58 protein-coding genes and 1 tRNA gene (2 of these 59 only partly in view) are annotated in these 56,040 nt (G+C 63.9%); 19 read left to right on the forward strand and 40 right to left on the reverse strand.

Annotation, left to right across the window (positions count from 1 at the left end):
- From LB553_RS06360 to LB553_RS06430, 15 genes are all read right to left on the reverse strand, one after another.
- Positions 1-421: the 5' portion of a carbohydrate ABC transporter permease gene (locus LB553_RS06360; RefSeq protein WP_224511630.1), read on the reverse strand. The gene continues 503 nt to the left of window position 1, outside the view; only the first 421 of its 924 coding nucleotides appear in the window; it begins with the start codon at positions 419-421; the stop codon falls past the left edge of the window.
- 184 nt (positions 422-605) lie between these two features.
- On the reverse strand, positions 606-1,883 hold the full coding sequence (locus tag LB553_RS06365) for an ABC transporter substrate-binding protein (RefSeq protein ID WP_224511632.1): 1,278 nt from the start codon (positions 1,881-1,883) through the stop codon (positions 606-608).
- A 25-nt stretch (positions 1,884-1,908) separates the two neighbouring features.
- On the reverse strand, positions 1,909-3,129 hold the full coding sequence (locus tag LB553_RS06370) for a PLP-dependent transferase (protein ID WP_224511633.1): 1,221 nt from the start codon (positions 3,127-3,129) through the stop codon (positions 1,909-1,911).
- Entirely contained in the window at positions 3,126-3,857 is a 732-nt protein-coding gene (locus LB553_RS06375) for a FadR/GntR family transcriptional regulator (protein WP_224511635.1), read from the reverse strand. The genes LB553_RS06370 and LB553_RS06375 overlap by 4 nt, the downstream gene beginning before the upstream one ends.
- A 134-nt stretch (positions 3,858-3,991) precedes the next feature.
- Positions 3,992-4,651: a DUF2161 domain-containing phosphodiesterase gene (locus LB553_RS06380; protein ID WP_224511637.1), complete on the reverse strand. Its 660-nt coding sequence runs from the start codon at positions 4,649-4,651 to the stop codon at positions 3,992-3,994.
- A gap of 50 nt (positions 4,652-4,701) precedes the next feature.
- Positions 4,702-5,979 carry an L-fuconate dehydratase gene (locus LB553_RS06385; RefSeq protein ID WP_224511638.1) on the reverse strand — a complete coding sequence of 426 codons (1,278 nt, stop codon included), beginning with the start codon at positions 5,977-5,979 and terminating at the stop codon, positions 4,702-4,704.
- 68 nt (positions 5,980-6,047) lie between these two features.
- Positions 6,048-6,779, reverse strand: a complete 732-nt coding sequence (locus LB553_RS06390; RefSeq protein ID WP_224511640.1) for an SDR family oxidoreductase — start codon at positions 6,777-6,779, stop codon at positions 6,048-6,050.
- 16 nt (positions 6,780-6,795) lie between these two features.
- Entirely contained in the window at positions 6,796-7,242 is a 447-nt protein-coding gene (locus tag LB553_RS06395) for a MaoC/PaaZ C-terminal domain-containing protein (RefSeq protein ID WP_224511642.1), read from the reverse strand.
- 8 nt (positions 7,243-7,250) lie between these two features.
- Positions 7,251-8,324, reverse strand: coding sequence for a Gfo/Idh/MocA family protein (locus LB553_RS06400; protein ID WP_224511643.1), 1,074 nt, complete (start codon positions 8,322-8,324; stop codon positions 7,251-7,253).
- Complete coding sequence (locus tag LB553_RS06405; RefSeq protein ID WP_224511646.1) at positions 8,317-8,646, reverse strand: L-rhamnose mutarotase; 330 nt, start codon at positions 8,644-8,646, stop codon at positions 8,317-8,319. The genes LB553_RS06400 and LB553_RS06405 overlap by 8 nt, the downstream gene beginning before the upstream one ends.
- A gap of 10 nt (positions 8,647-8,656) precedes the next feature.
- Positions 8,657-9,769, reverse strand: coding sequence for a mandelate racemase/muconate lactonizing enzyme family protein (locus LB553_RS06410; RefSeq protein ID WP_224511647.1), 1,113 nt, complete (start codon positions 9,767-9,769; stop codon positions 8,657-8,659).
- A gap of 1 nt (position 9,770) precedes the next feature.
- Positions 9,771-10,868 carry an ABC transporter ATP-binding protein gene (locus LB553_RS06415; RefSeq protein WP_224511650.1) on the reverse strand — a complete coding sequence of 366 codons (1,098 nt, stop codon included), beginning with the start codon at positions 10,866-10,868 and terminating at the stop codon, positions 9,771-9,773.
- A gap of 5 nt (positions 10,869-10,873) precedes the next feature.
- Positions 10,874-11,740: a carbohydrate ABC transporter permease gene (locus LB553_RS06420; protein ID WP_224511652.1), complete on the reverse strand. Its 867-nt coding sequence runs from the start codon at positions 11,738-11,740 to the stop codon at positions 10,874-10,876.
- A gap of 2 nt (positions 11,741-11,742) precedes the next feature.
- Entirely contained in the window at positions 11,743-12,639 is an 897-nt protein-coding gene (locus LB553_RS06425) for a carbohydrate ABC transporter permease (RefSeq protein ID WP_224511655.1), read from the reverse strand.
- 119 nt (positions 12,640-12,758) lie between these two features.
- Complete coding sequence (locus LB553_RS06430; protein WP_224511656.1) at positions 12,759-14,075, reverse strand: ABC transporter substrate-binding protein; 1,317 nt, start codon at positions 14,073-14,075, stop codon at positions 12,759-12,761.
- 165 nt (positions 14,076-14,240) lie between these two features.
- Here LB553_RS06430 and LB553_RS06435 point away from each other — a divergent pair, with 165 nt between their 5' ends.
- Together LB553_RS06435 and LB553_RS06440 are read left to right on the forward strand one after the other, a co-directional pair.
- Positions 14,241-15,029, forward strand: coding sequence for an IclR family transcriptional regulator (locus tag LB553_RS06435; RefSeq protein WP_224511659.1), 789 nt, complete (start codon positions 14,241-14,243; stop codon positions 15,027-15,029).
- A 168-nt stretch (positions 15,030-15,197) separates the two neighbouring features.
- Positions 15,198-16,037, forward strand: coding sequence for an amidohydrolase family protein (locus LB553_RS06440; RefSeq protein WP_224511660.1), 840 nt, complete (start codon positions 15,198-15,200; stop codon positions 16,035-16,037).
- A 21-nt stretch (positions 16,038-16,058) separates the two neighbouring features.
- Here LB553_RS06440 and LB553_RS06445 read toward each other — a convergent pair whose 3' ends face one another.
- From LB553_RS06445 to LB553_RS06490, 10 genes are all read right to left on the reverse strand, one after another.
- Complete coding sequence (locus LB553_RS06445; RefSeq protein ID WP_224511662.1) at positions 16,059-16,493, reverse strand: type II toxin-antitoxin system VapC family toxin; 435 nt, start codon at positions 16,491-16,493, stop codon at positions 16,059-16,061.
- Positions 16,493-16,735 carry a type II toxin-antitoxin system Phd/YefM family antitoxin gene (locus LB553_RS06450; RefSeq protein WP_224511664.1) on the reverse strand — a complete coding sequence of 81 codons (243 nt, stop codon included), beginning with the start codon at positions 16,733-16,735 and terminating at the stop codon, positions 16,493-16,495. The genes LB553_RS06445 and LB553_RS06450 overlap by 1 nt, the downstream gene beginning before the upstream one ends.
- A 157-nt stretch (positions 16,736-16,892) precedes the next feature.
- Positions 16,893-17,858: an ABC transporter permease gene (locus tag LB553_RS06455; protein ID WP_224511667.1), complete on the reverse strand. Its 966-nt coding sequence runs from the start codon at positions 17,856-17,858 to the stop codon at positions 16,893-16,895.
- 4 nt (positions 17,859-17,862) lie between these two features.
- Positions 17,863-18,804, reverse strand: a complete 942-nt coding sequence (locus LB553_RS06460) for an ABC transporter permease (RefSeq protein WP_224511668.1) — start codon at positions 18,802-18,804, stop codon at positions 17,863-17,865.
- Entirely contained in the window at positions 18,801-19,538 is a 738-nt protein-coding gene (locus LB553_RS06465; protein WP_224511670.1) for an ATP-binding cassette domain-containing protein, read from the reverse strand. Before LB553_RS06465 ends, LB553_RS06460 begins: the two co-directional genes overlap by 4 nt.
- A complete protein-coding gene (locus LB553_RS06470) occupies positions 19,531-20,268 on the reverse strand; it encodes an ATP-binding cassette domain-containing protein (RefSeq protein ID WP_224511672.1) in 738 nt (245 codons plus the stop codon). Before LB553_RS06470 ends, LB553_RS06465 begins: the two co-directional genes overlap by 8 nt.
- Positions 20,269-20,463: 195 nt before the next feature.
- Positions 20,464-21,648, reverse strand: coding sequence for a substrate-binding domain-containing protein (locus LB553_RS06475; protein WP_224511674.1), 1,185 nt, complete (start codon positions 21,646-21,648; stop codon positions 20,464-20,466).
- Positions 21,649-21,674: 26 nt separating this feature from the next.
- The gene (locus LB553_RS06480; protein ID WP_224511865.1) at positions 21,675-22,802 is read right to left on the reverse strand and encodes an extracellular solute-binding protein; all 1,128 of its coding nucleotides are present in this window, start codon (positions 22,800-22,802) and stop codon (positions 21,675-21,677) included.
- Positions 22,803-22,816: 14 nt separating this feature from the next.
- Positions 22,817-23,977, reverse strand: coding sequence for a CaiB/BaiF CoA transferase family protein (locus LB553_RS06485; RefSeq protein ID WP_224511676.1), 1,161 nt, complete (start codon positions 23,975-23,977; stop codon positions 22,817-22,819).
- A gap of 3 nt (positions 23,978-23,980) precedes the next feature.
- A complete protein-coding gene (locus tag LB553_RS06490) occupies positions 23,981-24,532 on the reverse strand; it encodes a MaoC family dehydratase (protein WP_224511678.1) in 552 nt (183 codons plus the stop codon).
- 203 nt (positions 24,533-24,735) lie between these two features.
- Here LB553_RS06490 and LB553_RS06495 point away from each other — a divergent pair, with 203 nt between their 5' ends.
- Positions 24,736-25,848, forward strand: coding sequence for a lactonase family protein (locus LB553_RS06495; RefSeq protein WP_224511680.1), 1,113 nt, complete (start codon positions 24,736-24,738; stop codon positions 25,846-25,848).
- 34 nt (positions 25,849-25,882) lie between these two features.
- On the opposite strand, the gene LB553_RS06500 is transcribed toward LB553_RS06495, so the two are convergent.
- Positions 25,883-26,239: a hypothetical protein gene (locus LB553_RS06500; protein WP_224511682.1), complete on the reverse strand. Its 357-nt coding sequence runs from the start codon at positions 26,237-26,239 to the stop codon at positions 25,883-25,885.
- A gap of 521 nt (positions 26,240-26,760) precedes the next feature.
- On the opposite strand from LB553_RS06500, the gene LB553_RS06505 reads away from it, so the two are divergent.
- The 5 genes from LB553_RS06505 (at position 26,761) to LB553_RS06525 (ending at position 29,228) form a co-directional block, all read left to right on the forward strand.
- Positions 26,761-27,219 carry a YbhB/YbcL family Raf kinase inhibitor-like protein gene (locus LB553_RS06505; RefSeq protein WP_224511684.1) on the forward strand — a complete coding sequence of 153 codons (459 nt, stop codon included), beginning with the start codon at positions 26,761-26,763 and terminating at the stop codon, positions 27,217-27,219.
- Positions 27,220-27,281: 62 nt separating this feature from the next.
- Complete coding sequence (locus tag LB553_RS06510) at positions 27,282-27,782, forward strand: DUF6496 domain-containing protein (protein ID WP_224511686.1); 501 nt, start codon at positions 27,282-27,284, stop codon at positions 27,780-27,782.
- Between the two features lie 191 nt (positions 27,783-27,973).
- Entirely contained in the window at positions 27,974-28,711 is a 738-nt protein-coding gene (locus tag LB553_RS06515) for a Crp/Fnr family transcriptional regulator (RefSeq protein WP_224511689.1), read from the forward strand.
- A 41-nt stretch (positions 28,712-28,752) separates the two neighbouring features.
- Entirely contained in the window at positions 28,753-28,998 is a 246-nt protein-coding gene (locus tag LB553_RS06520; RefSeq protein WP_224511692.1) for a hypothetical protein, read from the forward strand.
- A gap of 8 nt (positions 28,999-29,006) precedes the next feature.
- The gene (locus tag LB553_RS06525) at positions 29,007-29,228 is read left to right on the forward strand and encodes a hypothetical protein (RefSeq protein WP_224511694.1); all 222 of its coding nucleotides are present in this window, start codon (positions 29,007-29,009) and stop codon (positions 29,226-29,228) included.
- A gap of 139 nt (positions 29,229-29,367) precedes the next feature.
- Here LB553_RS06525 and LB553_RS06530 read toward each other — a convergent pair.
- Together LB553_RS06530 and LB553_RS06535 are read right to left on the reverse strand one after the other, a co-directional pair.
- Positions 29,368-29,443, reverse strand: a tRNA-Ala gene (locus tag LB553_RS06530).
- A 175-nt stretch (positions 29,444-29,618) separates the two neighbouring features.
- Positions 29,619-30,011: a TIGR02300 family protein gene (locus tag LB553_RS06535; RefSeq protein ID WP_224511695.1), complete on the reverse strand. Its 393-nt coding sequence runs from the start codon at positions 30,009-30,011 to the stop codon at positions 29,619-29,621.
- Between the two features lie 194 nt (positions 30,012-30,205).
- On the opposite strand from LB553_RS06535, the gene aroA reads away from it, so the two are divergent.
- The 3 genes from aroA (at position 30,206) to rpsA (ending at position 34,204) form a co-directional block, all read left to right on the forward strand.
- On the forward strand, positions 30,206-31,564 hold the full coding sequence (gene aroA, locus LB553_RS06540; protein WP_224511696.1) for a 3-phosphoshikimate 1-carboxyvinyltransferase: 1,359 nt from the start codon (positions 30,206-30,208) through the stop codon (positions 31,562-31,564).
- A gap of 97 nt (positions 31,565-31,661) precedes the next feature.
- Positions 31,662-32,312: a (d)CMP kinase gene (gene cmk / locus LB553_RS06545; protein WP_224511697.1), complete on the forward strand. Its 651-nt coding sequence runs from the start codon at positions 31,662-31,664 to the stop codon at positions 32,310-32,312.
- Positions 32,313-32,506: 194 nt separating this feature from the next.
- Positions 32,507-34,204: a 30S ribosomal protein S1 gene (gene rpsA, locus LB553_RS06550; protein ID WP_224511698.1), complete on the forward strand. Its 1,698-nt coding sequence runs from the start codon at positions 32,507-32,509 to the stop codon at positions 34,202-34,204.
- Between the two features lie 79 nt (positions 34,205-34,283).
- Here rpsA and LB553_RS06555 read toward each other — a convergent pair whose 3' ends face one another.
- The 4 genes from LB553_RS06555 to LB553_RS06570 form a co-directional block, all read right to left on the reverse strand.
- Positions 34,284-34,991: an SDR family NAD(P)-dependent oxidoreductase gene (locus LB553_RS06555; protein WP_224511699.1), complete on the reverse strand. Its 708-nt coding sequence runs from the start codon at positions 34,989-34,991 to the stop codon at positions 34,284-34,286.
- Positions 34,992-35,190: 199 nt separating this feature from the next.
- Entirely contained in the window at positions 35,191-36,771 is a 1,581-nt protein-coding gene (locus LB553_RS06560; protein ID WP_224511700.1) for a 5-guanidino-2-oxopentanoate decarboxylase, read from the reverse strand.
- Entirely contained in the window at positions 36,768-37,442 is a 675-nt protein-coding gene (locus tag LB553_RS06565) for a TetR family transcriptional regulator C-terminal domain-containing protein (RefSeq protein WP_224511701.1), read from the reverse strand. Before LB553_RS06565 ends, LB553_RS06560 begins: the two co-directional genes overlap by 4 nt.
- Positions 37,412-38,284, reverse strand: coding sequence for a dimethylarginine dimethylaminohydrolase family protein (locus LB553_RS06570; protein ID WP_224511703.1), 873 nt, complete (start codon positions 38,282-38,284; stop codon positions 37,412-37,414). Before LB553_RS06570 ends, LB553_RS06565 begins: the two co-directional genes overlap by 31 nt.
- A gap of 210 nt (positions 38,285-38,494) precedes the next feature.
- On the opposite strand from LB553_RS06570, the gene LB553_RS06575 reads away from it, so the two are divergent.
- From LB553_RS06575 to LB553_RS06600, 6 genes are all read left to right on the forward strand, one after another.
- Positions 38,495-39,310: an ABC transporter ATP-binding protein gene (locus LB553_RS06575; RefSeq protein WP_318011479.1), complete on the forward strand. Its 816-nt coding sequence runs from the start codon at positions 38,495-38,497 to the stop codon at positions 39,308-39,310.
- A 53-nt stretch (positions 39,311-39,363) separates the two neighbouring features.
- Entirely contained in the window at positions 39,364-40,161 is a 798-nt protein-coding gene (locus LB553_RS06580) for a transporter substrate-binding domain-containing protein (protein ID WP_224511705.1), read from the forward strand.
- 147 nt (positions 40,162-40,308) lie between these two features.
- Positions 40,309-41,019: an ABC transporter permease gene (locus LB553_RS06585; RefSeq protein WP_224511707.1), complete on the forward strand. Its 711-nt coding sequence runs from the start codon at positions 40,309-40,311 to the stop codon at positions 41,017-41,019.
- A complete protein-coding gene (locus LB553_RS06590; RefSeq protein WP_224511708.1) occupies positions 41,019-41,828 on the forward strand; it encodes an ABC transporter permease in 810 nt (269 codons plus the stop codon). Before LB553_RS06585 ends, LB553_RS06590 begins: the two co-directional genes overlap by 1 nt.
- A 133-nt stretch (positions 41,829-41,961) precedes the next feature.
- Positions 41,962-42,963, forward strand: a complete 1,002-nt coding sequence (locus tag LB553_RS06595) for an Ldh family oxidoreductase (protein ID WP_224511710.1) — start codon at positions 41,962-41,964, stop codon at positions 42,961-42,963.
- A gap of 254 nt (positions 42,964-43,217) precedes the next feature.
- Entirely contained in the window at positions 43,218-44,201 is a 984-nt protein-coding gene (locus LB553_RS06600; RefSeq protein WP_224511712.1) for a complex I NDUFA9 subunit family protein, read from the forward strand.
- Between the two features lie 110 nt (positions 44,202-44,311).
- Here the strand turns inward: LB553_RS06600 and LB553_RS06605 are convergent, their stop codons facing one another.
- Positions 44,312-45,682, reverse strand: coding sequence for a cytochrome P450 (locus LB553_RS06605; RefSeq protein ID WP_224511714.1), 1,371 nt, complete (start codon positions 45,680-45,682; stop codon positions 44,312-44,314).
- Positions 45,683-45,863: 181 nt separating this feature from the next.
- Here LB553_RS06605 and LB553_RS06610 point away from each other — a divergent pair, with 181 nt between their 5' ends.
- Positions 45,864-46,436: an NADPH-dependent FMN reductase gene (locus tag LB553_RS06610; RefSeq protein WP_224511715.1), complete on the forward strand. Its 573-nt coding sequence runs from the start codon at positions 45,864-45,866 to the stop codon at positions 46,434-46,436.
- 240 nt (positions 46,437-46,676) lie between these two features.
- Complete coding sequence (gyrB, locus tag LB553_RS06615) at positions 46,677-49,148, forward strand: DNA topoisomerase (ATP-hydrolyzing) subunit B (RefSeq protein ID WP_224511717.1); 2,472 nt, start codon at positions 46,677-46,679, stop codon at positions 49,146-49,148.
- Between the two features lie 79 nt (positions 49,149-49,227).
- On the opposite strand, the gene LB553_RS06620 is transcribed toward gyrB, so the two are convergent.
- From LB553_RS06620 to LB553_RS06650, 7 genes are all read right to left on the reverse strand, one after another.
- A complete protein-coding gene (locus tag LB553_RS06620; protein WP_224511720.1) occupies positions 49,228-50,625 on the reverse strand; it encodes an NAD(P)(+) transhydrogenase (Re/Si-specific) subunit beta in 1,398 nt (465 codons plus the stop codon).
- A 1-nt stretch (position 50,626) separates the two neighbouring features.
- Positions 50,627-51,046: an NAD(P) transhydrogenase subunit alpha gene (locus LB553_RS06625; RefSeq protein WP_140545871.1), complete on the reverse strand. Its 420-nt coding sequence runs from the start codon at positions 51,044-51,046 to the stop codon at positions 50,627-50,629.
- The gene (locus LB553_RS06630; protein ID WP_224511724.1) at positions 51,046-52,326 is read right to left on the reverse strand and encodes a Re/Si-specific NAD(P)(+) transhydrogenase subunit alpha; all 1,281 of its coding nucleotides are present in this window, start codon (positions 52,324-52,326) and stop codon (positions 51,046-51,048) included. The genes LB553_RS06625 and LB553_RS06630 overlap by 1 nt, the downstream gene beginning before the upstream one ends.
- An 85-nt stretch (positions 52,327-52,411) precedes the next feature.
- Positions 52,412-52,636: an aa3-type cytochrome c oxidase subunit IV gene (locus LB553_RS06635; RefSeq protein ID WP_041000220.1), complete on the reverse strand. Its 225-nt coding sequence runs from the start codon at positions 52,634-52,636 to the stop codon at positions 52,412-52,414.
- A 148-nt stretch (positions 52,637-52,784) separates the two neighbouring features.
- Positions 52,785-52,934, reverse strand: coding sequence for a DUF3096 domain-containing protein (locus LB553_RS06640; protein WP_023729728.1), 150 nt, complete (start codon positions 52,932-52,934; stop codon positions 52,785-52,787).
- A gap of 92 nt (positions 52,935-53,026) precedes the next feature.
- Positions 53,027-53,719 (reverse strand): N-acyl amino acid synthase FeeM domain-containing protein, encoded by a 693-nt coding sequence (locus LB553_RS06645; RefSeq protein ID WP_224511727.1) that lies wholly within the window; start codon positions 53,717-53,719, stop codon positions 53,027-53,029.
- Between the two features lie 406 nt (positions 53,720-54,125).
- Positions 54,126-56,040, reverse strand: partial view of a putative bifunctional diguanylate cyclase/phosphodiesterase gene (locus tag LB553_RS06650; protein ID WP_224511729.1) — the 3' portion only. 401 nt of this gene lie beyond the right edge of the window; 1,915 of the gene's 2,316 nt are visible here — the last part of the coding sequence; its start codon lies off the right edge, out of view; the stop codon is at positions 54,126-54,128.

The raw sequence follows: 56,040 nt of genomic DNA on the forward strand, positions 1-56,040 counted from the left end.
TGAACAGCCAGGCCCAGGTGAGGCCTGAGAGAAAGGACGGCACTGCCCAGGGCAGGAACACCACCGCCTGGACGACCTTGCGGCCGTAGAAGGGCTTGTCGAGCAGCAGCGCGAGACCCAGGCCAAGGAAGAACTGGAAGAACAGGCTGGCAACCGTCCACCACAACGTGTTGATCAGCGCCTGGCCGAGCACCTGGTCGGAGAGCATCGCCTGGTATTGGGCAAGGCCGACATATTGCGACTTGAAGGCCGAGAATTTGCGGAAGGAATAGCTGATGCCGATGATCAGCGGCACCAGTAGCACCAGGATCAGCAGGACGATGGCCGGCGATAGATAGAGCCACGGCTCGATCGCGGCCTTGCTCAGCCGTTGCTTTCGCGGCCGGGCGGCGGATCGGATTTCGGAGACGGCGTAGGTCATACGTTTTGGCTCTACGGTGGTGAGTGGGTGCCGGGGACGGCGACAGCGTCCTTCTCCCCGTTCAACGGGGAGAAGATGCCGGCAGGCAGATGAGGGGCAGCGCGAACTTATGAAGGTGTGGCGCCGCCCCTCATCCGTCACTTCGTGACACCTTCTCCCCGTAAACGGGGAGAAGGAAAGAAGCTTACTTCTTGTTTTTCGCCATCCAGTCCTGCTGTTCCTTGGTCAGGAACTTGGCCCATTCGTCGGCGACATCCTTGGCCGGCTTCTGGCCGAGCAGCACTTCCTGAAAATTCTTGATCGCCACCTGGTCGACGAAGTTGCCGAGGTTCTCCAGATGCGTCGGCGGCGTCACCATTTCATATTTGGAGCTGTCGCTGAGCTCGGTGAACCAGCCCTTGAACTGCTCGGTCTTGAAATGCGCGTCCTGGTCAGCGCCATTGTGGATCGGCACGACGCCGACTTCCTTGGCCCATTCCAGATTATCCTTGGGCGACAGCAGCGTCGCCATCAGCTTCCAGGCTTCGTCCTTGTGCTGGGAATTGGCGAACATCGCCCAGCCGGCATAGCCGAGCGTCGGGTAGGATTTGCCGCTCGGACCCACGGGAAGCGGCGCGACCGCAAAGTCGTCGGCGCTCATCTTGTCGGCGATGCCGAGCAGCGCGTCCGGATCCTGGTTGAGCATGGCGCAAGTGCCGGAATAGAAGCCGGTTACCGTCTCGTTGAAGCCCCAGCTCACCGAATCTTTCGGCGCCAGACCGTTCTTGTACATGTCGGCCAGCATCTGCAGGCCCTTGACCGAGCCTTCGTCATTGATGGTCGAGACGCCATCGTCGGTGAAATAGCCGCCCTTGCCGTCGGCGATGTTCATGAACATGTGCATGCCGTTGAAGGCACCAGGGCCGCCGCGCAGGCAGTAGCCGTATTTGCCGGGGATGGCGGAGATCTTCTTGGAGAAGGAGACGAACTCGTCGAGGTTTTCCGGCGGACGGTCGAGGCCGGCTTCCTTGAACAGCTTCTTGTTCCAGAACAGCGCGTTCACATAATAGCCATAGGGGATCATGAACTGGGTGTTGTTGACGGTCGAGCCGAACTGCTTGGCGCGGTCGCCGAGCGTCTTGGCGTCGGGCCATTTGGCCATGAAGGGACCGAGATCCTCGAGCTGGCCGTTGTTCGCGTAGAGGCCCATCCAGCGTTCGGGCATTTCGACCACATCGGGCGTGTCGCCGGCCTGCACCATGGTGAGGAACTTTTCGAAGGCCTGGCCCCAGGGCAGCGAGACCACCTCCACCTTGATGCCCGGGTTCGCCGTCTCGAATTCGGCAATCTGCTTCTTCAGGAATTCGGTGCGCGGCGGGCTGGTGATGACCTCGACCAGCTTGATGGTGGTGTCGGCCAGCGCGCCGCTGGCGGAAATCGCCAGGCCGGCCACGGCGGCAAACATGAAGGTCAGTCTTTTCATCTTCAGGACTCCCATTTTTGGACGACTATTTTTTTGATTTGTCGAAGGCTCTACTTTTGTCGAAGGCTTGGGCGATGTCGGCCCAGAGGTCCTCGACATTTTCCAATCCGACATTGAAGCGGATGGTTCGGGGGCTGACGCCGAAGCGCGCCATCGAATTGATGCCCGGCGTCTGCTCGAGCGAGGCTTTTGCCGGCACGACCAGGCTTTCATGGCCGCCCCAGCTGACGCCGATGCGGAAGAACTTCAGCGCGTCGACGAAGGCCGGGATGTCGACATCCTCGGTGACCTCGAAGGAGAACAGGCCGGCATAGCCGGCTAAAGTCTTCTTGCCGGGGTGATTGGAATAGGCGGGGTGGTTGACCCGCTCGACCTTGCCATGCGCCTTCAGCCGCTCGGCAATGATGAGCCCGCTCTTCATGTGATGCGGCAGCCTGAGCGGCAGCGTGCGCAGGCCGCGCAGCAACAGCCAGCCTTCGAAGGGCGACAGCTTGCCGCCAAGCTGCGAATAGGTCTGTTCGTTGATGTGTTTGATATGGGCGGCTGACCCGGCCACCACGCCGGCGACGGTGTCGCTGTGGCCGCCCAGATATTTCGAGGCCGAATGCAGCACCAGGTCGACGCCATGCGAAATCGGCTTCTGGAAGACGGGGGTGGCCCAGGAATTGTCGATGGTGGTGACGATGCCCTGCTCCTTCGCCAGCCGCGTCAGATGCTCCAGGTCCTGCAGCTCAAACATCATCGAGGTAGGGCTTTCGAGGTAGAGCAGCTTGGCGCCGGGAAGCGCCGCGGCAACCGCGTCAGGATCGGAGCCGTCGACATAATCGACCTTGATGTGCAAGCGCGGGAACAGCCGCTCGAACAGGCGGTAGGCGTCGCCGTAGCAGTTGCGCACGGCAACCATGCGCTCGCCGGCACCGACAAAGGCAAGGACCGTGGCGCTGATGGCCGCCATGCCGCTCGAAAAACCGCGCGCGGCCTCAGCGCCCTCCAAGGCGGCGACACGCGCCTCGAACTCCATCACCGTCGGATTGTCGCCGCGCGAATAGATCGGCTGCTTCCTTCTGCCGGCAAAGGTGTCGGCCATATCGGCGTAATTGGCGAAGGTGAAAAGCGAGGTCTGGTAGATCGGCGGCACCACGGCGCCGCCTGGAAACGGATCGTCATGCGCCAGCAACGTCGCCGCCTCGCCGAGATAATCGCCGGCCAGCGGGGCCGGGTCGAAGGTATTGGGCTGCTCGTTCATCTGCGGTCCGAAAGTTTGAGATTGGCGGCACCGCGCTTCAGATCGTCCTCGACGGTGGCGATTAGCTTCAGCGCCTCGGCGCGCGCGCCGTCCGGATCATGCGCGGCGATGCGGTCGAAGATGGTGCGGTGATAGGGAAAGCTGGCGTGGCCGAAGTCGCGCACGCCGAGCGGATGCTCCCAGAAGCGGTGGAAGAGCTCATGCATGGCGCTGATGATCTGCTCGAACAGCGGATTGCCCGATGCGCGGTAGACCGCCTGGTGGAACTCCCAGTCCTCCTCCGAGGACATGCCGGCGCGGGTGCGGAAGGCATCTTCCATGATGTCGAGCTTGCGCTCGATCTCGGCGATCTCGGCCTTGCCGCCGCGGATGGCGCAAAGGGCGGCCGCCTCGGCCTCAAGGGCCCGGCGGATCTCCAGTGTGCGCATCAGGCCGGCGAAATCATTGCCGCCAGACAGCGTCAGCGGCATGTGCAGCATATCAGGCGAAACGGCGGCCTTGAGGTAGGTGCCCGAACCCTGCCGCCGCTCGACAAGGCCGAGGCCTTCCCAGCGCGTCAGCGCCTCACGCACCGTGTTGCGGCTGACCTTGAGGCGTTCGGCGAGGATGCGCTCCGTCGGCAGCTTCTCGCCGGGACCCAGAGCCTCCTGCCGCACGAATCCCGCCAGGGCCTTCAACACCGCGTCGTCGCGCGCCGTCGTCTGGATGGGGGGTAGGAAATCGGTCACGCCGGCTGGGCCTAAAAGTGGTTCAATGGTCCAACCAATTTCTGCACATGCGGAAAGATGAGTCAACAACCGAAACCAGGCCCGAATGGCGATTCTTCCGTTACAAGGCGGAATGGTAAGTCGGCAAATCGTCCTTACAACACCGCCGGCAAAGCTCCGATGGCGGCAAGGCCGGTTTCTGTCAGTGCATAGATGCCGCGCTCGGCGCGGGCGAACCAGCCATAGTAATTGTGCTGCAGGATGCTGGCGGCGCGCGGCGAAAGCGCCTTGAGGTCGCGCGGCCGTTTCGGGCCGTTGGCCATGGCGGCTGCGCAGGCCAGCGCCTCCTGGCGGTAGGCGGTCATGATCGGCTTCTTGCGCGTGCTGCCGCCGATCGATGGGTCGCCTTTGCGGCGATGGTGCTCCTCGACCAGGCGCGAGCGCCGGCGCGGGTCGCGGCGCGGCGGCAAGGCGGCGGGACTGAGCAGCAATTCCACCTCGCCCTTCTTGCCGACGCCCAGCAGGCCGAAGCCGAGACGGCGGCAGAGCGCGCGGAAGCGACGGTCGTGCTCACGGCCCTTGCCGCGCGCCGACATATAGGCGGCGAGCCACACTTCGTCACAGGCCGCCGCGCGATCGACGGCCTGCAGGACGAGCTCGAGGTTGAATTGCAGCTTGAGCTCGCAAATGACGACGACCTCCGGCTCGCCCGCGCGCAGGCCGACCACGTCGCAGCCGCCGATCTCGCCCTTGACGGCGAAATCCATGCTCTCGAGGAACCGCTTTACCGGCTCGTAGAGGGAGGTTTCCTGCATGGCAGAGGCATAACCGATTCGCAGCGGTCCGGCACGCGGGCCACCCCATGTCAGCCGCGATGCAGATAGTCTTCGATCGACTTGGCCTTCATCTCGATCGAGAAGCCGGGCGCACGGGGCGGCATATAGGCGGCGTTGCGGATCACGCAGGGTTCCAGGAAGTGCTCGTGCAGGTGGTCGACATATTCGATGACCCGGCCATCCTTGCTGCCGGACACGGCGACATAGTCAATCATCGACAGATGCTGGACATATTCGCACAGGCCGACGCCACCGGCATGCGGCCAGACCGGCAGGCCGAATTTGGCGGCGATCAGCAGCACCGCCAGCACCTCGTTCAACCCGCCCATGCGGCAGGAATCGATCTGCACGACGTCGATCGCGCCGCCGGCGATGAACTGCTTGAACATGATGCGGTTCTGGCACATCTCGCCGCTCGCGACCTTGATCGGAGCGATAGCCTTGCGGATCTTCGCGTGGCCGGCGACGTCGTCGGGACTGGTCGGCTCCTCGATGAAGAAGGGCTTGGCGAAGGCGAGGTCCTTGAGCCAGTCGATCGCCTGGTCGACCTCCCAGACCTGGTTGGCGTCGATCATCAGGTAACGGTCCGGGCCGATCACTTCGCGGGCGATCCTGAGACGGCGGATGTCGTCGGCGCGGTCGCGGCCGACCTTCAGTTTGATGTGGTTGAACCCATCGTCGACCGCTTCCTGGCAGAGGCGCCTGAGCTTGTCGTCGGGATAGCCGAGCCAGCCGGCCGAGGTGGTGTAGCAGGCATAGCCTTCGCGCTCGAGCTTAGTGATGCGCTCGGCCTTGCCGACTTCGGCCCTCTTCAAAATCTCCAGCGCCTCGGCCGGCGTGACGGCGTCGGTGAGGTAGCGGAAATCGACGATGCGCACGATCTCTTCCGGGCTCATCTCGGCGGCCAGGCGCCAGACCGGCTTGCCGGCTTCCTTGGCCCAGAGATCCCAGACCGCGTTGACCACCGCGCCGACGGCAAGATGCATGGCGCCCTTGTCCGGCCCGATCCAGCGCAGCTGGCTGTCGCCGGTCACGTGGTGCCAGAAGCGGCCGGGATCCTCTTTCACCCAGTCGAGGTCGAGCCCGACGACGAGGTGGCGCAGCGCTTCGATCGCCGCGCAGCAGATCTCGTTGCCGCGGCCGATGGTGAAGGTGAGGCCATGGCCTTTCAGCGACGGGACATCGGTGTCGAGAATGACATAGGCGGCCGAATAGTCCGGGTCCGGGTTCATCGCGTCCGAGCCGTCGAGGCTTTGCGATGTCGGGAAGCGGAGATCGAAGGTTCTGAGGTCTGTGATTTTTGTCATTGCTGCCTCATAAACTAGCTCGCCTCGTAACTGGATTGCCGCCGTCGCTTAACCTGGGTACCACGGTCTCAGATCGACCAGCCGCCGTCGATATTATAGGCCTGCCCCGTCGTATAGGTGGCGCCGGCGAGATAGACGGCGAGGTCGGCGATCTCCTCCGGCGTGCCGATCCTGCCCATCGGCTGGCGGGAGATGAAGGCCGCGCGCGCCGCCTCATAGTCGCCCTGTGCCTGCATGCGGCCCTGAAGCGAGGGGCTCTCGACGGTGCCCGGGCAAATGGCATTGCAACGTATGCCCTTGGCGACATAGTCGGCGGCAATCGATTTTGTCAGGCCGATCACGGCCGCCTTGGTCACGCCATAGGCAAAGCGGTTCGGCACGCCCTTCGGCGCGCCGGCGACGGAGGCCATGTTGATGATCGAACCATCGCCACACTCCAGCATGCCGGGCAGCACGGCGCGGATGGTGCGGATCATGGCGCGGACATTGAGATTGAAGGCAAAGTCGAGATCCTCGTCCTTCATCTCCAGGATCGAGCCGGCATGGACGAAGCCGGCGCAGTTGAACAGCACGTCGACTTGGCCGATCTCGGCGAAAGCCGCCTTCACGGCGTCGTCGTTCAGCACATCGAGTTTTCGCGTCGTAATGCCGTGCCCTTTGCCGAGGTCGGCCAGGGCCGTCTCGTTGATGTCGGTGGCGTGGACGATGGCGCCGGCCTTGGCGAAAGCCAGCGCGCTTGCCCGTCCGATGCCCTGCGCGGCCGCCGTGACGACCACGACCTTGCCAGTGATATCCGCCATGTTCTTGTCTCCCTGTTCAGCCGGGCCGTCGCTCGACGATATAGATGTGATCCGCCGCCAGCACGACCTCGTCGCGCTGGTTCAAAACCTCGACGCGTTCGATGACGCGCCCCGCGTTTGGCCGTTTCGGGTCGTCTTCCTTGGCGGCGATGGTGGTGCGCGTGCGGATCGTGTCGCCGATGAAGACCGGCTTGATGAAGCGCAGCCGGTCGTAGCCGTAGGAGAAGGCGACGGGATTGACGATGCTCGCCGTCAGCCCGACGCCGACCGAGAAGACCAGCGTGCCATGCGCGATGCGCTGGCTGAAGGGCGTCGTCTTCATGAACTCGGCATCCATGTGATGCGGGAAGAAATCGCCGGTGTGGCCCGCATGGACGACGAAGTCCGTCTCCGTAATGGTGCGGCCGCTGGTGAGGCGCGACGAGCCGATCTCGTACTCCTCGAAATAGGTGGTCTGTTCCATGTCCGGCCTTACGGCTTTGCGGCCAGCGGCGTCGCCGGCGCGGCACTCGATTTGTAGGCGGCCTCGACCAGCGCCATGGTGTGCCAGGCATCCTCGACGGAGCTGACCAGTTCGGCGTCTTCGCCGGATGCGAAGCGCTGGACGTTGGCCATTCGGCCGACAAAGGCATCAGGGAACCATTCGCCGGCGAGCGGCACGGCGACCCAATCTGACCCGCCTTTCGGATAGATTTCCAGAATATCAGGCTCGCCGCGCGGATAATCGAGGTTGAGGCCGAGCTTGACATAGGCCGCGCCCTCGGTGCCGCAGATGCGGAACTCGCAGGCCTGGTAGCGGCGCCCGAATTTGTGGTCGTGGTTGATCGAGAGCGCGCAGCGCACCGTGTCGCCATAGTCCAGTATGGCGCTGGTGCGCGTCTGCGCCACCTTGTGGTTGGGGTGGCCGAGCGTCTTGGCGTGCACGCCCAGCGGATTGCCGAGAAGCTGGCGGATCAGGTCGAGATAATGGATCGAATGCATGGCGATCTCGACGCGCGGCGCCTTGAGCAGGAATTCCCATAGCTGCCAGGGCGTGTCGAGCGCCAGAAGCGCGTCGAAATCCACCACCTCGCCCAGCCAGCCCTTGGCGATCGCGTCCTTCAGCGCCAGCATCATCGGCGCGAAACGGAGTTGGAAATTGACCGCCGCTTTGAGCTGCTTGGCGCGGCAGATTTCGAGGATTTCCGTCGCTTCGCCGAGATAATTGCCCATCGGCTTCTGGATCAGCGCCACCGCCCCATCCGGCAAAGCCTTCAGCACCTCGGCATGCCGGCCCGGCGGGGTGGCGAGATCGAAGATCACGTCCTTTACCGCAGCCGCTTCCTCGACCGAACGGAACGCCGTCACGCCCCATGCCTCGGCGAGTTTTTGCGCCTTGGCCTGGTCCGGATCGTAGAGGCCGGAAATCGGGAAGCCGGCCTTACGATAGGCGGGGAAATGCGCATCGCCGACGATCGAGCCGGCGCCGAACGTGACAATCGGGCGCGGTTCTAAAGGCTTCGGCCAGGACTGCGCCAGCGATGCCGGATCAAAGGAATCAGTCATAATGGAAGACCTCGTCCATCGAGGCCCACCACTCGCCTTCCTTTCGCGTCTCCAGCGGCTCCTGGCAAGGCATGCACACGGCCCACCATTCCTGCGTCTTCGGGTCGGCGGCCATCTTGGCCATGTCGGCGGCGTAGTCGGAGCCGTGATATTCGAAATAGGAGAAAAGCAGGTTTTCCGGCCGCTTCAGGTAGATCGAATAGTTCTTGATGTTGCAGGCCGAGATCATGGTCAGCACGTCCGGCCAGACGGCAGCGTGAAGGCGGACATATTCCTCGACCTTCTCGGGCTTCAAGCCCAGCACCATTCCCATGCGATGCATATCAGCCTCCCTATTTCGCAATCGCCGTGGTGAACTCGGCGATGCTTCTTGCCTTCACGGCGTCCCAGTCCCAGTCGATGCCGATGCCGGGCTCGCTGGGCGCCAGTGCATGGCCATTCTCGATGCGCATCTTGGCGCCCGTCAACTCGTCGAGCTGCGGAATATATTCGACATATTTGCCGTTCTGGATGGCGCAGACCAGGCTGACATGCAGTTCCATCAGGAAATGCGGGCAGACCGGCATGTCGAAAGTTTCCGCGGCGTGGGCGACTTTCAGCCAGGGGGTGATGCCGCCGATGCGGCCGACATCGACCTGGACGATGTTGCAGCCGCCCTTCTGCATGTATTCGCGAAAATGTCTGATCGAATAGAGCGACTCGCCGACCGCGATCGGCGTGGTGGCCGAGTTCGACAGCCGCACATGGCCGTCGATGTCGTCGGCCGGCAGCGGCTCCTCGATCCAGGCAAGATCGAGATCGCGCAACCGCTCGGCGCGGCGGATCGCCTCGTCGACGGAAAAGCCCTGATTGCAGTCGGTCATGATCTCGTAGCCGTCACCGACCGCCTTGCGCACCGCTGACAGCCGTGAAAAATCCTCGGAACCGTGCGGCTTGCCGATCTTCACCTTGGAGCCGGTAAAGCCCTTGGCCTTCGCTTCCAGTGCATCGTCGACCAGTGCCTGCGTCTCGATATGCAGCCAGCCGCCCTCTGTCGTATAGAGCGGGCAGCGGTCCTTGGCGCCGCCGGCGAGCTTCCAGAGCGGCAGGTTCTGCTTCCTGGCGCGCAGGTCCCAAAGGGCGGTATCGATGGCGGCGAGCGCGATCGCGGTGATGGCGCCGATGGTGGTGGCGTGGGTGGCGAATTCGAGCTCGTGCCAGATCGCCTCGATCTGGTCGGCGTCGCGGCCGATCAGGCGCGGCGCGAGATGGTCGGTCAGAAGCCGCATCACCGATGAGCCGCCGGTGCCGATCGTGTAGCTGTAGCCGGTGCCCGATGCGCCGTCGGCATCGGTGATGGTGACGATCGGCGTCTCCTGGCTGACGAAGCTTTGGATGGCGTCGGTGCGCTTCACCTTCGGCACGAGGTCGACCATGCGCAGCTCGATTTTCTCGATTTTCGCCATGTCAGCTCCTCAGCGATTTGCCGGTTTCGGCGGAGAACAGATGTGCGCGGCTCAGGTCGAAGCTCATGCCGATCCTGTCGCCGGCTTTCAGCGGCTTCGGATTGAGCATGCGCGAGACCCAATCGGTGCCGTTGAACTCGGCGAAGACCAGCGTTTCATTGCCGAGCGGCTCGGTGATGCTGACCGGCAGCTCGACGCGGTGGACTTCGGCTTCGCCGCCCGAGCTCAAGCCATGGCCCGTCGGATAGAAATCATCCGGGCGGATGCCGGACACGACCTTGTCGCCGGCAGCCGCCTTCGACTTGAACTGGCCAGGCAAAGGCAAGCTGTCGCCGCCGCTGAACACCAGACTGCCGTCGCTCACCGTCGCCTCATGCAGGTTCATCGGAGGCGAGCCGATGAAGCCGGCGACGAAGCGGGTGGCGGGCCGGCTGAACACCTCGCCCGGCGTGCCGACCTGCTCGATATGGCCTGAGCGCATGATGACGATGCGATCCGCAAGCGTCATCGCCTCGACCTGGTCGTGGGTGACGTAGATGACCGTCGACTTCACCTTGGCGTGCAGCTTCTTGATCTCGGTGCGCATCTGCGTGCGCAGCTTGGCGTCGAGGTTGGAGAGCGGCTCGTCGAAGAGGAACACGTCCGGATCGCGTACGATGGCGCGGCCCATGGCGACGCGCTGGCGCTGGCCGCCGGAAAGCTGCGAGGGGCGGCGCTCAAGCAGCTCGTCGAGGCCGAGGATGGCGGAGGCTTCGGCAACGCGCCGGTCCATGTCATCCTTGGCCGCACCCGCGATCTTGAGCGAGAAGCCGAGGTTCTCGCGCACCGTCATGTGCGGATAGAGCGCATAGGACTGGAACACCATGGAGATGTTGCGCGAGCGCGGCGGCAGGTCGTTGACCATGCGCCCGCCGATGTCGATCATGCCGCCGCTGATGTCCTCGAGGCCTGCGATCATGCGCAACGTCGTCGATTTGCCACAGCCAGACGGGCCGACCAGCGCGATAAATTCGCGGTCGGCGATCTCGAGATCGATGCCGTGCACGATCTCCATGTTGCCGTAGCGCTTGGTGAGCTGTTTCAGCGAAACCGTTGCCATGGCATTCAACCTTTCACCGCGCCGGAGGTCAGGCCGCCGACGAGATGCTTCTGGACGATATAGGTGAGGGTCAACGCCGGAATGATCATCACCACGGTCAGCGCGCACATGCCGCGCCAGTCGATGGTGAACTCGGCCGTATAATCGAGCAGCCCGACCGGCAGCGTCTTGGAATTAACGGAACGTGTAAGCTGCGAGGCCAAAGCGAACTCGTTCCAGCAGGTGAGGAAGGCGAAGATCGCGGCCGAGGCGATACCCGGGCGCGCCAGCGGGAATTCGACCTGCCAGAAGGCTTGCCAACGCGTGCAGCCGTCGATCTGGGCTGCTTCGGCAAGGTCCTTCGGCACCTGGCGGAAGAAGCCGTCGATCAGCCAGATCGTGAACGGCACGTTGAGCGCGACATAAGCGAGGATCATGCCGATATGGGTGTCGATGATGCCCAGCCGCACATAGAGGAAAAACAAAGGCAGCGAGAGCGCGATGCCGGGCACGGTGCGCGTCAGCATCAGGCCGAGGAACATGCCCGACTTGCCGCGGAAACGGTAGCGCGCGAAGGCATAGCCGCCGGCCATGCCGATGGCCACAGCGATCACCGTCGAGGTGACGGAGATGATCAGCGAGTTGCGGAAATAGTCGAGCACCGGGATGCCGCCTTTGCCGATGCCGCTGAACATGGCGATATAGGCATCGAAGGAGAGCTGCTGCGGGATCCAGACCGGCGGCTTGGCCATGATCTCGACCGTGGGCCTGAGCGACGACAGGACGATCCAGATGCCCGGCAGGCAGATGACCAGCATGGCGAGGAACAGGCCGACACGATGCGCGCCGGTGAGCGCGCGGCGCATGAGGCGGGCGGAGGCGTTCTCGTCCATCCTCACCACTCCGCGCCGATTTGCGCGCGCGCCGCGGCGAGCTTGTTGTAGAAATAGATGGTGAAGGCGATCGACAGCAGGATCGAGAAATAGGCCATGGCGTTGGCGAGGCCCATGCGCGCGTCGCTATAGGCGGTGCGCCCGACCAGCGTCCACAAAAGCTCGGTGCGGCCGGCCGGGCCGCCGTCGGTCATGATCTTGACGATGTCATAGGCGCGCGCGACGTCGAGCGAGCGGATCGTCATGGCGATATAGGCGAAGGGCATGACGAAGGGCCAGATGACATAGCGGAAGGTCTGCCAGGGCGTGCAGCCGTCGACGCGCGCCGCCTCGATCGGCTCCTTGGGCATGGCGAGCAGTCCGGCCAGGATCAGGATGGCGAAGATCGAGGTCGACGACCAGATCTCGGCGATCCCGATGGCGATGAAGGCGAGATGGCCTTCAATCAGCCACGGGATCGCATCCTGTGTGATGCCCAACGACTGAAGCGCGTTGTTCACCAGGCCGATATTGTCGTTGAACATGAATTTGAACTGAAAGCCGACCAGGATCGGCGAGAACATCATCGGGAACATCATCAGCGTGCGCAGGACACGCTGGCCGCGCGTCGCCTTCTCGACCAGCATCGCCAGGCCGAGGCCGAGCAGCATTTCGAGGTTGAGCGCGATGGTGAGCAACAGAACGGTGCGGCCGAAGGCCCACCAGAAATCCGCATTGGACAGGATCGACAGATAATTCCTGAAGCCGACGAAGACGAAGAAGGTTTCGGGCCGCGTCAGCCGGAACGGCGTTAAGCTGGAATAGAGCGACAGGATCAACGGCACCACCACCACCGCCGCCAGCACGACGATGGCCGGGAGCAGCAGCAGAAACGGCGCGGATGGCTTGAAGCCCTTCATCGGGACCCTGTGAAAGAAACGACTGAGCCAGCCCGGCCGAAGCCTGGGGTGAGATTTGAGCAGCCGCAAAGGCTGCGGCCTCCCCGGTTTGGCGGGGAAGCGATTTGCGAGCGCGATGCCTAGAGCTTGCCGGCGTCCTGGAGGATCTGCGTCGCCTTGGCGGCGGCTTCGTCCAAGGCCTGCTTGGACGTCTTGTCGCCAAGGATCGCCGCCTGCAGTTCGGGGTAGACGGCGTTGGAGATCTCGATCCACTCAGGCGTCTGCGGCACGGCGAAGGCGTGCTTGGCTTCCTCCTGGAAAGCGGCAAGGACCTCGTTCTTGTAAGGATCGTTTTCAGCCTGCTTCAGATCCCAGTCCCAGACCGCGGTGCGGGTCGGCAGCGGGCCGGCGGCGGCTTCGAGCTTCTGGCTTTCCTCGTTTGTCAGCCACCAGACGAGCGAAGCCGCGGCTTCCTTGTTCGGGCAGTTCCCGGTCACCGAGAAGCCGTGGAAACCCGACCAGCCGGTGCGCTTGCCGGAAGACCCCTTGGGCGCCACCTTCACGCCGACATTGCCGGCGACCTTCGAGGACTTCGGGTCGTTGAAGAAACCGGCCCAGCCCGGCCAGTCGAGATTGATCGCCACGGTGCCCGAGGCGAAGCCCTGGCCGAGATCGTCCCAAAGATAGTTCGTGGTGCCGGCCGGCACGGCCTTGGCCTTGTAGAGGTTGACGAACCAGTCCAGCGCGCGGATGCCCGCCTCGGAGTTGAAGACGGGCTTGCCGTCCTTGTCGAGATATTCGCCGCCCTCGGCGACCACCATCTCGTAGAAGCGGCCGTTGATCGCCTCTTCCTTACCGGCGAACTGGGTGCCGTAGAAATTGGGCGGGTTGGCGAAGAACTCGGCCTGGTCGGTCACTTGCTTCCAGGTGTCCGGCGGCGCAAGGTCGTAGCCGTATTTGGCCTTGAACTTGGCCTTGTTGTCGGCGTTCTCGTAGAGGCTCTTCTGGTAATAGAGCGCCGAGACGTCGAACTGCGCGCGCGGCAACATTTCCAGCTTGCCGTCGACGGTCGCGGCCTTGATCGTCGACGGCACGAAAGCGTCGATCTCTTCCTTCGGCAAGAGCTTGCTGAGGTCGGTGTAAAGGCCGGTATATTGCGGCGCGAAGGACGAATGGTTCCAGCCTACGCACCAGTTGGTACTGCCCGAGGCGATGTCCGACTTCAGTTCCTTGTCGATGTCGAAGCCGTTCTTCTTGGTCAGGATGTTGACCTTGGCGCCGGTCGCCTTCTCCCACTCGGGGATGCGCTCGTAGAGCTTTTCATATTGCTGGCCACCGATCAGCTTCACGTCGATCGTCACGCCCGGAAATTTGCCGGGCAGATCGGCCGAAAAAGCCGCGCCGCTCAGCAGCAGGCCAGCCAGGCCGGCGGAAATGCCTAGAACCAGTCTCGTCATGTTCTCCTCCCATGGGCTTGCATCGACGGCCCGCCGAGTGCGCAACCGATCGCTCGAGCTTCATTCATATGCAAATAGCATTTTCATTCCCGGGTCAAGGCGATTATGCTTCCCGCCGAGTGAAGTTCATGCATATATGCAGATCAAAATTCACTGGAGGGGCAGGTGGCAGAGGAAGAAGATGGGGACCGCTACCGCGCGCCGGCGCTCGACAAGGGCCTGGACATCCTCGAGCTCTTGTCCAGCGTGGACGGGGGGCTGACGCAGGCGGAGATCGCTAAGCGGCTCGATCGCAGCCCGAACGAGTTCTACCGCATGCTCGACCGCCTGGTGCGGCGCGGCTATGTCACCAAGATCGACGGCGACCGCTATTCGCTGACGCTCAAGCTTTTCGGCCTCGCGCAATTGCACGCGCCGGTGCGGCGGCTGGTGTCCTATGCGACACCGATCATGCGGGAACTGGCAGAGACGTCATGGCAGGCCAACCAGCTGGTGGTATTCGACCGCGGCGCCGCGGTGGTCATTGCCCAGCAGGAAGCGCCGCGCTACTGGGGCATCTCGATCCGCGTCGGCTCGCATATCAGCCTGTTCGACACCGGCTCCGGCCATGTGCTGCTTGCCTTCCGCTCGCCCGAAGAGCGCAAAATGATGATCGCCGAGCATCTGCAGAGCACCGAACAGTTCAACCTGACGCCGGAGTTCTTCGCCCGCCTCGACCAGGTGCGCGACCGCGGCTACGAGATGATGGCCTCGCTGCAGACCGCCGGGGTTTATAACTTGTCGACGCCGGTGTTGGGCCCGGACGGCAGGGCCATCGCGGCCCTGACCATCCCCTATATCACCCTCGTCAACGCCCCCACGGCGCCGGACATCACACTGACGATTCGGCATCTGCAGGGTGCTGCCGCCAGGCTCTCGCAGCTTGCCGGGTCCGATGTGCCGCAATCGTCGTAATTTCTTATTTGAATAATGGATTTTTCAGCGGGATAGTATCTTAGAGCGGATGAACTCAAAAGCAGCCGGTCATCCCGCTCTAATGCTTTATTTTTTTGGAGGATGATCTTATCCGAAAAGTCTGCAACTTTTCGGGATCATTCTCCAGGCCAGGGAGGATAGGCCGTCATGATCATCGACACTCATCTGCATCTGATCGACCAGAGCGCGCTTCGCTATCCGTGGCTGGCCGGTGTGCCGGCGCTGAACCGCGATTTCTTCTATGAGGAATACGCCGCCGATGCGCGGCGCTCAGGCATCGAGGGCGTCCTGCATATGGAGGTCGATGTCGACCCGGCCGACATCGTTGCTGAGACCGCTTATGTGAAGTCGGTTGCCCGCCGGGCTGGCAGCCTGCTTCGTGGAGCGATCGCCGCCTGTAGGCCGGAAGAGGCCGGTTTCGACGCCTATCTGGAGAGGGTCAAGGCCGACCCGTTCGTCAAGGGATTCCGCCGCGTGCTGCATGTCGTGCCCGACGACCTGTCGGAAGGGACGCTGTTTCGCCAGAACATCAAGCGCCTGGCCGGCACCGGCCTGACCTTCGATCTGGTGGTGCTGCCGCATCAAATCCCGAAGGCGATGGCGCTCGCCGACCTCGCGCCCGACGTGCAGTTCGTCCTCGATCATTGCGGCGTGCCCGACATCAAGGGCAATGCCGAGCATCCGTGGCGCGAGCATATGGAAGCCATCGCCAAGCGTCCAAATGTCGTCGGCAAAATCTCCGGCGTCGTCGCCTATGCCGATCCGGTGACCTGGACAGTCGAGACGCTCCGACCCTATGTCGAGCACACGATAGGCTCGTTCGGCTGGGACCGGGTGATCTGGGGCAGCGACTGGCCGGTCTGCACTCTGGGCGGCGGGCTGACGACATGGATTGCCGCCACGCACGCGCTGCTTGCCGGCGCAAGCGACTCGGAGCGGACACGGCTGCTCTCCGGCAATGCGCGCCGGCTTTGGCGCCTTGGCTAGGCTACGAGAACTCGCCTGCAACTAGTCGCCGTCAGCGAGCATTTGCGCCGGCACACCGAGTTCTGGCCCGGCGTCAGCGAGCCGCTGATCAAGCGTATATACCGTGGCGCCATGCTCCGATGCGATGGCGAGATGCAGCGCGTCCCCTGCTCGAAGCCCAAGATCGTGCCGATCGGCAAACTTCGCTGCCGCCCGGAACTGCCCACTCGTCACGCCCAGGACGGTAAAGCTTTCGGCGACCAGCCTATTGAACATGGCAAGCACCGCGGCGCGCTGTTCCAGGCTGATTTGTCCGGTGCGGAGCTTGATTGCCATGGCGGACGACATCTCGGTGACTGTCCAGTCACTGATGAGAAGCTGCACCGGGTCCTGTTCCGTAAGCCAAGCCTGAACACGCGGCGTCATCGCTTCGTTGGTCAGCGCCGCGACGACGAGCGACGTGTCGAGATAAAGCATCAGTAGCGATCGCCATCCCGCATCGACCGCACGAGGCCGGCGGCGCTCTGGGACTGGGCCGGCATCCCTGCCGTCAGCGATCGAAGCAGCGCGATATCGATCGGTTTGCGCGGCCGGGCTACGGCAGTGAGCCGCGCGACCGGCTTGCCACGGCGGATGATATCGATCGAATCGCCCGCCTCGACCCGATCGACCAGTTCGCTGAGGTGGGCCTTGGCATCCGCCAGATTGATCGGATTCATGCAACGCTCCTGACCATGTAGATGGTCATATAGCGCATCGGGCTTGGCAATTCCAGATCGATGCTTCGCTGCGATCAGCTGAGAGTAGGCTGACAAGGCGTCGTCTTTGGGGGTCGCTTGAGCGCGACATTATACGAGGGCGACCAGGATCAAATAGCTAGATCGTCGTGCGGACGTGGCGCTCGCGCCCGTAGAGCGAGACCAAGAGCAGGATGACAAGGCCGAGCGCCGCCTGGACCGTCGACGGCCGGAAGCCGAGGCCGATCAGCAGCGTGTTGATTTCGGTCAGCACCAGGACGCCGGCGATGGTGCCGAGATAGCTGCCGCGGCCGCCAACCAATGCCGCGCCGCCGACCACGACCGCGGCGATCGTCTGGAACAGATAAGGCTGGCCGACATCGCCATAGGCCGAACCTGTGAAGCCGAGCAGCAGCACGCCGGCAACCGCCGCGAAGAAAGCGCTCGCCGCGTAGGTGATGATCCACATGCGGAGCGGATCGATGAGCGCCAGCGGCGCTGCTTCCGGGTTGCTGCCGACTGCATACAGCCGGCGTCCATAGGGCGTGCGGGCAAGCACCAGCACGATCAGCACCGTCAGCACCACCAGGCAAGGCACCAGCAAGGGCGCGGGCAAGGGACCGACCGAACCGCCTATCGAGACGAAGCGGGACACCGCTTCGGGCGCCGACCCTGACGGAAAACCGCCGGTCCACAACAGCACGGCGCCCTGGACGATCATGCCGATGCCGAGCGTGACGATCAGCGGATGGATGTTGAGCCCGCGCGAGATCAGCCCGTTCAGTGCGCCGATCGCGATGGCAAGTATTCCGACGAGAATGCAGACCAGCGCGAAGTTCCAGCCTTGGCCGTAAAGCTGCGCCGCCACGACATTGGCGAAGCCAATGACGAAGGGGATGGAAAGATCGATGCCGCCGAGGATGACGACCAGCGTCTGGCCGATCGAAGCCACCGCCAGCAGCGAGGCGATGACCAGCAGCGCGCGGATGGCGAAGGGCGCCGAGTAGCCGGGAATGAGCAGCGTGCCGACGATCTGCAGCAGCAGCGCCATCATGAAGGCGCCGGCGATGCGGGCGTTGGTGGACTGGAACCAGTTGCCTGTCATCCGGTCACCCTTTCCGCCTCGACAGCCGTTCCTGCACCGCCGTCAGCACCACGGCGATAACGAGGATCAGGCCATAGGCGATCTGCAGCACATAGGTTGAAACGTTGAAGGTGGTGAGCAGGCTCTGGAGCAGGAAGATGTCGATAGCGCCGATCGCGGCACCACCTAGCCCGCCGCGGCCGCCGGCGAGGCTGACACCGCCGAGCGCCACGGCGGCAATCGCAATCAGCGTATAGGTCGGGCCGATATTGGGGTCTGCAGAGCCGATCAGCGAGGTGAGCATCAGCCCGGCGGCGGCGGCGAAGATCCCGGTCAGGACATAGGCGATGAGCCGCACCCTGGTCACCGGCACGCCAGCCGTGTAGGCGGCGCGGTCGTCGCTGCCGACAGCCATCAGCAGGTCATGATAGGGCGTGCGGTGGATGAAGAGCCAGCTCAGGCCGATCAGCGCCAGCGGCACAATCGAGAGCGGCCCTGCCATGGCCTTCAGCCAGTCCGGCGCCGGACCGATCGGTGCCGGCAGGATGGTAAGCGTGACGCCGGTGAGGAACAGATAGGTGCCGAGCGTCGCCACGATCGGCTGAATGCGGACGATTGTGGCAAGCGTGCCGTTCGCGGCGCCGACCAACGCCCCAACCAGCAGCGCGGCCGGAACGATGATCCACGGCGACGAAATGCCGAGGTTGAGGAACAGAAGCTGGATGACCAGGGCGTTGACGAAGCCCATCAGCGGACCGACCGAGATGTCGATGCCGCCGCGCCCCGCTAGGATGACCGGCGCCGAGGCGACGGCCGCGCCGATCAGCGGTGCGGCCAGCCCCAACAGCGCGCCCCAGGACGAAGGCTGAAAGCGTGCCGGATTGAGCGCGACGTTGAGCACGAGCAGGACGACGAGCATCACCACGGCAAAGCCAACGCCGCGTAGCTTGCGAAGGACCGGGCTCATGCGGCGCGTCCGAACATGGCGGCGATCACCCTGTCGGTGGTCATCTCCGCGCCTGAGAATTCGGCCGACACGCGCTGCTCGCGGAACACCAGCACACGGTGGCAGAGAAGCAGTATCTCCTCGATCTCGCTGGACAGGATCACCAGGGCCATGCCCTCGGCGGCAAGGCCGCGGAAAACGTCGTAGAGCACATGCCGGGTCGCCACGTCGACGCCGCGCGTCGGATCGTTGAGCAGAAGGAAGTTCGGCTCCAGCGCAAGGGCCCGCGCGAGCAGCACCTTCTGCTGATTGCCGCCGGACAGCGTGGTTATGGCCGCGTCGGGACGCGGCGCGACAATGCTGAGTTTCTGCCTATAAGCCTCGTACCGCCTGCGCCGTGCCGCGAAGGAGAGAAGGCCGAAGCGTCGGTCTTTCGACACGGTGGAGATGGCGAAGTTGTCGAGCACCGACTGGGTCGGGAAAATGCCGGTCGAACGGCGGTCGCGCGGCAAATAGGCGATACCGCTGGCGACGGCCTTGCGGAAGCTGGTGATCGATCCTGCCTTGCCGTCGACGGCGATCTCGCCCGCGACCGGCCGTTCGAGCCCGGCCAGCGCGCGCAGGAAACGTTCCTGGCCATGGCCGTCGAGCCCGGCAAGACCGACGATCTCGCCCGGCGCGATCGTCTGGCTGATCGGATCGACGCCGGGAGCGATGACGAGGTCGCGTACACGAAGAGCCTTTGCCTCAGCCATGCGCCAGCTCCGCCGCCGTCTGCGGCGCCATCGCCGCGAGGAGCTCGGCGGGGGTCGATACGCCGCGCTCCTCGGTCTTCACCACGCGGCCGGCGCGCAGGATGGATATGCGGTCGGACAAAGCCATCACCTCATCCATGCGGTGTGTGATGAACAGGATCAGCGTGCCTGCCCCGGCCATAGCGCGCATCAGCGCGAAGACCGACTCGCGATCCGCGAAGTCGAGCGCCGCGGTCACCTCGTCGAGGATCAAGACACGCGGGTTGCGGATGACGGCGCGGGCGAGCACGACCAGCTGTCTTGCGGCAAGCGGCAGCTCGCCGCATGGCCGGTCGAGATCGATCGGCGTCACCGCGAAGCGGCCGAGCGCGGCATGTGCCCTCGCGCGCCGCTCGCCCCGCGGCACGCCTCGTCGCCACAGGCCGTCCAGGCCAAGCAGGATGTTGTCGGTCACCGAGCGATCGGGCGCAACCAGCACCTCCTGGAAGACGGTGGCGAAGCCGGCGGCCTGGAAGGCGGCGGGCTGCGTGCCGGAAAACGCCTTGCCGTCGAGCAGGATCGCGCCGCCGTCCGGCTGGACGATGCCGGACAAAAGCTTCACCAGCGTGCTCTTGCCCGAGCCGTTCTCGCCCAGGATCGTATGGATCGTGCCGGCACGGAAGGCGATTGACGCCTCGGCCAGCGCGACGGTTTCGCCATAGCGTTTGGAGACGCCTTGGACTTCGAGCATGTGTCTTTCCGAAAGAGGAGAAGCCGGCCCTTAAGGTGTGTTGAGATTCAGGTCAGGCCGCGCCGAAATGGTGGCTTCCGAGAACCGGAGCGGAGCGTACTTTTCGTACGTGAGCGCCGGAAGCGCGAGGAAGCCGTCATTTGCAGGCCGGCATAACCTGAATATCAGCACACCGAGAGCCGGCTTCACATGACATCACTTGGCGCAGGCGTCCGGCACCTTCGAATAGTCCCAGCCCTTGGTCGGCGCAGGATTGCTGAAATAGGCGTCGAGCATGTTTTCGGGCATCGGGTCGGTCGGCGGCACCGGGAAGACCGAAACGGCGTCCGGCGTCATACAGTCCTTGTACCATTTGCCGAGCTCGGCGGCATGCACCGGCGGGATCGGGATCAGCAGCGTGTTGAGCTTCGGCTTCTGGCCGTCGAGCATACGCTCGCCGACGCGAAACAGCGTCTGCGCCGTCCAGCCTGGCAGCACGGCATGGCCCTCGAAGCGGTATTTGTCGGGATTGACCTTCCAGTAGCCGAGCGCGTCGCCGGTGATCGAGCCGGTGATGAGCGGCGCCGGCCGGCCGGCTTCAGCGAAAGCCTCGGCGACCACGCGGCTTTCGCTGCCGGTCGTCCATACCGCGTCGATCGGCGCCGGGTTGGTGGCGATCGCCTGCAGCACCACGGTCTTGGTGACATTGGCCGTCCAGTTGCCGTTGACGGTGCGCGCGACCTTGAGGCCCTTGTTCTCGGCCAGCGCCTTGTCGGCGCCCTGCTTTTCCTGAACCACGATTGGATGTCCGGCGATGCCTTCGACCATCAGCACGCTGGAATCGGGCTTGGCCTTGCCGATCGCCGTCATCATGTCATAGCCCCAGCGGGCATAGTTGGAATCGACATTGATGGCGTTGGGGCTGGTGACCGAGCCGGCCGCCGTGATGAAGGGAATGCCCGCCTTGGCCGCTGCATCGACGGCATCGTCGAGCGCCGTCGCCGAGCCCGGGATCGAGGTGATGATCGAGCACTTCTTGTCGATGAAGGCGCGGATCTGATTGATCTGCTGGCTCGGGTCGTTGTTCGAATCCGACACTTCGAAGCTCGACACTGTGCCGTCGGCGATGAGGCCATCGACCAACCGCTTCAGCTCTTTGGTGACCGAGACGCGCCACGGGTTGCCCTGGTAGCTCTCCGAGTGGCACCACTTCCAGGGCTTGGGTGGCGGCGTGAAATTATCCCAGGCCGAGGGCAGAACTTTCTGCGGCGCGCCGTCATATTGCGCCTTGAGATCGGCCGGCAGGCCGTCGATCACCGACTTCACGTCGGCGGCATGGGCGGCGAACGGGATCGAGACTATGGCAGTTGCGGCGAGCAGGCCGCGTATCAGGCTGGTCATTTTTTTCCTCCCTCGGTGCAGTGGAACTAGCCGGCGGCGGCCGGCGCGAAACTCTCCCGGAACAGGCGGTTGATGTCGGCGACGACGCGGCGGACGTCCTGCCGGCCGGCAAGGCCTTCGTTGATGCGGTCCGAGGCTTGCTGCTGAAACGCCATGTAGCCGTCGTGGCGCGGACGAACCCAGGCGCCTTCGAGCGTGGCGCGCGTAGCGCGATAGAAGTCGCCGGTCGCGGCGTTGACGGCATCGTCTTCCCAGGCCGCGGCATGGCCGGGCTGGCCGCCTGCGGCGGCATAAGGGCCGCGCTGCACGTCGCCGCTGGCGATCCAATAGGCGAAGTCGATCGCCGCCTCGCGCGCGGCGGAAAAGGCGGAGACGGCAATGCCGGTGCCGCCAAGCGCGGAGCCGACCGGGCCGTTGCCGCCGACAACCGGCATGTCGGCGAAGGCGAGGCGGTGCGGCCGGAAACCTGCCACCGCATAAGGAACATAGCCGTAGATCAGCGGCGCGCAGGCGATGCGGGAGCCGGGCTCTACCATCCTTTCGAACACCGCGATCGGGTCCATCGTCAGGCATGCGGGATCGACCCGCGCCGCAATCTCGCGCAACATCTCGAAGGCGGTTTCGCCGGTCTCGCCTTCGACAAGGTCGGCCGAACCGTCGACTATGCATGGCCGGCCGAGATCGGCGGCCAAAGTATAGAAGCACATCAGCGAATGCGGCGGCCGGAGCGGCAAGAGCACGCGGCCCTGTTCGGCAAGGGCCAGCACCTCGGTCCAGATCGCCGGCGCGGCTTCGATCAGATCCGGCCGCCAGGCTTGCACCTGGGTCGCGGCGTCGATCGGGAAAGCCCACTGCCGGCCTTGCCAGGTGTAGCTTGGATAGGATTTGCCGACGCTTCCCTTGGCCAGCGCCTCGCGTTCCGCGTCGCGTCTCGGCACATCGAGCGGCGCCAGGCATTTCTCGGCGGTGATCTGGCCGACATGCGGATGATCGATGACGATCAGATCATAGGCGCGGGCAAGCTCCTCCACCGGGAATGACTCGAAATCCTGCAGCGAACGCTTCTCCCATTCGATCGAGACGCCGGTCTTTTCCTTCCAGAGCGCCGAGCACGCCACCATCGGGTCGTAGCCGCGCGGATGGTTCCAGGTCATGCCTTTCAACCGGATCACAGGCCGAACTCCGCGCGGATCTTGTCGCTGTGCTCGCCGATGCGTGGGGCGGCGCGAGCCACCTTGGCGCGCGCGCCGTCGACGCGCAGCGGCGTGCGGGTGGTGAGGATCGAGACATTGTCCTCGCGCGTTACGGTCTGCAGCATGTCGAGGCTCTTGAAGCCGTCGCTTTCCATCAGTTCCGGCCAGGTCAGCACCTTGGCGCACCAGACGTCGGCGGGCTCGAGGACGGCCAGCCATTCGTCGATGGTTTTCTCCGCGATGCGTTTGGCGATGATCACCTTGATCTCGTCGCGGGCGGTGAACCAGGTCGCCGGTCTGTCGCGGAACGGGGACAGCTCAGGCAATCCGAGCAGATCGGCAATCTTCGGGATCGGCGTCATGGCTATCGCCAGATAGCCGTCATTGGCCGGGTAGACGCCGTAAGGCGCCGAGAGATAGGCATGCGCGCTGCGGAAGGACGAGCGCTTCGGCGGGCGTCGGCCGTCGTTGAGATGCGTGGTCAGCACTTCGAACTGGAAATCGATCAGCGCTTCGAGCAGGCTGGTTTCGACATGGCCGCCCTCGCCGGTGATGCCGCGCCGCACCAGCTTGGCGAGGATGCCTTGGGCGCAGGCAGCGCCCGCCAGCATATCGGCGATCGCCAGGCCGAACGGCACCGGCCCCTGCTCCTCGTCGCCATTCAGCCACATCACACCGGAACGAGCCTGCGCGAGCAGATCCTGCCCAGGGCGCTTCACCCATGACCCTTCCTCGCCATAGCCGCTGATCGAGGCATAGACGAGCCGGGGGTTGATTGTGCTGACATGCTCATAGTCCAGGCCGAGCCGCTCAATGACGCCCGGCCGGAAATTCTGGATCAGCACGTCGGCTTTGGCGATCAGGCCGCGCAGCGCGGCGAGGTCGGCTTCATTCTTCAAATCGACGGCAAGGCTTTCCTTGCCGCGGTTGATGGCGTGAAAAATAGTGGAATCGCCGCCGATCTCGGTGTCGCTGAGATAGAGCCGGCGCGACAGGTCGCCGCCGTCGGGCCGCTCGATCTTAATGACGCGCGCGCCGAGGTCGAGCAGGCGCAGCGAGCAATAGGGTCCCGACAGGAACTGGCTCATGTCGATGACGACGAGGCCGGTCAGCGGGAGTTCGTTGTCAGCAGCCACGGTTCACTTCTCGGTCTTGCCGACAAAGTCGGCCGGGTTCTTGTATTTCACCGTCTGCAGATGCTCGCAGTAGAGCACCAGTTCTCCTTCACCCTTGAAGACTTCATAGCTGGCGCGGATCAGGCCCATGTCCTGGTAGCGCGGCTTTTTGTCGAGGTTGGTGCGGATCGAATAGATGGTGTCGCCGATGAAGACCGGCTTGATGAAGCGCAGTTTGTCGTAGCCATAGGAAAATGCGTTGAGGCAGTTGGTGGCGACCAGCCCGAGCCCGGCCGAAAACACGAAGGCGCCCGCCACCAGCCGCCGGCCGAAGATGCCTTCCTTTTCGGCGAACATCTGGTCCTGCACGTAAGGGTGGATATCCAGCACCAGCGTGTTGAACATATGGCTTTCGCCCTCGGCGAGGGTGCGGCGAAGCGAGCGGATTTTGTGACCGGGCTGCCAGTCCTCGTAGAACCAGTTTTCCGAGTTCCAGACAGGAATTTCGGCATGCGCCTCAGGCATGTCGGCCGGATGCGTCGAGGCGACGCCGGCGGTCGGCGAGAACGTGCTCACGCAGCTCTCCAGACGGTTCCGGCGCCACCTGCAAGGCGGTTCCGGGCACGATGCCGGATGGCGAGACGCATGATCTTTCCTCCCGTAAGTTTTCTTTTGTGAATAATATTTTCACATATGGGATTGCCTTGCAAGCGAGGATCGACGAAATTTTTGGAAAGCCGGCACGGGCAGAGGAGCCGCCGGTGACGGGAGGAAGATCGATGCAAAGCGCCTGTCTTGTCTTTGTCGGCAGCCTCAACCGCGAGGCGCCCTATTTCCAGGGCGCGCGCGGTGTCGGCCTCGGCGTCTACGCCTTCGATGAGGCGACGCTTGCTGTGCGGAAGCTTGTCGAGACCGACGAGATCGACAATCCGACCTTCCTGTCGGTGACGCCGGACGGGACGCGGATCTATGCCAATTCGGAAGTCTTTGCCTGGCGCGAGGGAACGGTCTCTGCCTATCGCTTCGAGCGCGCCACCAACTCACTCGCCTATATCAACAAGCAGCCATCACTCGGCAGCATCACCGCGCACAACACGATCACCCGCGACGGCAGCAAGCTTCTGGTCGCGAATTACGGCATGGGCAGCGGCGGTCCCGACAAGGCGGTCGCTGTGTTCGGCTTTGCGGCCGACGGCGGCCTGACCGCGCCGCTGGCGAGCGTTGCCCACTCCGGCACCGGTCCCAACGCCGAGCGGCAGGAGCGGTCGCATGCGCACAGCGTCATCGAGATCATCCAGGGCGGCGTCGCCATCGTCGCCGATCTCGGCATCGACCAATTGGTCTCCTACCGGATCGAGCCCGACGGCACGCTGGTGAAGCTCGCTTCCTCGGCGCTCGCGCCCGGCGCAGGGCCGCGTCACGTCGCGCTGCATCCGAACGGCCGCTTCGTCTTCGTCATGAACGAGCTGGACTCGACGGTCGTCTCGCTGGCGCTTGAGCCCTCTTCAGGCAGGCTTGAACTCATCGACACCAAGCCGGCGGTGCCCGGAGAGGCTCGCGCGCATAATCACTGCGCCGACATCCAGATCTCGCCCGACGGCCGCTTCCTCTACGGCTCCAACCGCGGCCATGACAGCGTCGCCATTTTTGCCGTCGACCAGCAGTCTGGGAAACTGGAGCTGGTCGACTTCACCCCCTGCGGCGGCGCGACGCCGCGCAACCTCGCGCTGACGCCATCCGGCAGGCATCTTTTTTCGGCCAATCAGAATGCCGACCGCGTCTCGATCTTCGCCCGCGACGAGCAGAGTGGCCGGCTGACCGACACCGGGCATGCCATCGAAATCGGAACGCCGATGTGCGTGCGGATCGTCGAGGACCGGCTTCAATTCTAATCTTAGCGAGCGGCGTTCTAGAGACCGACTTTGCTCACTGGCTGACCCGGGCGAACGAGCCTGTATAGGTCTGGCCGGCAAGCGCGTAGGTGACGTTGAGCGTTCCCGGCGACGCCATCGTGGCGGTGATGTCCGCGCCGTTCGGCAAGCGCCCGAGCTTCAATGTGTTGCCGGAAATCCTGCCGGAGCCATCGGCGACGCCCGGCTTGTTGTCGGCCAGATCGCCCCATGCGTAGCTGGCCGTCACCTGCCCGCCTGAGGACACGGTCAGCACCGCCAGCTTGCCGTCATACATGCCGTTGAGCTGCCCCGCCCATATGCCGGAGAATGCGGCGTATCGGGCCGGAACGCCCTTGCCGGGCGGAACGACCGCAGCCGTCTGATCCAGCACAGCCGAATTCCGCGAAGCCGGAGCGGGAGCAACAATGGCGGCAGGAGCAGGTTGCGGGTCAGCAACAGGCTGTGTGTCTGGAGTCGATTGACAAGCGGCAACCGCGACCGCAATGCAAAACATCGGCAAGAGACTGTTTGGCCGGGCAAGCAGTCCAGCCCGTCCCTGCACCAGTTTCCCACCCAAAACCGGAACTCTCATAAGTATCCCTCCGACAGGAAGCCTTAGCCTAGTTGCGGCCACCGGCATAGGGATTTCCTCCGGCGCTTGTTTCGCCGAATATGACCTGCGTTCGCTTCCGTTGGAGCGGCTTTCCCAGGGACGATAGCTCCACTTGCAAAGCATTCATCGAGCTCCGTCGCGGGGGCATGATGCCGGAACCCCCGCCGATGCCCCGCGTTCCCAACAAACCAGCGGCGATTGCGCTCCACCAATCCAAGCAAAGATCGTTCGCGGATCTCTCGACAAGAACGCGATAAGAGCACGGAGTAAGAGCGCGATAAGAGCACGGAGTTCCAGCCATGGCTTTCACGCTTGAGAGTCCAGCCTTTGAAAACGGGCAGACCGTTCCTGAGCCCTATGTCCGCAACGGAGGCAATCTGTCTCCTCCCCTGCGATGGAAGAACGCGCCAGCCGGGACCAAAAGCTTCATGCTTGTCGTGGAGGATCCTGATGCGCCACGCGGCATGTTTCGCCATTGGGCGGTCTATGACATTGCCGCCGGCCGGGACCGCCTGCCCGAAGGCACCGCCGGGCCGGAAAGTTTCCGCCAAGGCGTCAACGACTTTAGCAACGCCCATTACGACGGACCCCAGCCGCCAAAGGGACACGGCGTTCACCACTATCACTTCCGCCTTTTGGCACTCGACGTTGAAACGCTGGAAACCGGCGGGAAGACGGGAATCGCCGATCTTCTGGCGTTTGCAAAGCCGCATGTGATCGCCACTGCCGACCTCATCGGCACATATGAAAGCCGCTGAGGCGCGATCCGAAGCGGCCTGTCGGCGTTCGATTATGCCCCGTTCGAATAAGGAGAAAAACAATGCCGGACAAGAAGACCATCGAAAAGGCGCGCAAGGACAAGCGCGAAGGCAAGTCGGCAAGCACGCAGGCCGGTGAATTCGTTCACGCGGAGATCGACAAGATCCGCCAAGGCAAGCACGGCGCCCGCTCCACCAAGCAGGCGATCGCCATCGGTCTTTCGGAGGCGCGCCGCGCGGGCGTCGACCTGCCGCCGCCCAAAAAAGGCGATGTGAAGGAGAGCACGCGCAAGAGCGCCGAATACGCTTATGAGGCAGGCCAGGGCGAACGGAAGCCGAAGCGTCAGCCGAAGGTCTCGAAGGCGGTGTCGAAGGTGCTCGAAGGCGAGCCGAAAAGCACCGCCTCCCGCAAGGCCCTGTCGCGGCAGGCCAAGAGCGCCGCATCCGGCCGCACAGCCGAAGAGCGGTCGGCGGCGGCGAGGAAAGCCGCGCAGACCAAAGGCGCCGCCGGACGATCGGCGGCAGCGCGCAAAGCAGCCAGAACCCGGGCCGAGCGCGGTTAGCGTAGTTCCAGGAAGACTGTGAGCGGCTAAGTTGGACGCTTTCGCCGTAACCTTCCGTCAGGAAGGACGCCGCACAGCTGGAAAGTTTGCCAGTCGTCCATTTGAGGCGTATGGTTTGACATCGGCCGCCAGACATTCGGATGCAGCCGACAGTAAGAGGTACGTGCTCTTGCCCGTCAGGGAGAAGAGCCATGCCTCAACCCGTCCTTCGCAACCAAATTTTGAAAACTCTTCCTCCGGACGATTTCGCGCTTTTGCAGCCGTCCATGCATCGCGTGGAACTGGCTGTCAAAGCCCGACTTGAGGACCCCTATCAACCGATAGAGCACGTCTATTTTCTGGAGAGCGGTATTGCGTCGGTGGTCGCCACCTTGACCGGAGGGCGGCAGAGCGAAGTCGGCATCATCGGCCATGACGGTATGACGGGACTCGCGGTCATTCTCGGGCAAGACAGATCTCCCAACGAAACCTATATCCAAGTCGCCGGCAATGGCTGGTGCCTGCCGGTTGAAAATCTTCGCGCTGCCATTGCAGAAAGCCTGAGCCTTCATGAGGCGCTGCTTCGCTACGCCCACGCATTCCTGGTGCAATCATCCCGAACGGCGCTGGTGAACGGCCACTCGAAAATCGAGGAAAGGCTGGCCCGCTGGCTGCTGATGGTCCACGACCGGACTGAGGGAAAAATCTACCTGACGCATGAATTCCTGGCGACCATGCTTGGCGCGCGGCGTCCCGGCGTTACTACCGCCCTCCAAATGCTCGAATACCGGGGGCTAATCCACGCCAAGCGCGGTGAGATCACGATTGTCGACCGCATCGGGATGATAAAACTCACTCATGGCGCCTATGGCGAGGAGGAGCAACGGCACTTCGGCATAGCCTCCGAATTGTCCGCTATCGGACATACGCTTGAAGGCCGCCGGAAATAGGCCGTTAATCGTGTTGGTTTGGGTTCAGGGAGGAACTCTTGATGACCAACACGTACCGGACTGTCACGGTTGAAAAAGCCGCCGAGGCCTATGTTCTTTCCAGAGGCAAGGCCGGGTTCCTGTCCATCGCGAAGGCAATCCGGGCAATCCGAACACTGATGCCAGACTGCAAGGCTTCCGACCGCGAGTTGGAGGAAATGCTGGCGACGGCATGCATCGTTCACAGCGTGCCCGTAGCTTTCGACGCAGCAACGGCCGGTAGCGCAACATCGCGGCTCCATTCATAGAGCCGAAGATGCCAACCCAGACGACGGCTTCATCCGATATTCGTCGAGCGATTGTCCTTTACCTGATCGACAATGTCGACGATCCGAGCATTTCCTTAACAGAGGTTGTCCTCGCGGTGAGAAAGACGTTTCCGCTTTGCGAGCTCACAGATTGGGAACTTGGCGATCTCATAGCGCGAAGCGCTATCAATGCCGGATTTGCTGTCGAGTTCGACGCCGAGCTTCCCTGATAGTCGGGCCCATCCTGCACCCGCAGTTCATGGAGGCACAGAATTTCCCGCGCTATGGACCACCTATGTGGACCACCTTGCCGGCGTAACCCATGAAACCCAAGGTTCTTTGGGGAGATCAATAGCCTAGAGAGTGACTTGGTGGAGCCAATCGGAATCGAACCGACGACCTCTTGAATGCCATTCAAGCGCTCTCCCAACTGAGCTATGGCCCCACTCCCGGCAGTCAGCCGGCGCCGTTTCCGGCGAAGAGATCCGGCGCGGTTGGGACCGCGCCGTCGTTTAGTGCTGGCGGCTTCTAGCGCCGCCTTCGGTCAAGATCAAGCCTTCAAAGACCGCTTTTTCGTCACAGGCGAAAATGGCCGGCAAACAATCGCGCCGAGGCTGGAATCAGACCTCATCCTCGTCGTCGCCGACGCCGATCATATCGGCGACGTCGTCATCCTCTTCCTCTTCGTCGGCAAGGAAGGTGTCGTCGTCATCGTCGCCGAGGTCCACGTCCTCGTCGTCGCCGAGATCGGGAAGATCATCGCCGCCGCCCTTGGCCTCGTCATCGGCTTCCTCGAGCGAGACGACTTCGGCGCCCTCCTCCTCGTCGGCGTCCAGTTCCTTGTCGGCGACCTCCTCATCCTCCTCGATGGCGGAAATCTTGCCTTCATCGAAATAGGAGCGCGGATAGCTCTTGCCGGTATAGGGCGAGACGATCGGGTCCTTGTTGAGATCGTAGAATTTCCGTCCCGTCTCAGGGTCGATGCGTTTGGTGCCAAGTTCAGCTTTTGCCACGTCAGGCCTCGTCAATAAAAGAGTGGTCCCCTTAACCGCAGTTTGGAGCGCTGTCAAAGCCAAAAGCCGGCGTTGTAAAGGGTTGCGTTCGAACGGCCGCGCCAAGGGGATGACCATTGCCGCGCACCGTGATACGAGACCGCCGCAACACGACGAACCGGGCCGGTCAGCCGGCATTTCATTTGGACGACAAAATGTCTCATTCCGCCGCCGCTAAACCAGCCACGGCCCGCAAATCCCCTGCCCTTGCCGGCACAGCGCGCGTGCCGGGCGACAAGTCGATCTCGCACCGCTCCTTTATGTTCGGCGGCCTGGCCTCCGGCGAGACCCGAATTACCGGCCTGCTCGAGGGCGAGGACGTGATGCGCACCGGTGCCGCCATGAAGGCAATGGGTGCGCATATCGAAAAGACGGGCGCCGAATGGGTGATCCGCGGCACCGGCAACGGCGCGCTGCTGCAACCGGAGGGCCCGCTCGATTTCGGCAATGCCGGCACCGGCTCGCGCCTCACCATGGGCCTCGTCGGCACCTATGACATGGAGACGACCTTCATCGGCGACGCCTCGCTCTCCGGCAGGCCGATGGGTCGCGTGCTCGACCCGTTGCGCCAGATGGGCGTGCAGGTGCTGCAGGCAGCACCCGGAGACCGCATGCCTATCACGCTGCGCGGGCCGAAGCATGCCGCGCCGATCACCTATCGCGTGCCGATGGCGTCGGCCCAGGTGAAGTCGGCGGTGCTGCTTGCCGGCTTGAACACGCCGGGCATCACCACGGTCATCGAGCCGGTGATGACGCGCGACCACACCGAAAAGATGCTGAAAGGGTTCGGCGCCAACCTGACCGTAGAGACCGACGGGCGCGGCGTGCGCCACATCTTCATCGAAGGCCAGGGTAAGCTCACCGGGCAGACGATCGCCGTGCCGGGCGACCCCTCCTCCGCCGGCTTCCCGCTGGTGGCGGCGCTGATCGTGCCGGGTTCGGACATCGTCATCGAGAACGTGCTGATGAACCCGACCCGCACCGGGCTGCTCATGACCTTGCAGGAGATGGGCGGCCGTATCGACATCCTCAACCCGCGCAATGCCGGCGGCGAGGACGTGGCGGATTTGCGCGTGCGCTCCTCCGAACTCAAGGGCGCCATCGTGCCGCCGGAGCGCGCGCCGTCGATGATCGACGAATATCCGGTGCTGGCCGTGGCGGCGAGCTTCGCCGAAGGCGAGACACTGATGCAGGGGCTGGAGGAATTGCGCGTCAAGGAATCCGACCGGTTGGCGGCGGTGGCCAATGGGCTGAAGCTCAATGGCGTCGATTGCACCGAGGGCGAAGTTTCGCTCGCCGTGCGCGGCAGACCGGGCGGCAAGGGACTGGGCGCTCATCCGAACGGCCCCGATACGGCCGTGAAGACCCATCTCGATCATCGCATCGCCATGAGCTTCCTGGTGATGGGCCTGGCGACGGAAAAGCCCGTGACCATCGACGACGCCAATATGATCGCGACGAGCTTTCCGGAGTTCATGGGATTGATGAAGGGACTGGGCGCGGAGATCGAGTGACGGCGATGAGATTGAGCCGACTTGAGATACTGGCGGGGTGTGAAGGATCGCGGCACTCGCCATTTGCATCGCCTCCATCGATCGCTGTGGCCGGCCAATGAGCACCCCCTTCACCATCGCCATCGACGGACCCGCCGGCGCCGGCAAGGGCACGCTCGCCCGCCGGCTCGCCGATCACTATCGCCTGAACCTGCTCGACACCGGCCTCACCTACCGTGCCGTCGCCCACAAGCTGCTCGAGCTCGGCCTGCCGCTCGACAATGTCTCGGCGGCCGAGACCGCGGCGCGGCAGGTTGATCTCTCGAACCTCGACCGGACAGTGCTGTCGGCGCATGCGGTGGGCGAGGCGGCGTCCAAAGTCGCGGTCATCCCCACGGTGCGGCGCATCCTGGTCGAGAAGCAGCGGGTTTTCGCCAAGGCACCGCCGGGCGCGGTGCTCGACGGCCGCGACATCGGCACGGTGGTGTGCCCGGACGCCGACATCAAGCTCTATGTCACGGCGAGCGCCGAAGTGCGCGCCAGGCGCCGGCTGGCCGAGATCGAGAGCATGGGCGGCAGCGCCGATTTCGCTACCATCCTCGCCGACATCGAGCGCCGCGACGAGCGCGACATGGGCCGCGCCGACTCGCCGTTGAAGCCCGCGGCAGACGCGCACTTGCTTGATACCAGCGAAATGGCTATAGAAGCCGCGTTTCTGGCGGCGATGGCGATCGTTGACGAGGTCCTCGCCAAGAGAAACAAGGCCTGATCGGGCTTTTCGGTTGCCTTGAGCGGCGAAAATACCCATATCGGGCACGCACCAGCCTGCCAGCATTCTTCATGCGCCGGACTTGCCACTTAACAAGTGGCCAAGGGCTCTTCAGCCCGGAACGCCGGCAGGCTCACGCAACGCTAACCCACGGCGCCCGCTCCGCCAGCGCGCGGAGCATTCCAGGAGAAACAATGTCAGCTGCTAATCCGTCTCGCGACGATTTCGCGAGCATGCTCGAAGAATCATTCACCGCCGGCCATTCCGGCGAGGGCCAGGTCGTCCGGGGCACGATCACCGCGATCGAAAAGGACATGGCCATCATCGATGTCGGCCTCAAGGTCGAAGGCCGCGTGCCGCTGAAGGAATTCGGCGCCAAGGGCAAGGAATCCTCCCTCAAGGTCGGCGACACCGTCGAAGTCTATGTCGAGCGCATCGAGAACGCGCTTGGCGAAGCCATGCTGTCGCGCGAGAAGGCTCGCCGCGAAGAGAGCTGGGTGCGCCTCGAAGAGAAGTTCACCAAGGGTGAGCGCGTCGAAGGCGTCATCTTCAACCAGGTCAAGGGCGGCTTCACCGTCGACCTCGACGGCGCCGTGGCCTTCCTGCCGCGCAGCCAGGTCGATATCCGCCCGATCCGCGACGTCACCCCGCTGATGCACAACCCGCAGCCCTTCGAGATCCTCAAGATGGATCGCCGCCGCGGCAACATCGTGGTATCGCGCCGCACCGTGCTCGAGGAGAGCCGCGCCGAACAGCGTTCGGAAATCGTGCAGAACCTCGAGGAAGGCCAGGTGGTCGAAGGCGTGGTCAAGAACATCACCGATTACGGTGCGTTCGTCGACCTTGGCGGCATCGACGGCCTGCTGCATGTCACCGACATGGCTTGGCGCCGCGTCAACCATCCGACCGAAATCCTCAATATCGGCCAGACGGTCAAGGTGCAGATCATCCGCATCAACCAGGAAACCCACCGCATCTCGCTCGGCATGAAGCAGCTCGAGTCGGATCCGTGGTCGGATATCGGCACCAAGTTCCCGATCGGCAAGAAGATCAAGGGCACCGTCACCAACATCACCGACTACGGCGCGTTCGTCGAGCTGGAGCCGGGCATCGAGGGCCTCATCCACGTTTCGGAAATGTCGTGGACGAAGAAGAACGTGCACCCCGGCAAGATCCTGTCGACGACCCAGGAAGTCGACGTGGTCGTGCTCGAGGTCGATCCGGCCAAGCGCCGCATCTCGCTCGGCCTCAAGCAGACGCTGGAGAACCCGTGGGAAGCCTTCGCGCGCAACCATCCGGTCGGCAGCCAGGTCGAGGGCGAGGTCAAGAACAAGACGGAGTTCGGCCTGTTCATCGGCCTGGAAGGCGACGTGGACGGCATGGTGCACCTCTCCGACCTCGACTGGACCCGTCCGGGCGAGCAGGTCATCGAAGAGTACAATCGCGGCGACATGGTCAAGGCGCAGGTGCTCGACGTCGACATCGAGAAGGAGCGCATCTCGCTCGGCATCAAGCAGTTGGCCCGTGACACGGTCGGTGAAGCGGCCACCAGCGGCGAGCTGCGCAAGAACGCCGTCGTCACCTGCGAGGTCATCGGCGTGAAGGATGGCGGTCTGGACGTGCGGCTGGTCGACAGCGGCATCGAGACCTTCATCAAGCGTTCCGACCTTTCGCGCGACCGCGACGAGCAGCGCCCCGAGCGCTTCACCGTCGGCCAGAAGGTCGACGCCCGCGTCATCGCCTTCGACAAGAAGACCCGCAAGCTGCAGGTCTCGATCAAGGCGCTGGAAATCGCCGAGGAAAAGGAAGCGGTCGCCCAGTACGGCTCGACCGACTCCGGCGCGTCGCTCGGCGACATCCTGGGCGCGGCGCTGAAGAAGCAGGGCAACTAAGCTTCTTCGCTGAGCAGTGACAAAAAACCCCGCCGGAGCGATCCGGCGGGGTATTTCTTTTATCGGAATATCTGTGCTGTCAGGCCCGGCCGTAGAGCGGAACCAGCGTGCCGCTCATGGCCTGGTTGGCGGGTGAGGCGAGATAGGCGATCGCTTCGGCCGCGGCCTCGAGGCTGACCCATTTGCTGAAATCGGCGTCCGGCATGCTGTCGCGGTTGGCCTGCGTGTCGAGCGTCGAGGGGGCCACGGCGTTGACCAGGATGCCCTTGTGCTTCAGCTCCTCGGCCATGGCGACCGTCATGGCCGCGACCGCCGCCTTGCTCGCCGTATAGGCGACCATGCCCGAACCTTTGCGCGGTTCCAGCGCCGCCCGCGCGGTGACGTTGACGATACGGCCGGCCGTGTTGGACGCCAGCATCGAGCGCACCGCGGCGCGGCTGCACAAGAAGGCCGTGCGGGCGTTGGTGTCCATCATTTCGGCGAAGGAAGCCGACTCGATCTTTTCGACCGGCGCCATGGTGAAGCCGCCGGCAAGGTGGATCGAGGCCCAGAGCGCGGGCACCTGATGGTAGAAGGCGTCGACCTTGGCCGAATCCGACAGGTCGACATTGTGCGCCAGATGCACGCTGGCATGGGCTGCGTAAGGAAAATGCGGCGGGGCCGCCGCGTGGGCATTGGGCACGTGGCAGATCGCGCCTTGCTCCAGCAACCTGCCGACAACCGCGCCGCCGAGCGCCCCAGTGCCGCCCGTCACCACGACATGCCTGCCATTCAGCGTTTCCTTCATACTTAGACCGCTCCTGTCATTTTTTTTATGATTATATCTTGGGTTATGCCTCCCCAGGCTCGAACGTCGCGCCTTTCGCGCTGTCACTCAATTGAAATATCGACATGGCTGGCGCAGCGTCTTTGCATGCGTCGAACCGTAGCAGGCGACGCCAATTGGCGGTGCGCCAGCATGGGCCGAACAACGGTGGCACCAGCCTTCAGTCGACGGTGATTTCGATGACGCGCGGCTTGGCCGCCGCCCGCGCGCGCTTCAGCGCCTCCACCAGACCGCCGACCCCGGTCAGGCGCTCGGCCTCAATGCCGTAGGCTTCGGCGAGCTTGCAGAAATCCGGCGGCGCCGGCGAGACGCCGACCGGCTCGACGCCGACATCGAGCATCGAGGTTTCGATCTCGCGATAGCCGCGATTGTTCCATACGACGAAGATCACCGGCGTCTCGGCGTCGAGCGCGGCGCCGATCTCCGGCAAGGTGAACTGGAAGCCGCCATCCCCGGTGAGGCACACCACCGGCGCCTCGGGCACGGCAAGTGCCGCGCCGATCGCCGCCGGCGGACCGTAGCCCAGCGCGCCGAAGCCGGTCGCGGCGTTGAACCAGCCGCCGGGACGGTCGTGGTCGTAATAGAGGTTGGCGGCATAGATCGGCTGGGTCGAATCGCCGACGATGATGGCGCCCGGTAGCGCGTCGCGGATCATCTCCACGGCGCGAACCTGCGCCAGGTATTCGGGCTTCAGCTCGGCCCACGCTGCCCTCCGCGCGGCGGCCGCACGGACTTCGCCGTCCTTCGCCGCAGCATGACCCGGCCCGATTGCCGACAGCAAGGCTTCGATCCCTTCGGCGCAATCGGCCTGGATGCCGACCGTGACCGGCCGGCGCGCGATCTGGTCGGCGCCGATATCGATGCGGATCAGGTTCTTCGGCAGCACAAAGCCGCCATCACCATAGCCGTCATAGTCGGTCGGGCCGAACTCGGTGCCGGCGGCGATCACCAGATCGGCGTCCGCAATCAACGCGCGCACCGCCTTCAGGCTGGGGCTGGCCGGCACGCAAAGCGGATGGCCATGCAGCAGGCCACGCGCATTGGCCGTCTCGACGACGGGCGCGCCAAGCGTCTCGGCCAGGCACCGCAGCGCCGCGTCGGCTTTCCTGGCGCCGCCGCCCGAAAGGATAAGCGGGCGGGTGGCGGTCTTGATCAGCTTCGCCGCTTCGGCGACCGCCGCCGCGTCCGGGGCGGGCGGCGCAGCATTGCTCAGCGCCGCCGCTATGCCGTCGGCGGGCTTGACCATGACATCGGTGGGAATCTCGATATGCACCGGCCCTGGCCGCGCCGACGAAAACAGCGCGAAGGCGCGGGCGAGCGCGCCAGGCAGTTGCCCGGCCTCGGTAATGCGCTCGGAAGACAGCGCCACCTTCTCCATCATGCCGCGTTGGTCGGGCAGTTCATGCAGGAAGCCCAGCCCCTTGCCGAGCGTATCGGTGGCGTTGACGCCGGAGATGATCAGCATGGGCACCGAATCGGCGCGCGCCTGGCCCATGGCGGTGATGGTGTTGGTGAGGCCCGGTCCGGTGATGACGAAGGCGACGCCCGGCCGGCCGCCGGCGCGCGCATAGCCGTCGGCCATGAAGCCGGCGCCCTGCTCGTGGCGCGGCGTGACATGGCGGATATTCGAGCGCGCCAGCCCGCGATAGAGCTCGACCGTATGCACGCCCGGAATGCCGAAAACAGTGTCGACGCCATGCGCCTCGAGCAGCGTGATCAGCGCCTCGCCGATGGTGGTCATTGGTTTCCTCCCTTTAGCTCAAGTGGCCCAAGGCCGAGTTCGGCCTCGACGGCCTTGATGCCGATCGCCGCCAGCTCGCCGGGCGAGAACATCTCGCCGGCCAGGCAGCCTTCGATCCAGAGCCCGTCGATGATCGCGTTGATGGCAATGGCATGATGGCGCAGCTCGGCCGCGTCCGGCTTGCGCCGTTCGGCGGCGAGCACTTCGGCGACAACCGCTTCCACCTCGTTGCGAAAGCCGAGATAGCCTTCGCGATGGGCGCGGGCGAGCGTCGGATCCGCTCCGGCGCGGCCGATGAAGGTCGCCCAGAGCGAGAACACCCGCTGGTCGATGATCGGCGCGTCGAGGTTGGCGGTGACGAAAGCGGCGAGGCGTTGGCGAGGCGAGGCGTCCTCCATGGCCAAAGCCGCTTTCGCCTGCTCGGTCATGCGGCCCATCAATGTCGCATAGGCCTCCTGCAGCAAATCTTCCTTGCCGGGGAAATAATGGCGGATCAGCCCGGCGGTGACGCCGGCACGCAAGGCGATGGTGCGCAAGGTAGCGCCCTCAAGGCCATGTTCCGCCACGCTGTCCAGGGTGGCATCGATCAGATCCTGCCGCCGCCGCTCCTCGCCCTCGCGGCGGAACTTGCGGCGCGCACTCATTGGCGCAGGATCGGCCGCGTCAGGCATGTCGGCCCGCCTTCGCAGGCGATGCAGAGCGCATCCGCCTCGAATATCTCGACCGTGCAGCCGGCGGCTTCCATGGCGGCTTTGGTCTTTGGGAACCCTGCCACGGCAATGACCTTCAACGGGCTGGTCGGCAGCACGTTCAGGCTGAGGCCATTGGAGGCGGCAAACTCTTGCGGGTCGCCTTCGACCAGGCGGATGCCCCGCGCCTTCAGCATCTGGTAGAACGGCGCCGGCAAAAGCGGCGAATAGACCAGGGCGAGGTCGTCGGCCAGCGGGCTGATCACCGACATCAGATGCAGGCACGCCTCTTCGCCCTGCCACAGCGGCAGATCGAAGCCGTAGACCGAAATGCCCAGCGGCGTCAGCAGGTTGGCAACCTGCTGAATGCCCTCTTGGTTGGTGCGCACACCGCGCCCGATCGCCAGCGTGCGGGCATCCACCCATACGCAGTCGCCACCTTCGACTTGGCCGGGAGCCTCGACGCGGCCGAGGATCGGAATGCCCAGCCTTTTGTAGGTTTCCTCATGCAGCGAGGGCTCTTTGGCGCGCAACGGCTTGCCCATGGACAGGATCAGCGCGCCGCGGTCGGTCATCAGCGACGGGTCATGCGTGAACACTGAATCCGAAAGGCCGTCGGCCTTGTCCTCGATCCACTCGATCTCGGCGCCGGAAGCCACCACCAGTTCGGCAAGGGCCGCGTGCTGCGCGGCGGCTTTCGCCGGGTTGAACCCCGGCCCATAGTGCCAGGCAGCCCTGTCGGCGTCGCGCATGGCATTGGCTGCCGAACGCATCAGCACACGCCGCAGCGGCGCCGCCATGGACTGTGATCCGAAAGCGCTCATGGATGCCCTTTTATGCTGAAAAAAATCGAAAAAATTTCATGAGAGGCTATTTATACACTTGCACAACAACGCCGCAAGTGCCGTAATGAGCGGGATTGACGGGCTCGCGCTGTCGGGTCCATGCTGAAGTCTGGAGTGGGCAGGACAGCGTATGTTGATTAGCCGGATGGACGTTCGACGACCTGCCGTCGGCCCAATAGAGGTCACCCGGTGAGCGCGGTGGAAGCTGCCGCAGTCCGATCCGGCGAGGCGCAAAACGGCGCCGCCGAAGCCATCCATGTCGAAAACCTGCATAAGAAGTTCGGCCAGCTGCACGTGCTGAAGGGCGTTTCGCTGTCGGCGCGCGACGGCGAGGTGGTCGCCATCATCGGCGGCTCCGGCTCCGGCAAATCGACGCTTCTGCGTTGCATCAACTGCCTGGAGAACCCGACCAGCGGCATCATTCGGGTCAATGGCGAGGAGATCAAGCTCAAGGCCGACAGCCACGGCCACACCGTTCCGGCCGACCGCAGGCAGATCGAGCGTATCCGCACGCGGCTCGGCATGGTGTTCCAGAATTTCAACCTGTGGAGCCACATGACGCTGATCGAGAACGTCATCGAGGTTCCGGTGCATGTACTGGGCGTCAAGCGAAACGAGGCGATCGCCCAGGCCGAGAAGCTGCTTGCCCGCGTCGGGCTGGCGGAGAAGCGCGACGTCTATCCGGCCTTCCTGTCCGGCGGACAGCAGCAGCGCGCCGCGATCGCCCGGGCGCTGGCGATCAATCCGCGCGTCATGCTGTTCGACGAGCCGACGTCGGCGCTCGATCCCGAGCTGGTCGGCGAGGTGCTGAAGGTGATCGGCGACCTGGCGCGCGAGGGGCGCACCATGGTGCTGGTGACGCATGAAATGAAGTTCGCCCGCGAGGTCGCGACGCATGTCGTCTATCTCTACAACGGGCTGGTCGAGGAAGAAGGTCCGCCGGAACAATTGTTCGGCGCTCCCAAATCCGAAAGGCTCAAACAATTCCTCCGCAATGTCGGCTAGCCGGCATCAGCGGAGCGAAAAACCGGGAACAACAACAAACTGGGAGTCCTGACATGAAGACTGTTCTCAAGACCTTCGCCGCGGCGCTGCTTATCGGCGTCGCAGCGATGGGCGGCGTGGCTAAGGCCGAGCAGGTCAAGATCGGCATCGCCGCCGAACCCTATCCGCCCTTCACCTCGCCCGATGCCAGCGGCAAATGGGTGGGTTGGGAAATCGACTTCGTCAACGCCGTCTGCGCCGAGGAGAAGCTCGACTGCGTCATCACGCCGGTTGCCTGGGACGGCATCATCCCGGCGCTGACCACCAAGAAGATCGACGCCATCGTCTCCTCCATGTCGATCACCGACGAACGCAAGAAGACGATCGACTTCTCGGACAAGTACTACAACACCCCGACCGCGATCATCGGGCCGAAGGACCAGAAATTCGGCGCCACGCCGGACGACCTCAAGGGCAAGGTGATCGGCGTCCAGGTGTCTACGGTGCATGCGGTCTACGCCAAGAAGCACTTCACCGGCGCGCAGGAGATCAAGGAATACCAGACGCAGGACGAAGCCAATAACGATCTGGCCGCCGGCCGTATCGACGCGGTGCAGGCCGACTCGATCGCGCTCGGCGAATTCCTCAAGACCGACCAGGGCAAGGCCTGCTGCGACCTGAAGGGCATGGTGGCCCCGGACGACGAAGTGCTCGGACCGGGCGTTGGCGTCGGCGTCCGCAAGGAAGACACCGCGCTCAAGGAAAAGTTCAACGCCGGCATCAAGGCGATCCGCGCCAACGGCAAGTATGACGAGATCTCGAAGAAATATTTCGACTTCGACATCTATGGCGGCGCCACGCAGTCGAACTGAGCCCTCTCGCACACGAGTGAGGGCATGGCGCGCGCCGTGCCCGACCTTGCCACGCATGCAAGTCGCTGATCCGATGATCAGCGGCTTGCCAGCAATCCGGGGGCGAAGCTGATCGATGCCTTTCTTCCGGCCTCCGCGGCCGGCATCATGGAACTCCTGTCGCCCGTGGCGCCCGGCTGGGGCGGCACGCTGCTTGTCGGGCTGCTGCATTCGATCGAGATCGCCGTAGGCGCCACCTGCCTCGGCCTCATGATCGGCACCGCCGGCGCCTTCGGCAAGCTCTATGGCGGCCCGGTGACGCGCGATCTGCTCGCGGTCTACACGACCATCGTGCGCGCCGTGCCGGAACTGGTGCTGATCCTATTGCTCTATTATGCCGGGACAGATCTCATCAATCAGATGCTGACGGCGATCGGCTACAGCCGTGTCGACATCAGCGGGCTCGCGGCCGGCATTTTCGTGCTGGGTTTCGTGCAGGGCGCCTATTCGACCGAAGTCATCCGCGGCGCTATCCTCGCCATCCCGCAAGGCCAGATCGAGGCCGCCCGCGCCTACGGGATGTCGCCCGGCCTGATGCTGCGGCGCATCACGCTGCCGGCCATGCTGCCCTTCGCCATCCCCGGCCTTGCCAATCTTTGGCTGATCGCCACGAAGGACACCGCGCTGCTTGCCGTCGTCGGCTTCTTCGAACTGACGCTGGCGACGCGCCAGGCGGCCGGCGTCACCAAGGCCTATCTGCTCTTCTACCTTGCGGCCGGCGCGCTCTATCTCGCGCTCACGCTCTTCTCCAACCTGATCATCGGCCGCGTCGAAGCCTGGTCGCGGCGCGGCATGCCCTCCGTCAAGGAGGCGCGCTGATGTCGGCCGAAGCCGTCGCGATAAACATGGCGGCGCGGGCCTCAATCTGGCTCAAGCCGCACCGCATCGTTCTTATCCTGATCGCGTTGGCGCTGGTGCTCTGCGCAGCCTTCTTCATGCGCTGGGACTGGCTGCCGCAATATTGGGAAATGGGCCTGATAGGTCTATGGCGGTCGCTCTGGATCCTCGCCGTCACCTGCGCGCTGGGCTTTGCGCTTGCGGTGCCGCTCGGGCTCGCCCAGGCCGGAGGACCGATCTGGTTCTCGGCGCCGGCAAAAGCCTTCTGCACCATCATCCGGGGAACGCCGCTGCTCCTGCAGCTCTGGCTGCTCTACTACGGCCTCGGCTCGATCTTTCCGCAATATCCGTGGATCCGTGAATCCTGGCTATGGCCGTATCTCAGGCAGGCCTGGCCCTATGCCGTGGTGGCGCTGACCTTTTCCTTCGCCGGCTATGAGGGCGAGGTGATGCGCGGCGCCTTCGCCGGCGTTCCGAGAGGCCAGCTCGAGGCCGCTCGCGCCTTCGGCATGAGCCGCTGGAAAATCTTCCGCCGCATCTGGCTGCCGCAAGCCTTCTACCGGGCGCTGCCGACGCTGACCGGCGAGACGGTGCTGCAGCTGAAGTCGACACCGCTGGTGGCGACGATCAGCGTCATCGATATCTTCGCCGTCTCCTCCAAGGTGCGCCAGGACACCTATCTGACCTACGAGCCTTTGCTGCTCCTGGCGCTGATCTATATGACGATCACCGGCATCCTGGTCTTCGTCTTCAGCCGGATCGAGGCGCGGATTCCGGTCAAGATCGGATAGTAGGGGAGTAGGGGAGTAGGGGAGTAGGGGAGTGTTTAGCCAGGATCCGCATTCACAATTCCACCCCCATTCGTTATTCGCTCCATAATTTCCCCCTACTCCCCTACTCCCCTACTCCCTTAGGACGGCCACGATGCAAATCACCCTCGCCCAGGCAACAGGCCTATGCCGGATGGCGGCGCTTGGCGCCGGCGCCAATGAGGAGGCGGCACAGTCGCTGACCGCCTCGATTATCGCCGCCGAAGCCGAAGGCCTGTCGACGGTGGGGTTGTCGCATTTCATCGACTATCTGGAGGCGCTCGAAGCCGGCCGCATCGACGGCAATGCCGATCCGGTGATCACCCGGCCGGCGCTTGCAGTCTATCTCTCCGACGCGCGCCGCGGTCTTGCCCATACCGGCTTCGACCGCACGATCGACGACCTGGTCAAGGCGGCAAAACTGTTCGGCGTCTCGATCTTCTCGCAGAAGAACGCCTATACGTGCGGGGCGCTCGGCTATTTCACCGGTCGGCTGGCGGAACAGGGGCTGGTGTCCTTCGCCGCCACCAACGGGCCGGCAGTGCTTGCCGGCTCGGGCTCGGTCAAGCCGGTCTATTGCACCAATCCGATGTCCTTTGCGTCGCCCGCCGGCGAGGGGCCGCCGCTGGTCATCGATCAGTCATCGAGCGCCACCGCCTTCGTCAACATCCGCAAAGCGGCCGAGGACGGCAAGAAGATCCCCGAAGGCTGGGCGCTGGATGCCAGCGGCAACCCGACCACCGATCCTGCGGCAGCGATGAAAGGCGCGATGCTTGCCTTTGGCGGCCAGCGCGGCGCCAACATCGCCTTGATGGTCGAAGTGCTGGCCGCAGGCATTTCCGGCGCCAACTGGTCGCTCGACGCGCCCTGGTTCACCGATGGGGTGGAGAGCCCCGGCACCGGCCTTTTCGTTCTGGCCATCGAGCCAAAACTGCTCGACCCGGATTTCGAGCGGCGCATGAAGGACCAGCTCGACCGGCTGCGGCGGCGTTATGGCGTGCATATTCCCGGCCGCTCTCGCGCCGAAGCCGCGGAGAAGGCAAAGGCGCGTGGCATCACCACATCCAGAGCCGTCGTGCAGCGCATTTCGGAATTCGCCGAGCGCTATTCGGCCTGATTTTCGCTGCCCTGTTGCACTTTTCCCGGCCTGGCGCACCCATATCCGGCACTCGACGCCGCGAGCCGCCTTGGCTTTGTCCGGCTCGCGGTTGGCGGTGCTGCGCCAGGCGTTTAGGCGTGGACACTGCCCGGAAAACCCCTGCTTCTTGAGAGCAGCGAAATCAAGCCGACGGCGACTTCCGGTCGCTCTTTGCCTTTGGCGAGAAACGGATTAAGAAACGGCTTCAGCCAAGCATTCGCGCGGAGCCAGTCATGACCGAAATCCTGCAGACCCCCAAGCTCGTCGTCGTCTTCGGCGGCTCGGGCTTCGTCGGTCGCCATGTCGTGCGCGCGCTCGCCAAGCGCGGCTATCGCATCCGGGTCGCCTGCCGGCGGCCCGACCTTGCCGGCCATGTGCAGCCGCTCGGCAATGTCGGCCAGATCCAGCCCGTGCAGGCCAATGTGCGCGTGCGCTGGTCGGTGGACCGCGCCGTGCAGGGCGCCGACCATGTCGTCAACCTGGTCGCCATCCTGCATGAGACCGGGCGCCAGAAATTCGGCGCCGTGCACGATTTCGGCGCGCGCGCCGTCGGTGAGGCCGCGCGCTCGGTCGGCGCCGGCCTCACCCAGATCTCGGCGCTCGGCGCCGATCTCAATTCGCCGTCCGAGTACGCCCGCACCAAGGCGCTGGGCGAAAAGGCGGTATTCGAGACGATTCAGGATGCCGTCATCTTCCGGCCGTCGATCAATTTCGGACCGGAGGACCGCTTCTTCAACCGCTTCGCCGGCATGGCGCGCCTGTCGCCCATCCTGCCGCTGATCGGCGGCGGGCAGAACAAGCTGCAGCCGGTCTATGTCGGCGACGTCGCCGAAGCGATCGCGCGCTCGGTCGACGGCAATGTCAAGGGCGGCCAGATTTATGAACTCGGCGGCCCGCAGGTGCTGACCTTCAAGGAATGCATGGAGGAAATGCTTGCCGTGATCGACCGCAGGCGCCTCCTGGTGCCGGTGCCGTGGTGGGTGGCGAACATCCAGGCGTCGATCCTTCAGCTGCTGCCCAATCCGCTCTTGACCAAGGACCAGGTGCTGCAGTTACGTGAGGACAACGTGGTCTCGGACGAAGCCGTCAAGGCCGCGAGGACGCTTGCCGGGCTGGGCATCCAGCCGCAGGCGATCGCCACCATCCTGCCCAGCTATCTCTGGCGCTTCCGCGCCGCCGGCCAATTCCAGCAGCGCCGGCCGATCGCCGACCGTTAGATCAGGATGACGTTTCGTTGAATCGCCACACTGATCTAACTTTTTGTCAAAGCATGATCTTTTCCGAAAACCGGTTCCCACTTTTCGGGACCATGCTCTAGAAACAGTCTCTACGCCCGCCGGGAGACCTGCATTGGCAGGCCGCCCTGCGGCTGCGTGGTGAGCTTCTGCACCGGCCACGGCCGGGTCTCAGCCGTCACATCGAAGCGGAAGCGTGACAGCAGGATCGCCAGCGCGATGATCGCCTCCTGCATGGCGAAGCTGGCGCCGATGCAGACGCGCGGGCCGGCACCAAAGGGCAGGTACTGGAAGCGATCGATCCGGTCGCGGTTTTCCGGGTGGAAGCGCTCCGGCAGGAAGGCGTCCGGCCTGTCCCAGAGTTTTCTGTGGCGATGCACGACCCAGGGCATCACCAGCACGGCGGCATATTTCGGGATATAGAGACCGTTCCAGGTCTCCGGCTCGATCGGCTCGCGGTTGATCGAGGGCGCCGGCGGATAGAGCCGCAGCGCCTCCTCGAAAGCGGCGCGGGTGAGCGGCATGGCATCCAGCCACTTGGTCGGATCGGGCTCGCGCGCCAGCACGACGTCGATCTCCTGCTCGACCTTGTCGCGCTCCCAGGGCGCCTCGGCGAGGCAATAGATGGTCCAGCCCAGCGCCCGCGCGGTCGTCTCATGGCCGGCGCCGATGAAGGTGATGATGTTGTCCTCGACCTCGGCGCGGGTCAGCCCGTCCGGCCCCTCGGCGCGCAGCAGAAGCGTGAGAAAATCCTGCGGCACGCCGTCGGGATCGCGCTTCAGCCGCTCCTCGCGCATCTTCACTGTGTTGGCCACGATATTGCGGAAATAGGCCATGGTCTTGCGGCCGCGGATGCGGGTTAGCCGCGGCAGCCATTCCGGCGCGCGCAGAAGGTCAAGCGGGTCGACACGGCCCATGGTCTCGAACAGGCGGTCGATCTCCTTGGCGAAGCTGCCGGGCTCGCCGGCGATCTCGCCGGAAAACAGCGTTTCGGCGAGGATGTCGTAGGTGAGCAGCGTCATGTCATGCGCGACATCGGTCATGCCGCCGACCTCGTAGCGGGTGACGAAATCCAGCGTGCGCTTCAGCATCGGCCCGGCGAAGCCGAAGATGTGGCGCGGTGTGAACACCGGCGCCATCGCCTTGCGCGAGCGCCTCCACACCTCGCCTTCGGCGGTCAGCAGCCCGTCGCGCAGGATCGGGCGCAGGATCAGCTGGCGCACAGTCGCCATCTTGTAATTCTTGGCGTTATCGATCAGCACATGGCGGATGAGGCCGGGATCGTTGGCGATGACCAGAGGGCCGCCGATGCCGGTCACCGAGATCCAGGGCTCGTTGTAGGTATGCTCGCCCCACAGCTCGAGCGGATTGCGGTAGACGATGCGCATCATCTCCAGCGTCGAAGGCGGCTTTGTGCGCGGCTTTGGCGCCGGCGGCACGAAAGGGGCGGGCTTGGTGTCCATGAAGCATGCTCCGCTGTCAGCGCCGAATGTAGTGCCCGACAAGACCGGCGTCCATGTGACCGGGCGGCAGCATACGATCGCCACGTCTCGACGGAATGTGACCAGTATCAGCCAATCGCTGCTTGTTACCGGCGGCCGCCTGCGTTAGTCACCAATGGATACCGCCAAGCAGGAGCCCCCCATGAAGCATCGTCTGGACATCATCATCGGCAGCACGCGACCGGGGCGCGCCGGTCCGATCTTCGGCGAATGGCTGGAGGGCTTCGCGCGCGAGCACGGCAAGTTCGAGCCGGTGCTGACCGACATTGCCGCGTTCAACCTGCCGATCCTCGACGAGCCGCACCACCCGCGCCTGCGCAAATATGAGAACGACCATACCAAGGCCTGGTCGAAGGCGATCGACGCCGCCGACGCCTTCGTATTCGTGGCGCCTGAGTACAACTACTTCGTGGCGCCCGCGATCGTGAACGCCATCGACTATCTTATCCATGAATGGCGCTACAAGCCGGCAGCGATCTTCAGCTATGGCGGCGTGTCAGGCGGCCTGCGCGCGGCGCAGGCGCTGAAGCCACTGCTCACCTCCGTCGGCGTCATGCCGATCCCGGAAGGCGTGGCGCTGCCGGCTTATGCGACGCTGCTTGACCAGAACCGCGCATACCATCCCAGCGAACAGGTGCTGGGAGGCGCAAAGACGATGCTCGACGAGTTGTCCCGCTGGAGCGAGGCCCTGAAGACATTGCGGGCCGCCGCATAGGCACGGAAGCCTCCAGTGCGGCACTTGCGAGGCTGCGTATCGGCGCGGCTTTCGCGATCGAATGCCCACCTGCACAGGCCAGCATCCCGCGCCGGCCTGGAAAGACCACTCGCCAAGCCGGCAAAATGGCCGCAAACCTTGGAAAACCAGCCGTTTGCGCCTATATCTAGGACATCAAAACGGCGCGATTCGGGGTGACTTTCCCGCGCCGGACCATCGACATCAATCAGACAGGTATTCATGAGCGACCAGACCGAAAGCGCCATTGGCGTGGAAGCCGAGTACGGCGCCGATTCCATCAAGGTTTTGAAGGGGTTGGATGCCGTGCGCAAGCGTCCAGGCATGTATATCGGCGACACCGATGACGGCTCGGGCCTGCATCACATGGTCTATGAGGTGGTGGACAACGCCATCGATGAGGCGCTGGCGGGCCACGCCGACCTCGTTTCAGTGACGCTCAACCCCGATGGTTCGGTGACCGTAATCGACAATGGCCGCGGCATTCCGACCGATATCCACTCCTCAGAGGGTGTTTCGGCAGCCGAAGTGATCATGACGCAGCTGCATGCCGGCGGCAAATTCGACCAGAACTCCTACAAGGTTTCCGGCGGCCTGCACGGCGTCGGCGTCTCGGTGGTCAACGCGCTTTCCGCATGGCTCAAGCTGAAGATCCGCCGCAACGGCGAAATCTTCGAGATGAGCTTCACGCATGGCAATGCCGACGCGCCGTTGAAGGTGACCGGCACATATGAGCAGAACAAACAGCCCGGCACTTATGAGGGCCGCAGCGGCAGCGAGATTACCTTCTTCCCGTCGGCCGAAACCTTCAGCATGATCGAATTCGATTTCGGCACGTTGGAGCATCGCCTGCGCGAGCTTGCCTTCCTCAATTCCGGCGTGCACATCATCCTGACCGATGCGCGCCATGCCGACCTGGTTCGCCATGAGCTGCACTATGACGGCGGCCTGGAAGAGTTCGTCAAATATCTCGACCGGGTGAAGAAGCCGCTGATCGAGACGCCGATCGCCATCCGCGCCGAGCGCGACGGCATCACCGTCGAGGTCGCGATGTGGTGGAACGACAGCTACCACGAGAATGTGCTGGCCTTCACCAACAACATTCCGCAGCGCGACGGCGGCACGCATCTGGCGGGCTTCCGCGCGGCGCTGACCCGGCAGATCACCGGCTATGGCGAAGCCTCCGGCCAGACCAAGAAGGAAAAGGTGTCGCTGACTGGCGACGATTGCCGCGAAGGCCTGACCGCGGTTTTATCGGTCAAGGTGCCGGACCCGAAATTCTCCTCGCAGACCAAGGACAAGCTGGTCTCGTCCGAGGTGCGCCCGGTGGTGGAGAGCCTAGTCAACGAGGCGCTCGGCACCTGGCTGGAAGAGCATCCGAGCGAAGGCAGGGTCGTGGTCGAGAAGGTGATCCAGGCGGCCGCGGCGCGCGAAGCTGCGCGCAAGGCGCGCGACATCACGCGCAAGAGCACGCTCGGCGTCACCTCGCTGCCCGGCAAGCTCGCCGACTGCCAGGAGCGCGACCCGGCAAAATCGGAAATCTTCATCGTCGAGGGTGACTCGGCCGGCGGCTCCGCCAAGGGCGGTCGCTCGCGCCAGAACCAAGCGATCCTGCCGCTGCGCGGCAAGATCCTCAACGTCGAACGGGCGCGCTTCGACCGCATGCTCTCCTCCGAAATGATCGGCACGCTGATCACCGCGCTCGGCACCTCTATCGGTAAGGACGAGTTCAACGCCGACAAGCTGCGCTACCACAAGATCATCCTGATGACCGACGCCGACGTCGACGGCGCCCACATCCGCACGCTGTTGCTCACCTTCTTCTTCCGGCAGATGCCGGAGCTGATCGAGCGCGGCCATCTCTACATCGCCCAGCCGCCGCTCTACAAAGTGACGCGGGGCAAGAGCTCGCAATATCTCAAGGACGAGAGCGCCTATGAGGAATACCTGATCGAGTCCGGGCTGGATGAGGCCTCGCTGGTGCTCGCCTCCGGCGAGGTGCGGACGGGGCAGGACCTGCGCGCCTCAATCGACGACGCGCTGGCGGTGCGCCAGCTGATCAACGGGCTGCACACACGCTACAACCGCAGCGTCGTCGAGCAGGCGGCGATCGCCGGCGCGCTCAACGCCGATGTGCTTGCCGATCTCGGCCGCGCCAACGCCATGGCGGAGCGCGTCTCCCTGCGTCTCGACATGATCGCCGAGGAAACCGAGCGCGGCTGGACCGGCCGGCTGTCAACCTCCAATGACGGCTCGGGCGGCTATGTCTTCGAGCGTACCGTGCGCGGCGTCAAGGACGTGGTGCAGCTCGATGGCGGGCTGATCAATTCGGCCGATGCGCGCCAGCTCGACCGCTACGCGCCGCGCCTGGCGGAAGTCTATGGCGAACAGCCGAGCTTGCGTCGGAAAGAAACCTCGGAGCTGGTTTCGGGGCCGCTGGCGCTGCTCAACGCGGTGTTCGCCTCCGGCCGCAAGGGTCTCACCATGCAGCGCTACAAGGGCCTCGGCGAGATGAATGCCGAGCAGCTCTGGGAGACCACGCTGGACCCGAATGTGCGCTCGCTGTTGCAGGTCAAGGTCAACGACGCGACGGACGCGGACTCGCTGTTCTCGCGGCTGATGGGCGACGAGGTGGAGCCACGGCGCGAGTTCATCCAGGACAATGCACTGTCGGTGGCCAATCTGGATATTTGAGCGGGGCTCGGCCGACAGTTTCTGCTACAAAAAAGCCCGGCATCCACCGGGCTTTTTTGTTGCAGAAACTGCGGCTGGATCAGTGATCCATCGCCTTGACGATTTCCTCGGTCATCTTCTTGGCGTCGCCGAGCAGCATCATGGTGCCGTCCTTATAGAACAGCGTGTTGTCGATGCCGGCATAGCCGGAGCCGAGCGAGCGCTTGACGAACAGGCAGGTGCGGGCCTTGTCGACGTCGAGGATCGGCATGCCGTAGATCGGCGAGGACTTGTCGTCGCGCGCGGACGGGTTGGTGACGTCGTTGGCGCCGATGACATAGGCGACGTCGGCCTGGGCGAACTCGGAGTTGATGTCCTCCAGCTCGAACACCTCGTCATAGGGCACGTTGGCCTCGGCTAGAAGCACGTTCATGTGGCCGGGCATGCGGCCGGCGACCGGGTGGATGGCGTATTTCACTTCGACGCCGTTGGCCTTGAGCTTGTCGGCCATCTCGCGCAACGCATGCTGCGCCTGGGCGACCGCCATGCCGTAGCCGGGCACGATGATGACCTTCTGCGCGTTCATCATCAGATAAGCCGCGTCGTCGGCCGAGCCCTGCTTGACGGTTCGCTCGATACCGTCGCTGGCCACGGCGGCCGTCTCGCCGCCGAAGCCGCCGAGGATGACCGAGATGAAGCTCCGGTTCATGCCCTTGCACATGATGTAGGACAGGATCGCGCCGGAGGAGCCGACCAGCGCGCCGGTGATGATCAGCGCCAGATTGCCGAGGGTGAAGCCGAGCGCCGCCGCCGCCCAGCCCGAATAGGAATTCAGCATCGACACCACGACCGGCATGTCGGCGCCGCCGATCGGGATGATCAGGAGCACGCCGAGCACCAGCGAAGCGGCGACGATCAGCCAGAATACGAGCTTGGATTCGGTGGTGACGAGCAGCACGATCAGCACCACCAGGGCGACGCCGAGCGCGATGTTGATCAAGTGGCGGGCGCCGATCATGATCGGCTTGCCGGACATGCGGCCGTCGAGCTTGAGGAAGGCGATGACCGAGCCGGTGAATGTGATGGCGCCGATGGCCACACCAAGGCTCATCTCGACCAGCGCCTGGGCGTGGATGTCGCCCGCCGTGCCGATGCCAAAGCTTTCCGGAGCATAGATGGCGGCGGCGGCCACCATGACGGCGGCAAAACCGACGAGCGAGTGGAAGGCGGCGACCAGCTGCGGCATCGAGGTCATGGCGATGCGGCGCGCGGTGACCGCGCCGATGCCGCCGCCGATGGCGAGACCGAGCACGATCAGGCCGAGGCGGCCGGCCGAAGGCAGCGCCAGCGCCAGCGTGGTGGCGATGGCAATGCCCATGCCGATCATGCCGTAGAGATTGCCCTGGCGGCTGGTGGTCGGGTGCGATAGGCCGCGCAGCGCCAGGATGAACAGGATGCCGGAGACGAGATAGAGGAAGGAAGCCAGATTGACGGTCACGTCACTTTTCCTTCTTCTTGTACATGGCGAGCATACGCTGGGTCACCAGGAAGCCGCCGAAGATGTTGACCGAAACCAGCACCAGGGCGACGAAGCCGAAGCCCGCGGCAAGGCCGGAAGCGGCGATGCCGACGGCGAGCAATGCGCCGACGACGATGACCGAGGAGATGGCGTTGGTGACGGCCATCAGCGGCGTGTGCAGCGCCGGCGTCACCGACCAGACGACATAGTAGCCGACGAAGATCGCCAGCACGAAGATGGCAAAGCGGAAGACGAAGGGATCGATGGCGCCGCCCGAAAGCGCATGCGCGGCATTACCGGCAGCCTCGCCTGCGGGCGCGTTGGCCAGGTCTTGCACGGCAAGGCGGACGGCGGCCGTCGCCTGATCGAGCTGGTCGAGGGCTTTCTGCAGCTGTTCCATCACGCGGTCCCTTTCGACTTGGACGAGGGCGACTTGGCTGCGGCGGGTTGCTTCGTCGCAGCCTTCTTCGCGGCAGGTTTTGGCGATGCCTCAGCGACCATGATCGTCGCGGGAATGGCAGCCGGCTCGGTGCGCGGCTCTTCCGTCGCCTTGGCGAAGGCAGGATGCACGACCTTGCCGCCATCGGTCAGCATCGTCGCCTTGACCAACTCGTCGTCGCGCTTGATCGAAAGCTGTTTCGCCGCCTTGTCGACCATCGTCTCGAGGAAGGCATAGAGGTTCTTGGCGTAGAGCAGCGAGGCGGATGCAGCAACACGACCGGGCACGTTGAGATGGCCGACGATCTTGACGCCGTTCTCCGTCGTCACGACCTTGCCGGGCACCGCGCCTTCGACATTGCCGCCGCGCTCCACCGCAAGATCGACGATCACCGAGCCCGGCTTCATCGAGGCGACCATGGCGGCCGAGATGAGCTTCGGCGCCGGCCGTCCAGGGATCAGCGCAGTGGTGATGACGATATCCTGCTTGGCGATGTGCTCGGCGGTCAGCGCCGCCTGCTTGGCCTGGTATTCCTTCGACATTTCCTTGGCGTAGCCGCCGGCCGTCTCGGCCGCCTTGAACTCCTCGTCCTCGACGGCCAGGAATTTTGCGCCGAGCGACTGCACCTGCTCCTTCACCGCCGGGCGCACATCGGTGGCAGTGACGATCGCGCCAAGCCGTCTTGCCGTGGCGATCGCCTGCAGGCCGGCGACGCCGACGCCCATGATGAAGGCCTTCGCCGCCGGCACGGTGCCCGCCGCCGTCATCATCATCGGCAGCGCGCGGTCGTATTCGGCCGCGGCGTCGATCAACGCCTGGTAGCCGGCGAGATTGGCCTGCGAGGACAAAACGTCCATCGACTGGGCGCGGGTGATGCGCGGCATGAACTCCATCGAAAAGGCGGTGACCCCTGCACTGGCGAGCGCAGCAACAGCGGCGTCGTTGCCGTAGGGATCCATGATGGCGATGACGGCGGTGCCGGACTTGTAGCCCTTCAACTCGGCATCCGTCGGCCGGCGCACTTTCAGCACCACATCGGCCTTTTTGGCGTCGGCCGCCGTTCCGATGGCGCCGCCGGCAGCAGCAAAATCCCGGTCCGGGATGCGGGAGCCGAGGCCGGCGCCCTTCTCGACGATCACGTCGAAGCCCAGGCCCACTAGCCGTTTCACCGTCTCCGGCGAGGCCGCGACGCGCGGCTCGTTCGGGTCAACCTCACGAGGGATGAATACTGTTTGTCCCACCGGATTATCCTTTCGGCTGGAACCTTGATGCGCAAGGCGTCGGCCGGGACGTCCGGTGACGTCAAGTGCAATTGGCTTGGGAAATCTACCGCAGAATGAGAGCGCCGACGGCCATGATCAGGATGAACAGGATGGTCGCCGAAAAGAAGCCGCCGACGAAGAAGCCGAAGGCCATTGCAATAAGGATGGCTGCACAGACCAGCGAGCCGTATTTGGCCAGGCCGAGGAAGGCCTTGTAGGTACGATCGTGCTCGGCATAGTCCATTTGCGCGCCAAGCTCGACAGGACCGGTCGGCGAGTGATCAGCCATGGAAGTACCCCTTCGAAAATGCCTTTGAGGCACATAGCGAAAAGCCGAACCAAGAGCAATGGCGCTATTGCCGCACAGCCTGCGACAACAGCCTCAAACGAATGTTGAAATTGAACGCCGTGGCTTCGTCCGCGCGGCGAGTGGGATTTCAGCCGGCGAGATGGGGAAAAAGGCCGAGCAGGCCGACAACGATCAGGTAAAGCGCGACGATGTAGTTGAGGAGCCGCGGCATCACCAGGATCAGCACGCCGGCGATCAGCGAGATCAGCGGCGTCAGCGCGAGCGAGTGGATGGTCATGTCGGGGATCCTTTCATTCGGCAGGCAATCGCCCGTCAGGCGGGCTGCGGAGCGGATAACGGCGCAGCCGGTGAAAGGTTCATGGCCTGCGTTCAGGCCGCGGCGCGATAGTATTTCGCCGTCGGCAGAATGGTGAGGGGCGTCAGCCGGTTTATGGCCGGATTACCGAACATCATCCGCTGCTCCATTGGCGTCGATCTGAAGAACGGCAATCGTTTGAGCGTCAGGCGCATGTTTTCTCCTGCCGGGATTTCGAACAGTGCGAGCGGGGGAAGAACGCCCGGAAATACTTTACCCTCTGTCCTCTGCACGGCCTGAAAGTAACGAACGTAAAAAGCGGAATGCTCCATCTTGACCGGCGTCAGCACCGAGTCCTGGCCAAAATAACAAGAGGCGACCATGGCAATCCTGAGTGTCAGGAAAGGTATCACTCCGGGCGACGGTGCGCTGGCAGGATCGGCTGCGAACCGGGTTCCATCGATGAAGGTTTCTCCGCGCGCAAGCCGCTCCTTCAATATTTCCGGATAGGCATCGACGGAGGGCGAGCACGGACACTCGCTGGTAATATAATGGAAGCGCAGTGTGCTGACCAATTGGCCATAGCAATAGACACCGAACCGGTAGGCGTTGGGCAGATTATCCCAGCGATCCTCGAACATACCGCTCGCGATCGGACCACACATACCTGAGCGCCGATAGGAGTTGTAGCGGAGCCGGTAGATCGCCTCCTGATCTTCACCCCCGGTGATGAGACGATATTCGACATGATCCAGTAGTTGCATCATGGATCGGTTGAGCACCGAGTCGATTCTAGCGCTGGCGTCGACCGACGCGCTCTTTCTAGCAACAACCATAGTCCGTCCTCGAATTCCGCTTATAAATAGGCTATTCGAGTTGAAATGAGACACAAGCTGAAAATTCGATATCGCGGATTTACCGGTTGTTAACCTTAATGCCGTGAATCGTTCGTCGATCTTTCATGCGAAAAAAGCAGGATCGTGCAGCCGAGGGGTGTCTGATCCGAACTGGCGGCGATCATCATGGTGATTCTGAAAACAGGTGTCGCGCGCACCAGGACGTGGCGGATTTAGACAGCGCCCGGCTGTCATCCTTTCATTGGATGAACATTCGACCTGTTTTTTGAACGCATTTCCAGGTGAGACACACTCCGCACCTTTCCTGGAATTGCGTTCAGCTGGCTGTTCGTTTGCCGGCGATATACAAATCCGCGGCAAACGGCCACGTGACACTCGACATCGTCTCGATGCCCGACGCGCTGAGCGCGGCGCCGAAGAGGAAGCCCTGCACGAAGTCCGGCTTGACCAGATGGACCAGCGTCTTCAGTTGCTCGAAGGTTTCGACCCCTTCGATGGTGACGGAAAGGCCCAGCGTCCGGGACAGGCCGACGATCCCCTTCAGGAGATCGAGCGACTGCCGGTTCTGGTTCAAATCGACCAGGAACGAGCGATCGATCTTGATCTTGTCGAGCGGCAGCTTGTGCAAATAGCTGAGGCTGGAATAGCCGGTGCCGAAATCGTCGAGCGCGATCCGCGCGCCGAGCGCCTTCAGTTCCTCGATCGACTCGCGCGTCAGCGACTTGTCGTCCAGCAACGCGGTCTCGGTGACCTCGATTTCGAGCCGATGCGCTGCAAGGCCCGACTTGGCCAAGGCGGCGCTGACCTTCTGGACGATATCGCGATTGCGGAAGTCCTTGGCCGATAGATTGACCGACACGCTGGTCTGGGCCGGCCATTTGGCGCATTCGGCGCACGCGGCCTCCAGCACGAAAGTACTGATCTCGGAAACGATGCCCATCTCCTCGGCGAGCGGGATGAAGACGCTGGGCGAGATTGGGCCGAGGTCGGGATGATCCCAGCGGCAGAGCGCCTCGCAACTGGCGATGCGCATGGTGCTGACAGCCACGATCGGCTGGTAGACGACGCGCAATTCCCTGGCCTGCACGGCATTGCGCAGGTCGGCCTTCATCAGCTGGCGATTGCGGAAGGCGGCATCCATGGCCGCCTCGAACAGCCGCCAGCTGTTCTTGCCGAGTTCCTTGGCCTTGTAGAGGGCAAGGTCCGCCTTGACGATCATGGCGTCCGCGTCGGTGTCCTTGACCCTGGAAAGCACCGCGCCGCCGCTGCTCTGGATGCGCAAGCCGTGACCGGCGACGTCCACCTCGCCCTGCAGATCTGCGAAGATCTGGTCGAGCAGGGTGCTGAGATGGCTCTCGTCCTCGACGCGATCGAAGAAGATCATGAACTCGTCGCCGCCGAAGCGGCTGACGGTGATGCCCGGTCCGGCAATCGCCGCGAGGCGCTCGGCGACGGCATAGATCAGCCCGTCGCCGACGGGATGGCCGAGCGTGTCGTTGACGCTCTTGAAGTCGTCGAGGTCGAGCACCGCGAGGCCGCACAGGCGGTCCTGGTCGCCGGAGGCCATGGCCTCGCCGACCAGCTCGTGGAAATAGGCGCGGTTCGGCAGGCCGGTCAAATTGTCGTAGCGCGCCATGAAGCGGATCTTTTCCTCCGCCTCGACGCGGGCCGTCACATCCTCGAAGGTGATGACGCCCAGTTCCTGGCTGCCTTCGCGGGCGGAGAATTCGTAGTGCTGGCCATTAGCGAGAGAGACCAGCACCTTGCGGTCGCGGCCCTCCCGTAAGGCGCGCGTCAGCTGCGCCTCGATGTAGCGGCAGTCTTTCGGCGCCAGCATGCCGCCGGCGACACCGCGCATCAAAAGGCCGTGGATCGAGCGTCCGAGCAAGGCATCGCCCGATTTCAGCGACATCAGGCGGGCGGCTTCGGCATTGGCCACCGCGACGCGCCCGTCGGGTCCCAGCATGACCAGGCCATGCGACATGGTGTTGAGCGCGCGATCGAACCGGCGCGTCAGTTTCCTGGCCTGCTTGTGGCCGATGACCGCGGAGAAGAGCACGTTGCGGACATGGTCGGCGCTGCTGATGGTGACGAACGTCAGCGGGATGATCATCAAGCCGAGGACGACAGAAGGCATATCCAAGCGCAGGATGAGCGCAAGAGCCGCAGGCCCGACGAGGGTCAAGGAAAAAATCTGGACCATGCGCATGGACCCGTAGCTTCGTCCGACA

The sequence above is a fragment of the Mesorhizobium sp. CA8 genome (assembly GCF_020164955.1).
GTDB lineage: Bacteria > Pseudomonadota > Alphaproteobacteria > Rhizobiales > Rhizobiaceae > Mesorhizobium.

Coding starts and splice junctions, on each gene's coding strand:
- LB553_RS06365 (WP_224511632.1), bottom strand. CDS start 1,883: ATGAAAAGACTGACCTTCATGTTTGCCGCCGTGGCCGGCCTGGCGATT.
- LB553_RS06370 (WP_224511633.1), bottom strand. CDS start 3,129: ATGAACGAGCAGCCCAATACCTTCGACCCGGCCCCGCTGGCCGGCGAT.
- LB553_RS06380 (WP_224511637.1), bottom strand. CDS start 4,651: ATGCAGGAAACCTCCCTCTACGAGCCGGTAAAGCGGTTCCTCGAGAGC.
- LB553_RS06385 (WP_224511638.1), bottom strand. CDS start 5,979: ATGACAAAAATCACAGACCTCAGAACCTTCGATCTCCGCTTCCCGACA.
- LB553_RS06390 (WP_224511640.1), bottom strand. CDS start 6,779: ATGGCGGATATCACTGGCAAGGTCGTGGTCGTCACGGCGGCCGCGCAG.
- LB553_RS06395 (WP_224511642.1), bottom strand. CDS start 7,242: ATGGAACAGACCACCTATTTCGAGGAGTACGAGATCGGCTCGTCGCGC.
- LB553_RS06400 (WP_224511643.1), bottom strand. CDS start 8,324: ATGACTGATTCCTTTGATCCGGCATCGCTGGCGCAGTCCTGGCCGAAG.
- LB553_RS06405 (WP_224511646.1), bottom strand. CDS start 8,646: ATGCATCGCATGGGAATGGTGCTGGGCTTGAAGCCCGAGAAGGTCGAG.
- LB553_RS06410 (WP_224511647.1), bottom strand. CDS start 9,769: ATGGCGAAAATCGAGAAAATCGAGCTGCGCATGGTCGACCTCGTGCCG.
- LB553_RS06415 (WP_224511650.1), bottom strand. CDS start 10,868: ATGGCAACGGTTTCGCTGAAACAGCTCACCAAGCGCTACGGCAACATG.
- LB553_RS06420 (WP_224511652.1), bottom strand. CDS start 11,740: ATGGACGAGAACGCCTCCGCCCGCCTCATGCGCCGCGCGCTCACCGGC.
- LB553_RS06425 (WP_224511655.1), bottom strand. CDS start 12,639: ATGAAGGGCTTCAAGCCATCCGCGCCGTTTCTGCTGCTGCTCCCGGCC.
- LB553_RS06430 (WP_224511656.1), bottom strand. CDS start 14,075: ATGACGAGACTGGTTCTAGGCATTTCCGCCGGCCTGGCTGGCCTGCTG.
- LB553_RS06440 (WP_224511660.1), top strand. CDS start 15,198: ATGATCATCGACACTCATCTGCATCTGATCGACCAGAGCGCGCTTCGC.
- LB553_RS06445 (WP_224511662.1), bottom strand. CDS start 16,493: ATGCTTTATCTCGACACGTCGCTCGTCGTCGCGGCGCTGACCAACGAA.
- LB553_RS06450 (WP_224511664.1), bottom strand. CDS start 16,735: ATGAATCCGATCAATCTGGCGGATGCCAAGGCCCACCTCAGCGAACTG.
- LB553_RS06455 (WP_224511667.1), bottom strand. CDS start 17,858: ATGACAGGCAACTGGTTCCAGTCCACCAACGCCCGCATCGCCGGCGCC.
- LB553_RS06460 (WP_224511668.1), bottom strand. CDS start 18,804: ATGAGCCCGGTCCTTCGCAAGCTACGCGGCGTTGGCTTTGCCGTGGTG.
- LB553_RS06465 (WP_224511670.1), bottom strand. CDS start 19,538: ATGGCTGAGGCAAAGGCTCTTCGTGTACGCGACCTCGTCATCGCTCCC.
- LB553_RS06470 (WP_224511672.1), bottom strand. CDS start 20,268: ATGCTCGAAGTCCAAGGCGTCTCCAAACGCTATGGCGAAACCGTCGCG.
- LB553_RS06475 (WP_224511674.1), bottom strand. CDS start 21,648: ATGACCAGCCTGATACGCGGCCTGCTCGCCGCAACTGCCATAGTCTCG.
- LB553_RS06480 (WP_224511865.1), bottom strand. CDS start 22,802: ATGACCTGGAACCATCCGCGCGGCTACGACCCGATGGTGGCGTGCTCG.
- LB553_RS06495 (WP_224511680.1), top strand. CDS start 24,736: ATGCAAAGCGCCTGTCTTGTCTTTGTCGGCAGCCTCAACCGCGAGGCG.
- LB553_RS06505 (WP_224511684.1), top strand. CDS start 26,761: ATGGCTTTCACGCTTGAGAGTCCAGCCTTTGAAAACGGGCAGACCGTT.
- LB553_RS06510 (WP_224511686.1), top strand. CDS start 27,282: ATGCCGGACAAGAAGACCATCGAAAAGGCGCGCAAGGACAAGCGCGAA.
- LB553_RS06515 (WP_224511689.1), top strand. CDS start 27,974: ATGCCTCAACCCGTCCTTCGCAACCAAATTTTGAAAACTCTTCCTCCG.
- LB553_RS06520 (WP_224511692.1), top strand. CDS start 28,753: ATGACCAACACGTACCGGACTGTCACGGTTGAAAAAGCCGCCGAGGCC.
- LB553_RS06525 (WP_224511694.1), top strand. CDS start 29,007: ATGCCAACCCAGACGACGGCTTCATCCGATATTCGTCGAGCGATTGTC.
- aroA (WP_224511696.1), top strand. CDS start 30,206: ATGTCTCATTCCGCCGCCGCTAAACCAGCCACGGCCCGCAAATCCCCT.
- cmk (WP_224511697.1), top strand. CDS start 31,662: ATGAGCACCCCCTTCACCATCGCCATCGACGGACCCGCCGGCGCCGGC.
- rpsA (WP_224511698.1), top strand. CDS start 32,507: ATGTCAGCTGCTAATCCGTCTCGCGACGATTTCGCGAGCATGCTCGAA.
- LB553_RS06555 (WP_224511699.1), bottom strand. CDS start 34,991: ATGAAGGAAACGCTGAATGGCAGGCATGTCGTGGTGACGGGCGGCACT.
- LB553_RS06560 (WP_224511700.1), bottom strand. CDS start 36,771: ATGACCACCATCGGCGAGGCGCTGATCACGCTGCTCGAGGCGCATGGC.
- LB553_RS06565 (WP_224511701.1), bottom strand. CDS start 37,442: ATGCCTGACGCGGCCGATCCTGCGCCAATGAGTGCGCGCCGCAAGTTC.
- LB553_RS06570 (WP_224511703.1), bottom strand. CDS start 38,284: ATGAGCGCTTTCGGATCACAGTCCATGGCGGCGCCGCTGCGGCGTGTG.
- LB553_RS06580 (WP_224511705.1), top strand. CDS start 39,364: ATGAAGACTGTTCTCAAGACCTTCGCCGCGGCGCTGCTTATCGGCGTC.
- LB553_RS06585 (WP_224511707.1), top strand. CDS start 40,309: ATGGAACTCCTGTCGCCCGTGGCGCCCGGCTGGGGCGGCACGCTGCTT.
- LB553_RS06590 (WP_224511708.1), top strand. CDS start 41,019: ATGTCGGCCGAAGCCGTCGCGATAAACATGGCGGCGCGGGCCTCAATC.
- LB553_RS06595 (WP_224511710.1), top strand. CDS start 41,962: ATGCAAATCACCCTCGCCCAGGCAACAGGCCTATGCCGGATGGCGGCG.
- LB553_RS06600 (WP_224511712.1), top strand. CDS start 43,218: ATGACCGAAATCCTGCAGACCCCCAAGCTCGTCGTCGTCTTCGGCGGC.
- LB553_RS06605 (WP_224511714.1), bottom strand. CDS start 45,682: ATGGACACCAAGCCCGCCCCTTTCGTGCCGCCGGCGCCAAAGCCGCGC.
- LB553_RS06610 (WP_224511715.1), top strand. CDS start 45,864: ATGAAGCATCGTCTGGACATCATCATCGGCAGCACGCGACCGGGGCGC.
- gyrB (WP_224511717.1), top strand. CDS start 46,677: ATGAGCGACCAGACCGAAAGCGCCATTGGCGTGGAAGCCGAGTACGGC.
- LB553_RS06625 (WP_140545871.1), bottom strand. CDS start 51,046: ATGGAACAGCTGCAGAAAGCCCTCGACCAGCTCGATCAGGCGACGGCC.
- LB553_RS06635 (WP_041000220.1), bottom strand. CDS start 52,636: ATGGCTGATCACTCGCCGACCGGTCCTGTCGAGCTTGGCGCGCAAATG.
- LB553_RS06640 (WP_023729728.1), bottom strand. CDS start 52,934: ATGACCATCCACTCGCTCGCGCTGACGCCGCTGATCTCGCTGATCGCC.
- LB553_RS06645 (WP_224511727.1), bottom strand. CDS start 53,719: ATGATGCAACTACTGGATCATGTCGAATATCGTCTCATCACCGGGGGT.